The organism is Desulfosalsimonas sp., assembly GCF_055149105.1.
On sequence record NZ_JBSRLA010000010.1, the window covers coordinates 1 to 57,671 of the forward strand.

At 54.8% G+C, this 57,671-nt stretch carries 50 protein-coding genes and 1 tRNA gene (1 of these 51 running past the window's edge); 31 read left to right on the forward strand and 20 right to left on the reverse strand.

Going from position 1 to position 57,671, the window contains the following annotated elements; all coding sequences use genetic code 11:
• Positions 1-631: 631 nt before the first annotated feature.
• The 14 genes from ACTCIA_RS03700 to kdsA form a co-directional block, all read right to left on the reverse strand.
• Positions 632-718, reverse strand: a tRNA-Leu gene (locus tag ACTCIA_RS03700).
• A gap of 22 nt (positions 719-740) precedes the next feature.
• A complete protein-coding gene (secG, locus tag ACTCIA_RS03705) occupies positions 741-1,118 on the reverse strand; it encodes a preprotein translocase subunit SecG (protein WP_463000456.1) in 378 nt (125 codons plus the stop codon).
• A gap of 5 nt (positions 1,119-1,123) precedes the next feature.
• The gene (gene tpiA, locus ACTCIA_RS03710) at positions 1,124-1,885 is read right to left on the reverse strand and encodes a triose-phosphate isomerase (RefSeq protein WP_463000457.1); all 762 of its coding nucleotides are present in this window, start codon (positions 1,883-1,885) and stop codon (positions 1,124-1,126) included.
• Positions 1,886-1,899: 14 nt separating this feature from the next.
• Positions 1,900-2,901, reverse strand: coding sequence for a type I glyceraldehyde-3-phosphate dehydrogenase (gap, locus tag ACTCIA_RS03715; RefSeq protein WP_463000458.1), 1,002 nt, complete (start codon positions 2,899-2,901; stop codon positions 1,900-1,902).
• 49 nt (positions 2,902-2,950) lie between these two features.
• Positions 2,951-3,367 carry a PTS sugar transporter subunit IIA gene (locus ACTCIA_RS03720; protein ID WP_463000459.1) on the reverse strand — a complete coding sequence of 139 codons (417 nt, stop codon included), beginning with the start codon at positions 3,365-3,367 and terminating at the stop codon, positions 2,951-2,953.
• Positions 3,368-3,381: 14 nt separating this feature from the next.
• Positions 3,382-4,251 (reverse strand): RNase adapter RapZ, encoded by an 870-nt coding sequence (gene rapZ / locus ACTCIA_RS03725; protein WP_463000460.1) that lies wholly within the window; start codon positions 4,249-4,251, stop codon positions 3,382-3,384.
• Positions 4,251-4,709 (reverse strand): PTS sugar transporter subunit IIA, encoded by a 459-nt coding sequence (locus ACTCIA_RS03730; protein ID WP_463000461.1) that lies wholly within the window; start codon positions 4,707-4,709, stop codon positions 4,251-4,253. Before ACTCIA_RS03730 ends, rapZ begins: the two co-directional genes overlap by 1 nt.
• A 60-nt stretch (positions 4,710-4,769) precedes the next feature.
• On the reverse strand, positions 4,770-5,315 hold the full coding sequence (hpf, locus tag ACTCIA_RS03735) for a ribosome hibernation-promoting factor, HPF/YfiA family (protein WP_410268548.1): 546 nt from the start codon (positions 5,313-5,315) through the stop codon (positions 4,770-4,772).
• Between the two features lie 18 nt (positions 5,316-5,333).
• Entirely contained in the window at positions 5,334-6,758 is a 1,425-nt protein-coding gene (gene rpoN / locus ACTCIA_RS03740) for an RNA polymerase factor sigma-54 (RefSeq protein ID WP_463000462.1), read from the reverse strand.
• A 1-nt stretch (position 6,759) separates the two neighbouring features.
• Positions 6,760-7,485 (reverse strand): LPS export ABC transporter ATP-binding protein, encoded by a 726-nt coding sequence (lptB, locus tag ACTCIA_RS03745; RefSeq protein WP_463000463.1) that lies wholly within the window; start codon positions 7,483-7,485, stop codon positions 6,760-6,762.
• Positions 7,482-8,087: an LptA/OstA family protein gene (locus ACTCIA_RS03750; RefSeq protein WP_463000464.1), complete on the reverse strand. Its 606-nt coding sequence runs from the start codon at positions 8,085-8,087 to the stop codon at positions 7,482-7,484. Before ACTCIA_RS03750 ends, lptB begins: the two co-directional genes overlap by 4 nt.
• On the reverse strand, positions 8,080-8,643 hold the full coding sequence (gene lptC, locus ACTCIA_RS03755; protein WP_463000465.1) for an LPS export ABC transporter periplasmic protein LptC: 564 nt from the start codon (positions 8,641-8,643) through the stop codon (positions 8,080-8,082). Before lptC ends, ACTCIA_RS03750 begins: the two co-directional genes overlap by 8 nt.
• Positions 8,644-8,711: 68 nt before the next feature.
• Positions 8,712-9,236, reverse strand: a complete 525-nt coding sequence (locus ACTCIA_RS03760) for a KdsC family phosphatase (RefSeq protein WP_463000466.1) — start codon at positions 9,234-9,236, stop codon at positions 8,712-8,714.
• Positions 9,229-10,071, reverse strand: coding sequence for a 3-deoxy-8-phosphooctulonate synthase (kdsA, locus tag ACTCIA_RS03765; protein WP_463000467.1), 843 nt, complete (start codon positions 10,069-10,071; stop codon positions 9,229-9,231). Before kdsA ends, ACTCIA_RS03760 begins: the two co-directional genes overlap by 8 nt.
• Positions 10,072-10,294: 223 nt before the next feature.
• Here kdsA and ACTCIA_RS03770 point away from each other — a divergent pair, with 223 nt between their 5' ends.
• From ACTCIA_RS03770 to ACTCIA_RS03795, 6 genes are all read left to right on the forward strand, one after another.
• Positions 10,295-11,689: a M23 family metallopeptidase gene (locus ACTCIA_RS03770; protein WP_463000468.1), complete on the forward strand. Its 1,395-nt coding sequence runs from the start codon at positions 10,295-10,297 to the stop codon at positions 11,687-11,689.
• Between the two features lie 73 nt (positions 11,690-11,762).
• Positions 11,763-12,416, forward strand: coding sequence for a signal peptidase I (gene lepB, locus ACTCIA_RS03775; protein WP_463000469.1), 654 nt, complete (start codon positions 11,763-11,765; stop codon positions 12,414-12,416).
• Between the two features lie 15 nt (positions 12,417-12,431).
• Positions 12,432-13,370 carry an aspartate carbamoyltransferase catalytic subunit gene (locus tag ACTCIA_RS03780; RefSeq protein ID WP_463000470.1) on the forward strand — a complete coding sequence of 313 codons (939 nt, stop codon included), beginning with the start codon at positions 12,432-12,434 and terminating at the stop codon, positions 13,368-13,370.
• Positions 13,354-14,652, forward strand: a complete 1,299-nt coding sequence (locus ACTCIA_RS03785) for a dihydroorotase (RefSeq protein ID WP_463000471.1) — start codon at positions 13,354-13,356, stop codon at positions 14,650-14,652. Before ACTCIA_RS03780 ends, ACTCIA_RS03785 begins: the two co-directional genes overlap by 17 nt.
• Before the next feature lie 18 nt (positions 14,653-14,670).
• Positions 14,671-16,068, forward strand: a complete 1,398-nt coding sequence (locus ACTCIA_RS03790; RefSeq protein ID WP_463000472.1) for a sigma-54-dependent transcriptional regulator — start codon at positions 14,671-14,673, stop codon at positions 16,066-16,068.
• 20 nt (positions 16,069-16,088) lie between these two features.
• On the forward strand, positions 16,089-17,978 hold the full coding sequence (locus ACTCIA_RS03795; RefSeq protein ID WP_463000473.1) for an ABC-F family ATP-binding cassette domain-containing protein: 1,890 nt from the start codon (positions 16,089-16,091) through the stop codon (positions 17,976-17,978).
• Here ACTCIA_RS03795 and ACTCIA_RS03800 read toward each other — a convergent pair.
• Positions 17,975-19,531, reverse strand: a complete 1,557-nt coding sequence (locus ACTCIA_RS03800; protein ID WP_463000474.1) for a GNAT family N-acetyltransferase — start codon at positions 19,529-19,531, stop codon at positions 17,975-17,977. The genes ACTCIA_RS03795 and ACTCIA_RS03800 overlap by 4 nt on opposite strands.
• Positions 19,532-19,884: 353 nt before the next feature.
• On the opposite strand from ACTCIA_RS03800, the gene ACTCIA_RS03805 reads away from it, so the two are divergent.
• The 14 genes from ACTCIA_RS03805 to ACTCIA_RS03870 all read left to right on the forward strand — a co-directional run bounded on the left by ACTCIA_RS03805 (position 19,885) and on the right by ACTCIA_RS03870 (position 36,553).
• Entirely contained in the window at positions 19,885-20,136 is a 252-nt protein-coding gene (locus ACTCIA_RS03805; protein WP_463000475.1) for a hypothetical protein, read from the forward strand.
• A gap of 48 nt (positions 20,137-20,184) precedes the next feature.
• On the forward strand, positions 20,185-22,521 hold the full coding sequence (locus ACTCIA_RS03810; protein WP_463000476.1) for an ATPase, T2SS/T4P/T4SS family: 2,337 nt from the start codon (positions 20,185-20,187) through the stop codon (positions 22,519-22,521).
• A 188-nt stretch (positions 22,522-22,709) separates the two neighbouring features.
• Entirely contained in the window at positions 22,710-23,111 is a 402-nt protein-coding gene (gene mce / locus ACTCIA_RS03815) for a methylmalonyl-CoA epimerase (protein ID WP_463000477.1), read from the forward strand.
• A gap of 191 nt (positions 23,112-23,302) precedes the next feature.
• The gene (scpA, locus tag ACTCIA_RS03820; RefSeq protein ID WP_463000478.1) at positions 23,303-25,423 is read left to right on the forward strand and encodes a methylmalonyl-CoA mutase; all 2,121 of its coding nucleotides are present in this window, start codon (positions 23,303-23,305) and stop codon (positions 25,421-25,423) included.
• 1 nt (position 25,424) lies between these two features.
• Positions 25,425-26,423, forward strand: coding sequence for a methylmalonyl Co-A mutase-associated GTPase MeaB (gene meaB / locus ACTCIA_RS03825; protein WP_181550111.1), 999 nt, complete (start codon positions 25,425-25,427; stop codon positions 26,421-26,423).
• Entirely contained in the window at positions 26,420-27,973 is a 1,554-nt protein-coding gene (locus ACTCIA_RS03830; protein WP_463000479.1) for an acyl-CoA carboxylase subunit beta, read from the forward strand. Before meaB ends, ACTCIA_RS03830 begins: the two co-directional genes overlap by 4 nt.
• Before the next feature lie 14 nt (positions 27,974-27,987).
• Positions 27,988-28,197 carry a hypothetical protein gene (locus ACTCIA_RS03835; protein ID WP_463000480.1) on the forward strand — a complete coding sequence of 70 codons (210 nt, stop codon included), beginning with the start codon at positions 27,988-27,990 and terminating at the stop codon, positions 28,195-28,197.
• Positions 28,198-28,275: 78 nt separating this feature from the next.
• Positions 28,276-30,315: a pyruvate carboxylase subunit B gene (locus ACTCIA_RS03840; RefSeq protein WP_463000481.1), complete on the forward strand. Its 2,040-nt coding sequence runs from the start codon at positions 28,276-28,278 to the stop codon at positions 30,313-30,315.
• Positions 30,316-30,333: 18 nt separating this feature from the next.
• Positions 30,334-31,491, forward strand: a complete 1,158-nt coding sequence (gene sucC, locus ACTCIA_RS03845) for an ADP-forming succinate--CoA ligase subunit beta (RefSeq protein ID WP_463000482.1) — start codon at positions 30,334-30,336, stop codon at positions 31,489-31,491.
• A 251-nt stretch (positions 31,492-31,742) separates the two neighbouring features.
• Positions 31,743-32,612 (forward strand): succinate--CoA ligase subunit alpha, encoded by an 870-nt coding sequence (gene sucD, locus ACTCIA_RS03850; protein ID WP_463000483.1) that lies wholly within the window; start codon positions 31,743-31,745, stop codon positions 32,610-32,612.
• Between the two features lie 235 nt (positions 32,613-32,847).
• Entirely contained in the window at positions 32,848-33,489 is a 642-nt protein-coding gene (locus ACTCIA_RS03855; RefSeq protein WP_463000484.1) for a succinate dehydrogenase cytochrome b subunit, read from the forward strand.
• A 15-nt stretch (positions 33,490-33,504) separates the two neighbouring features.
• Complete coding sequence (locus tag ACTCIA_RS03860; protein ID WP_463000485.1) at positions 33,505-35,418, forward strand: fumarate reductase/succinate dehydrogenase flavoprotein subunit; 1,914 nt, start codon at positions 33,505-33,507, stop codon at positions 35,416-35,418.
• The gene (locus ACTCIA_RS03865) at positions 35,419-36,174 is read left to right on the forward strand and encodes a succinate dehydrogenase/fumarate reductase iron-sulfur subunit (RefSeq protein WP_463000486.1); all 756 of its coding nucleotides are present in this window, start codon (positions 35,419-35,421) and stop codon (positions 36,172-36,174) included.
• 100 nt (positions 36,175-36,274) lie between these two features.
• Positions 36,275-36,553, forward strand: a complete 279-nt coding sequence (locus tag ACTCIA_RS03870) for a hypothetical protein (RefSeq protein ID WP_463000487.1) — start codon at positions 36,275-36,277, stop codon at positions 36,551-36,553.
• A gap of 380 nt (positions 36,554-36,933) precedes the next feature.
• Here the strand turns inward: ACTCIA_RS03870 and ACTCIA_RS03875 are convergent, their stop codons facing one another.
• A complete protein-coding gene (locus ACTCIA_RS03875; RefSeq protein ID WP_463000488.1) occupies positions 36,934-38,397 on the reverse strand; it encodes a 30S ribosomal protein S1 in 1,464 nt (487 codons plus the stop codon).
• A 490-nt stretch (positions 38,398-38,887) separates the two neighbouring features.
• Here ACTCIA_RS03875 and ACTCIA_RS03880 point away from each other — a divergent pair, with 490 nt between their 5' ends.
• The 11 genes from ACTCIA_RS03880 to ACTCIA_RS03930 all read left to right on the forward strand — a co-directional run bounded on the left by ACTCIA_RS03880 (position 38,888) and on the right by ACTCIA_RS03930 (position 55,333).
• Entirely contained in the window at positions 38,888-41,161 is a 2,274-nt protein-coding gene (locus ACTCIA_RS03880) for a hypothetical protein (RefSeq protein ID WP_463000489.1), read from the forward strand.
• The gene (locus ACTCIA_RS03885; protein WP_463000490.1) at positions 41,158-42,447 is read left to right on the forward strand and encodes a glycosyltransferase; all 1,290 of its coding nucleotides are present in this window, start codon (positions 41,158-41,160) and stop codon (positions 42,445-42,447) included. Before ACTCIA_RS03880 ends, ACTCIA_RS03885 begins: the two co-directional genes overlap by 4 nt.
• 31 nt (positions 42,448-42,478) lie before the next feature.
• Positions 42,479-43,444 carry a radical SAM protein gene (locus ACTCIA_RS03890; RefSeq protein WP_463000491.1) on the forward strand — a complete coding sequence of 322 codons (966 nt, stop codon included), beginning with the start codon at positions 42,479-42,481 and terminating at the stop codon, positions 43,442-43,444.
• Between the two features lie 70 nt (positions 43,445-43,514).
• Complete coding sequence (gene trhA, locus ACTCIA_RS03895; RefSeq protein WP_463000492.1) at positions 43,515-44,228, forward strand: PAQR family membrane homeostasis protein TrhA; 714 nt, start codon at positions 43,515-43,517, stop codon at positions 44,226-44,228.
• A 388-nt stretch (positions 44,229-44,616) separates the two neighbouring features.
• Entirely contained in the window at positions 44,617-45,798 is a 1,182-nt protein-coding gene (locus tag ACTCIA_RS03900) for a hypothetical protein (protein WP_463000493.1), read from the forward strand.
• A 49-nt stretch (positions 45,799-45,847) separates the two neighbouring features.
• Positions 45,848-47,350 carry a hypothetical protein gene (locus ACTCIA_RS03905; RefSeq protein ID WP_463000494.1) on the forward strand — a complete coding sequence of 501 codons (1,503 nt, stop codon included), beginning with the start codon at positions 45,848-45,850 and terminating at the stop codon, positions 47,348-47,350.
• A 30-nt stretch (positions 47,351-47,380) separates the two neighbouring features.
• A complete protein-coding gene (locus ACTCIA_RS03910) occupies positions 47,381-48,391 on the forward strand; it encodes a hypothetical protein (RefSeq protein ID WP_463000495.1) in 1,011 nt (336 codons plus the stop codon).
• A gap of 36 nt (positions 48,392-48,427) precedes the next feature.
• Complete coding sequence (locus ACTCIA_RS03915) at positions 48,428-51,115, forward strand: hypothetical protein (RefSeq protein ID WP_463000496.1); 2,688 nt, start codon at positions 48,428-48,430, stop codon at positions 51,113-51,115.
• A gap of 42 nt (positions 51,116-51,157) precedes the next feature.
• Positions 51,158-52,882: a hypothetical protein gene (locus ACTCIA_RS03920; protein WP_463000497.1), complete on the forward strand. Its 1,725-nt coding sequence runs from the start codon at positions 51,158-51,160 to the stop codon at positions 52,880-52,882.
• Between the two features lie 18 nt (positions 52,883-52,900).
• Positions 52,901-54,886 (forward strand): hypothetical protein, encoded by a 1,986-nt coding sequence (locus ACTCIA_RS03925; protein ID WP_463000498.1) that lies wholly within the window; start codon positions 52,901-52,903, stop codon positions 54,884-54,886.
• 27 nt (positions 54,887-54,913) lie between these two features.
• Positions 54,914-55,333 carry a hypothetical protein gene (locus tag ACTCIA_RS03930; protein ID WP_463000499.1) on the forward strand — a complete coding sequence of 140 codons (420 nt, stop codon included), beginning with the start codon at positions 54,914-54,916 and terminating at the stop codon, positions 55,331-55,333.
• Positions 55,334-55,371: 38 nt separating this feature from the next.
• Here ACTCIA_RS03930 and ACTCIA_RS03935 read toward each other — a convergent pair whose 3' ends face one another.
• The 4 genes from ACTCIA_RS03935 to amrA form a co-directional block, all read right to left on the reverse strand.
• A complete protein-coding gene (locus tag ACTCIA_RS03935; protein WP_463000500.1) occupies positions 55,372-56,070 on the reverse strand; it encodes a hypothetical protein in 699 nt (232 codons plus the stop codon).
• Between the two features lie 34 nt (positions 56,071-56,104).
• Positions 56,105-56,530: a PaaI family thioesterase gene (locus tag ACTCIA_RS03940; protein WP_463000501.1), complete on the reverse strand. Its 426-nt coding sequence runs from the start codon at positions 56,528-56,530 to the stop codon at positions 56,105-56,107.
• A gap of 42 nt (positions 56,531-56,572) precedes the next feature.
• Positions 56,573-57,127, reverse strand: a complete 555-nt coding sequence (locus tag ACTCIA_RS03945) for a 3D domain-containing protein (protein WP_463000502.1) — start codon at positions 57,125-57,127, stop codon at positions 56,573-56,575.
• Positions 57,128-57,202: 75 nt separating this feature from the next.
• Positions 57,203-57,671, reverse strand: partial view of an AmmeMemoRadiSam system protein A gene (gene amrA, locus ACTCIA_RS03950; protein WP_463000503.1) — the 3' portion only. 128 nt of this gene lie beyond the right edge of the window; only the last 469 of its 597 coding nucleotides appear in the window; the start codon falls outside the window, past its right edge; it ends in the stop codon at positions 57,203-57,205.

Sequence of the window (57,671 nt, forward strand, 5' to 3'; positions counted from 1 at the left end):
ATTCGCCCCACGCTGGCGAATGTTTCTGGTTCGACTGCTTAATTTTATAAATGATTTCAGTTTGTTTTACCTGTTAAAGACTGAAGATAACCATTTGACGGGCTTCTATATTCGTTTGCGTGCGTGTTTGCAAATTGTTTGCACAAATCCATTGTTTAAATTTGGCGCAATACCAAATAGTTATTTTAGCTTTTCCCGGAATTACATATGATATGATTTTATTTAATAATTTCAAAAGGATATGTGGCGGAGAGGGTGGGATTCGAATCCATGCTCTTCCGTTTTTTAATTCATCCCGGCATTTCCCGGATGAATCTCTTTTTTGTGAGGCTGCACAGTTTTTCTTTTGGCATTGTTGTATCCCTTGGGGTTCATCTGGTGTTCCCTTGCTTTAATTTATCAATTATTTCAGTTGGAGTCCCCGGTTCGAATTCGGGTACCGACTCGATGTTTTAAGGCAACACGAGGCCGGATGAAAAATATTAGGTTAAACTTTATAAAATCAGGATGTTGCTTATGGAAGGGAAGGGGGGCGCGCCCACAATCTCGACTCTGGGCACGCGGCCAACATCCGGCCAACAAAAGAGGGGCTACCTGTTTAAGGTAAGCCCCTCTAATTATTGATAAATTATGGTGCCGAAGGCCGGATTTGAACCGGCACGGGCGTAGCCCACTACCCCCTCAAGATAGCGTGTCTACCAAATTCCACCACTTCGGCACAAACTGGATGTAAACCGAGCTTATTGCGGGTTGTCCTCTGCTGACGGCGCTGCGGGCGCCTGCTCATCCGGTGCTGCTTGCTCGCCGCCCGGTGCAGCGGGCACCTGGTCTGCGGGCAGACTTTGTTCCGCAGCCGGCGGCTGAAATTCCTCAACCACGGACTTGTCCCCGCTTTTGGAGATATAGGCCAGAGACAGGGACGTGACCATAAACACTACAGCCGCCACGGTGGTAATCTTGCCCAGAAACGTGGAAGCCCCGGTGTTGCCAAACAAAGTCTGGTTGCCGGCTCCCCCGAACATGGCGCCCATGCTGGCTCCCTTGCCGGTTTGCAGCAGAACAATGCCGATCAAGGAAAAGCAGACAAACAGATGAATAATAATAATCAATACATGCATTGGATTTAACGCTTATAATGTATAATTTCAGCAAATGTTTCCGGCTTCAGGCTTGCGCCGCCCACCAGTGCCCCGTCAATGTCGGGCAGGTCCATCAATTCGGCAGTGTTTGCCGGTTTGACGCTGCCGCCGTATAAAATCCGGGCGGCCCCTGCAATATGCGCCCCAAAGCGTTTTTCCAGAAATTGCCGCACATGCGCGTGGACTTCCTGTGCCTGCTCCGGGGTGGCGCTTCTTCCGGTGCCAATGGCCCAGACCGGTTCATAGGCCATGACAGCCTGGCTGAACTGATCTTCAGACAGTCCTTCTAACCCGTTTTCCATCTGTTTGTCAAGCACGGAAAACGTTTTTCCGCCATCCCGCTCGGTTTCGCTTTCGCCGATGCAGATAACCGGCACCAGTCCGGCGGCCACGGCAGCCTTGATTTTTTTGTTCACGCCCTCGTCGGTTTCCCCAAAGTACTGGCGGCGTTCAGAATGGCCGATGATCACATACCGGCAGCCGGCTGAAACCAGCATCGGGGCGGAGACTTCTCCTGTGTAGGCCCCTTGGTTTTCCCAGAACAGGTTCTGGGCGCCGAGCTGCACCGGCGTGTCTCCGATGATGCGGCTGATCGGCACCAGGGCGGTTGCCGGCGGGGCGATCATGATCTCTGCCTGCTCGTCTCCGGTGAGTTGTCCCAAAAGTGCCCGGGCCGTGTCTTCTGCTTCCGGGCAGGTTTTGTACATCTTCCAGTTGCCGGCGATCATGGGTCTGCGTGTTGTCATGGCCACCTCCGGAATTAAAGCTGTTTTCCCATCATTTCAGCCAGGTCCACCAGGCGGGTGGAATAGCCGGTTTCATTGTCATACCAGGAAAGGACCTTGACCATGTTGTCAATTACATAGGTGTTTTCCGCATCCACTACAGATGAAAGTCTGTTGCCGTTGAAATCCTCGGAAACCAGCGGCAGTTCGCTAAATCCCAGAATGCCGGCCAGCGGGCCTTCGGCGGCTTCTTTCAAGGCCGCGTTCACGGTTTCCGCAGTTGCCGGCTGCTTGAGGGTGGCCACAAAATCCACAAGTGAGACATTGGGCGTGGGCACCCGGATGGCCATGCCGTTTAGCTTGCCGTTTAGCTGGGGCAGCACCAGGCCCACGGCCTTGGCCGCGCCCGTGGTGGTGGGAATCATGGACATGGCAGCCGCACGCGCCCGGCGCAGATCCTTGTGCGGGGCGTCCAGCAGCCGCTGGTCGCCGGTGTAGGAATGGACGGTGGTCATCAGGCCGCTTTGGATGCCGAATTTTTCATCCAGCACCTTGGCCACGGGCGCCAGGCAGTTGGTGGTGCACGAGGCGTTGGAGACAATATGATGGTTTGCGCTGTCATAGTCGGTTTCATTGACGCCCATAACAAAAGTCATGTCCGGGTCCTTGCCGGGTGCGGAAATAATGACCTTTTTCGCCCCCGCGCTCAGGTGCTTGGCTGCGCTGTCCCTGTCCCGGAAAAGGCCGGTGCATTCGGCCACGATGTCCACGCCGGCTTCTTTCCAGCCGATATTGGCCGGATCTTTTTCCGCAAAAACCCGGATGGTTTTGCCGTTGACCGAAATGGCGTTGTCCCGGGCAATGATCTCCGCATCCAGGCGCGGGTGTACCGAGTCATAAATCAAGAGGTGGGCAAGGCTTTTGGTGTCCATGATATCGTTGACTGCTGTTACCTCGATGTCGGACCGGTTCAGGGCGGCCCTGAAAACCAGTCTGCCGATTCTGCCCATTCCGTTGATGCCGAGTTTGATCGCCATTTTCCTTCCTCCTTATAAATGTGGTATTCACAATAAATGAAGTTTGTTTTTATTCCCGCTTGTTGCCTTTTAAAATATCGCTGGCAAGGGAAATGCTTTTTTTGCCGTAAGCCTCGATGGTTTTGGCCAGTACATCGAGCTTTGATTCCCGGTTGCGGGCGTTGGCCGCCTTGATCAGAACCGGCAGGTTCACCCCGGAAATCACCTCAATGCGGCCTTCCTCCAGAAACGAGTAACTCAGATTTGAGGGAGTGCCCCCAAACATGTCCGTAAGGATAATCACTCCTTCGTTTTCGTCCACATACTGCACAGCCTTGTCAATCCTGCTTCTGAGTTTGTTGACATCCTGTGACAGGTCTATAGAAACCGCGGTTACAGCCCGGGGCCGTTCATCGAAAATCATGGATGCGGTTTCAATGAGCGCCTCGCCGAGCTGTCCGTGAGTGACAATAACAATTCCGATCATAAAACGTCCTTGGCTCAGGTTTTGAGATCCACATCCCGGTGTGTGAGCATCACGGGCCTGCCTGGTTTGTTGATGTGCGCATAAAGCGCCTCGGCAATAACCACGGATCGGTGCTGCCCTCCGGTACAGCCCACTGCAATGGTGAGATAGGCTTTGCCTTCCTTTTCGTAGAGCGGGAGCAAAAAGTCAACCAAATCATGAAATTTTTCAGTAAACGCCCGGGTAATGCTGTTTGTCTGTACAAATTCACGCACGGGCCGGTTGCGGCCGTCGAGATCCTTGAGTTCGGGAACAAAAAAGGGATTGGCCATAAACCGCACATCCATGACCATGTCCGCGTCCTGGGGAATGCCGTGTTTGAAGCCGAATGAAAGCACCTGTGTGCGCATGGGCTTTGAATCGATGATGGTTTCCACCAGGTTGAAGATGACGGATTTCAGATCGTGGAGTGTATAATCCGTGGTGTCGATGACACGGTCGGCCATCTGGCGAATGTGATCCATCTGTCCGATTTCCGCCCGGATGCTTTCCTGCAGGCCCCGGTCCTGGGACAGGGGATGATGCCGCCGGGTCTGGCTGTATCGCCGCAGGATAACGTTTTCTTCAGCTTCCAGGAAAAACACGTCAATGTTGTATCCGCGCTGGCGCAGATCATGGAAAATCTCCGGAAAGGAACGGAGAAACCCCTTTTCCCGTAAATCCATGACAAATCCGAGCCCCGCGATCTCGGATTCCGATTGCAGGGGAAGCTCCATGAACTTGGGCAGCAGCTTGACCGGCATGTTGTCAACGCAGTAAAAGCCCGCATCTTCAAGTGCGGCCAGGGCCACGCTTTTGCCCGATCCGGACAAGCCCGTGATAATGACAATTTTATGCCGATGCATCAGAAATCCTCATCCACTTCCGAAAGCACGTCCATGACTTGTTGGGCTTTGTGTACCCGCATCAGTTTTTCCTTGAAATCCTTATCCCTGAGCAGTTTTGAAATCCGGGCCAGCACCCGCAGATGCAGCCCCGTGGAATCGTCCGCGCTCAACAACAGAAAAAATATATAAGCGGGCTTGCCGTCCAGGGCATCAAAATTGACCCCGTTTCGGCTCAGCCCGAATCCGAGCACCAGGGATTCAATTCCGTTGATTTTGCCATGGGGAATGGCAATGCCGTCGCCGATGCCCGTGCTGCCCAGCCGTTCGCGTTCGATAAGCACCCGGACGATATTGCGCTGCTCCAGGCCGGTCAGGGCGGCCACCGGCTCTGTAAGCTCGTCGATAACCCCTTTTTTATCCGTTGCCTGCAGGTTGGTCAGGATCGTGTCCGCGGTAATATAATCAAGTATTTTCATAACATTGCACCCTGTTTGCGCGGTGCCGGCCAGTTGCCGGCCGGCACCGGTGCTTCGGTGTTATCCCAGGGGCTGAATCAGTCCGAGATCCCCGTCATTGCGTCGATAAAGCACATTGATCTGGTTGGTCCGGGCGTTTCTGAACACCAGAAAATTATCCGAAATCAGATCCATCTGCATGATGGCTTCTTCCACGTCCATGGGTTTGTATTCAAGGTTCTGGACAATGACGTTGGCACCCGGGGCTTCTTCGGGGGACTCGTCCCCGCTTGGCATTGCCGCCGGCTCCGGGCTTCGGTCCTCACCCCGGCCGCCCTGGCGATGGTTTTTGATTTTGGCTTTTTGTTTTTTGATCTGTTTTTCAAGCTTGTCCAGGGCCAGGTCAATGGAGGAATACATATCATTGGATTTTTCCCGGCACACGATATTGAGCCGGTCGCCGGTCACCCGGATTTCTGCGATATGACGGATTTTTTCCACGGAGAGCACCACCTGTGCTTCCGCCGGATTGTCCAGGAGCTTGTCCATGCGGTCGAGTTTGCTGGATACATAAGATTTCAGGTGATCGGAGGGATCAAGGTTTTTGAATGTCACGGATGTTTGCATGGGTACCTGCCTCCTTGATTAGGGTTGTTTACGCTTGCTTGATGGAAGAACCCCCATGATTTCCCTGTACTTGGCAACGGTCCGACGGGCGATGCGGATGCCGGATGCCGCCTCGAGCATGTCGGCGATTTTTTTGTCGCTATAGGGCTTTTTGGGGTTTTCTCCGGCAATAATCCTTCTCATTTCCTCCTGTACGCTGGCCGAGGCAATGGTGTTGCCGTCAGCCCGGTTAATGGAGCTGTTGAAAAAGAATTTGAGTTCGAAGATGCCGTGCGGGGTGTGGGCGTACTTGTTGGTGGTCACACGGCTGATAGTGGATTCATGCATGTTAATGTCTTCTGCCACGTCCCGCAGCACCATGGGTTTTAAATGGGCGATGCCCTGGTCGAAAAAATCGCGCTGGAATTTGACGATGCTGACCATGACGTTGTAAATGGTCCGCCGCCGCTGCTGAATGCTTTTGATGAGCCACTCGGCAGACCTGAGCCGGTCGCGCAGATAAGTGCGCGTGTCTTTGGCAATGGGTTCTCCTTTGCGCACGGCCTGGCGATAGTAGGAATTGATGTGCAGCTGCGGGATTTCGTCGTCGTTTAGCATAACGATATAGTCATCGCCTTCCCTGTAGACATAGACGTCCGGCGTGATGTAGATCTGCTCCTCGTCGCCGTAGCGGAATCCGGGCCTGGGATCGAGCTGGCGGATAACCTCGATGGCAGCAGACAGGGTTTCCATGCTGCATTTCAGCTCCCGGGCAATGACCTGATAGCGTTTGTTTTCCAGGTTCTTGAGGTGATCGCGCAGCAGTGTCTCGACAAACGGATCTTCAATGCCGAACTGCCGGGCCTGAATCAGCAGGCACTCGCTTAAGTCCCTGGCGCAGATGCCCGGCGGATCAAAGGTCTGCATCACGTAAAGCACGTCTTTGACCTGTGAAACATCGGTTTCGGCCATTTGGGCGACTTCTTCCAGGGGGACGTCAAGGTAGCCGTATTTGTTCAGGTTGCCGATGATCAGGCTTCCGATGGCTTCCTGCTCGGCCGTGGGCCGGGTCATGAGCAGCTGCCAGCGCAAATGATCGTAAAGGTTTGTCCGGCTGGCGGTAAAGGCCTCATAATTGGGCGCCTCCTTATCTTCGGACTCATAATGAACCCGCCCCGTGGAGCTGTATTCGTCCATGTACTGCTGCCAGTCAAGCCGCTCGTCAAAGGAATCCTCCATTGTGATTTCCCTGGCATCAGCGGCTTCAGCCGTTTCAGCCGGAGTTTCCTCGGGCGTTTCCACGGTCTCGGATTCTTCCAGGGTGGGATTGCTTTCCAGTTCCTGCTGAACCATTTCCACGAGTTCCAGGCGCGACAACTGCAGAAGCTTGATGGCCATCTGCAGCTGCGGGGTCATAACAAGATGCTGCTGGAGTTTTAAGTTCTGTTGGAGTTCGATTGCCATATCAGAGTCTGAACTTTTCTCCCAGGTAGATTTCTCGGGCAACAGGGCTTTGGGCGATCTTTTCCGGGCCGCCCGACTCGATTACCTCGCCGTTGTTTAAAATATAGGCCTTATCACACACGCCCAGGGTTTCCCGAACGTTGTGGTCTGAAATCAGGATTCCGATACCCCGCCGGCTCAGGTGTAAAATAATGTTTTGAATATCGATGACCGCCAACGGATCAATGCCGGCAAAGGGCTCGTCAAGCAGAATAAAGGCCGGATCCGTTGCCAGCGCCCGGCTGATTTCCAGCCGGCGGCGCTCTCCGCCGGAAAGCACTCCGGCTTTTTGTCCGGACAGCCGTTTGATGCCAAGCTCGTCGAGCAGTGCATCGGCTTTCTGGTCCTGCTCAGCTCTGGATATCGGCAGGGTTTCGAGAATCGCCAGCAGGTTGTCGCGCACGTTGAGCTTTTTGAATACCGACGGTTCCTGGGGCAGATACCCCACCCCCTTGCGGGCCCGAACGTGCATGGGATCCTCGCTGATGTCTGCATCATCGAGAAACACATGGCCGCCGTCAGGCCGGATCAGACCCACGGTCATGTAAAAAGTGGTGGTTTTGCCCGCCCCGTTGGGCCCCAGAAGGCCCACCACCTCGCCTCCGGTCAGGTTCAGGTCAACCTGATTGACCACTTTTCGGCCATGATAGGTCTTTACCAGGTTTTTCAAATTCAGGGTTCGGGTCATGGCTTCCGGGCTTTGCTGGTTTCTGTTTTGTCCTGATTGTCCGCGCCGGATTCGGATTCAAAAACAGCTTCCACGCGCTTGCCCGCATCTGAGCTGACCACGATTTCTCCGGTTTCCCGCTGCAGGGTGACCTTTCTGCCGACAATGGTGTTGCCGTTGTTTTTGATTTCCACGCGCTCGCCTGTCAGGGTCAGCAGGCCGTCATCTGCGGTATATACGGCTTTCCGGCTTGTGGCGGTTTGCTCCTCGGTATGGATAACCACGCTGCCTTCAGCTTCCATGCGCCGGATACTGCTTTCACTCATGCCGGACTGACCGGGCTGAGCGCCTTGTTCGGCCTTATAGAAAATTTTGAGCCGGTCGGATTTGATTTCGGTTTTTCCCTGGACTGCGTGGGCATTGCCGATAAATTCGGCGCTGTTTTCATTGCTCTTGATCACCATCTTGTCCGAGGTGATGTGAATGCGGCCTTCATCTGGCTGAAACAGCCCGGGGTTTTGCGCCAGGCAGGGCCAGGCTGTCAGCAGGGTTATCATAATCGCGGCAATGGCCAAGATTCCGGCCGGAACCGGACTGTTTTTGCGTGCCTTGTCTTTATTCAACGGGATCCATCCATGAGTTGACGTTACCTTTAAGGGTGACTTGGTCTTTTTGGAGTTCAACTCTTGCCGAGTCACCGGAAATCCGCATATTTTCTCCGTGAATAACCACTTTCTGGTCTGTATACAATATATGTAACTCATGGTCATAATGCAAGCTTTCGGTCCTGAGCTCATATCCGGGATAACGGACCACAACCGATTTTTCCACCGTCATGTCCCGGGTTTTGGTGTCAAGTTCGCCGGTATCTGCAAAAAGTTTGACCTCGGTACCGTCTGAGCCGAACGCGGTCATTTCAATATCTGTGAGCACGGCCCTGTTCTGATCCGAATAGATTTCAGCAGTGGCTGCGTTCAGCACCCATTCGGTTTTTCCGTCCTGTGTGGCAGTATGCTCAAACCCGTTTATGGTCAGGGACGCTTCCGAGGTGTTTTCCTTTTCGGTCTGCTCCTCGTGGCCGGTCTGCATGCGGAACCGCACAAACACCGTTGCCAGCAGCACGGCGATTACAACGATGGCCAGCAATCCAGCCTGTTTGTATCGGGTCCGGTGTTTCATTAAAATGTTCAAGGTTCAAGGTTCAAGGTTCAAAGTTCAAGGTTCAAGGTTCAAGGTTCCTTCGGGATTTAGGTCCGGTTGAGCCAGCGGGAAATGATGGATTCCCACAAACCCTTTGCCGAAAGAATGCGTTCGCAAACCTCCCGAACAGCGCCGTAACCGCCGGGCCTGGTCGTGACCATGTCTGCGTGCTGCCGGACGATTTCATGGGCATCTGCCACGGCCACGGCCAGACCCACCCGCTCCATGATGGCCAGGTCCACGAGGTCGTCTCCCACAAAAGCGGTCTGGGCCGGGCTGCATCCGGCCTGCGAAAGAATTGACGCCAGAAGCGCCAGCTTGTCCTTGACGCCTGTATGGCAATAGTCAATGCCGAGTTCCGCAGCCCTGCGGTCTACAGCCGCGGATTTTCGCCCGGAGATAAGACCCACCCGGATACCGCCCTCCCGGACCATGCGGATGCCCAGGCCGTCTTTAACATCAAAGGTTTTTGCCTCATCGCCGCCTGCAAAATAGAGAATCCGGCCGCTGGTGAGCACTCCGTCGACATCGAGCAGCAGCACCCGGATTTGCTTGAGTTTTTCTTCAATCATGTGAGGGGGTTCTCTCCGGTTTGATCAATGCATTGTTGATGGCTTTGAGCTGTTTGAGCAGAGGCTCGAGTTCATCCAGGCGAATGGAGTTGGGGCCGTCTGACAATGCTTTGTCCGGTTCCGGATGGACTTCCACAAACAGGCCGTCTGCCCCGGCGGCAATGGCCGCCTTTGCCAGTATGGGCGCAAACTGGCGCTGGCCGGCGGATGCGCCCCCGGCACCGCCGGGCAGTTGAACGCTGTGGGTGGCGTCAAAGATTACAGGGCATCCAAGTGCCTGCATGATGGGAATGCTTCGAAAATCGGCAACCAGGTTGTTGTATCCAAAAGATGCGCCCCTTTCGGTGAGAAGTATCCGCGAGTTTCCGGCGGATCTGGCTTTTTTTGCAACATGATCCATGTCCCAGGGCGCCAGAAACTGTCCCTTTTTGATATTTAAGGGTCTGTTTGTCCGGGCGGCAGCCACGATCAGGTCGGTCTGGCGGCACAAAAAAGCCGGAATCTGCAAAACGTCGAGCACTTCGGCAGCCAGTTCGGCCTCAGAGGGGCTGTGAATATCGGACATCACGGCCACATCCAGCTCCCGGCCAATTTCGGAGAGGATTTCCAGGCCCTGCTTGATGCCCGGGCCCCGGTATGAATCAATGGATGTCCGGTTGGCCTTGTCATAGGACGCCTTGAATATAAACGGTATGTCAAGTCCGTTGGTGATCTCTTTTAAAGTGCGGGCGACCTGCATGACGCCTGTGTAATCTTCAATTACGCAGGGTCCGGCCACCAGAACGAAAGGCCGGCCGCTGCCCGCGGAAAAGTTTTTGATCTGAACTTCTGTCATTGAAAAATCGATCCTTTTGGTTGATTTGCCGGGTCATGGCCTTTGCACGCCAGCCGCTTGCATCATTGGCCGGCTCCGGGCGCCGGCAAAATCCATGCCTCCTGTTACCCCGCGTGCCGGTAAAAGTCAAGATTCGAAAATAAGGCCTTGCCTCCTGGTCGGTGAGCTGTTAAAAATAGCTTTCGTTTACCGGCATCCAATCAAATTTCAGGGATCAATATACATGGGTTTTAAAAAACGCAAGGAACGTGGCAAAAGTCTGAAATACAGCCTGGCGGCTGTTTTGATAATAATGGTGGCCGTATCTGCGATCTGGCTGCTGATGGTTAAATTCGAGGGCAGGGCGCCGGAGATTGAACTCGACATGTCCGATTCGTTTGTTGGCGCCGATGCCGCGGTTTCCGGCACAATCACCGATGAAAAGTCGGGAATCCGCAAGCTCTGGATTGCCGTGATCCAAAACGACAGGGAAACCGTGCTCAAAGAGGAATCCGACTTTGCCGGCACCCAGCAGGGACCGCCCAGGCAGAGGCGTTTTGAGGTGGATTTAAATGCCGGAAAACTGGATCTCAAGGACGGAAAGGCCCTGCTGCGCATCGCTGCCTGGGATTATTCCTGGCGCGGCTGGTTTTCCGGCAACCAGGCTTACCTGGAAAAAGAAATCACCATTGACACCCAACCGCCGCGGGTGGAGGTCATCAGCCGGCAGCACAATATCCGGCCCGGCGGCTCTGGTCTGGCTGTCTACCGGATGTCCGAGGATTGTCCCGAGCACGGGGTTGTTGTCGGAGATCATTTCTTTCCGGGCCACAAGGGATATTTTGACGATCCGGACATGGCTGTTTGCTTTTTTGCCCTGGCCCATGATCAGGACAGCGACACGAAGCTGCATGTGCAGGCTGTTGATCCGGCGGGCAATTCAGGCCGGGGCGGGTTTTATTACCATATCCGCAACAAAGGCTTTGACGCTGAAACCCTGCCGGTTTCCGACCGTTTTCTGTCCCGGATTCTGCCGGAGTTTCAAAACGAAGACGGTTTTCCGGCCGATGCCGGCGCCCTGGAACAATTCTTGTTTGTCAACCGCGAACTGCGCAAAAAAAACAACCGCACCATCCTTGCCCCGGGCCGGTCTCCGGGCGGGCAGATGCACTGGCAGGGGGGCTTTTCCAGGCTTCCCAATGCCGCAAGAAAAGCCAGTTTTGCCGATCACCGCACCTATGTTTACAACGGGGAAAAAATCGATGAGCAGATCCACATGGGCATTGACCTGGCCTCTGTGAGCCAGGCGCCGGTGCCTGCGGCAAATGCGGGCAAGGTGGCGTTTGTGGGCAGGGCCGGCATCTATGGCAACGTTGTGATCATCGACCATGGGTTTGGCCTGTTTTCCGTGTATGCCCATTTGAGCCGCAGCAGCGTGTCAGAGGGCCGGATGGTGGAAAAAAACGATATTATCGGCGCCACCGGGGCCACCGGTCTGGCCGGGGGGGATCACCTGCATTACGGAATGTTTGTCCATGACGTGTTTGTGGATCCCATGGAATGGTGGGACGCGCAATGGATACAAAACAACATCACCGGCAAGCTGGAGCATGCCCGGGGGCTTGCAAAAAACAACTGACCCCCGAAAATGACGGCTTCTGCAAGGTTGATCCGGCTTTTTTCAGGAAACTCATCAACGATATTGTTAAAAATTGAAAAAAACATCAGAATCCCAGCAAATCCCGGATGAGGCCGGTGCCAACACCAAAAGCCGGCTGCGGGAAAATCTTGAAGCCATTGCCATCGCCGTTTTGCTGGCGCTTTTTATCCGGGCGTTTGTGGTCCAGGCATTCAAGATCCCTTCAGGATCCATGGAACCCACTTTGCAGGTGGGCGATCACATCCTGGTCAACAAGTTTATCTACGGCATCCGTCTGCCGGTCACCAATACCAAGATGATACCGGTGAGCCGTCCGGAACGCGGGGATATTATGGTGTTTGAATATCCGGTGGAGCCGGAAAAGGACTTTATCAAGCGGGTGGTGGCCCTGCCCGGAGATGTTGTTGAAATCCGGGATAAAAAGGTGTATGTCAATGGCCGGCTTGTTGACCAGTACACGGTCAAGCATACGAAAAAACGGGTGCTGCCGGGCACGGTCAATACCAGGGACAACTTCGGCCCGGTCATTGTGCCGGAAGACGCTTATTTTGTGTTGGGGGACAACCGGGACGACAGTTATGACAGCCGTTTTTGGGGCTTTGTAAAAGACTCGGCCATCAAGGGAGAGGCCTTTATCATTTACTGGTCCTGGGATAAGGACAACTTCGGGGTCCGGTGGGGCCGGATCGGCAAAGTGCTGCACTAATCAGGAAGCCTGCCCATGCAGTGGACAAAAAAGGACGTGCTCGACATTGAGTCGCTTTCAGTGGATGAAATTGAATTCATCTTTGAAACCGCCTTTGGTTTAAAGGAGATTTCAGAACGGCCCATCAAGAAAGTGCCCACCCTCCGCGGCCAGACCATTGTTTTGCTGTTTCTCGAACCCAGCACCCGGACCCGGGTTTCCTTTGATATCGCCGCCAAGCGGCTTTCGGCAGACAGCATTGCCATTGCCGCGGCTTCCAGCAGCATTGTAAAGGGAGAAACCCTGATTGACACGGCCAAAAATCTGCAGGCCATGAAGCCAGATATTCTGGTGGTGCGTCATTCATCGGCCGGCGCCCCGCATCTGCTGGCACGCAATCTCGATATTTCCGTAATCAATGCCGGAGACGGCATGCACGCCCATCCCACCCAGGCGCTGCTGGACATGATGACCGTAAAGGAAAACAAGGGCCGCATAGATGGGTTAAAGGTTTCCATTATCGGGGATATCGCTCACAGCCGGGTGGCCCGGTCCAATATCGCCGGGTTTACCAAGATGGGAGCCACGGTAAGTGTTGCCGGACCGCCCACCATGATGCCCGCGGGCATTGAGCAGCTCGGCGCACATGTGGCACCGGACATGGATGCCGCGGTTTCAGATGCGGATGTGATTATTCTGCTCCGGATTCAAAAAGAGCGCCAACGGCGCTTTTTGTTTCCCACGGAACGGGAATATGCCGCCAGCTACGGACTGAATGCCGCCCGCCTGCGCCGGATCAAGTCCGATGCGCTGATTTTGCATCCCGGACCCATTAACCGGGGCGTTGAAATCGCCCCGGAAGCGGCAGACGGGCCGCATTCCGTGATTCTGGATCAGGTGACCAATGGTGTGGCCCTGCGCATGGCTCTTTTTTATCTGCTGGCAGGAGGTGTGCGGGATGCAAATGTGGATTAAAGGCGGCCGGGTCCTTGATCCGGAAGAATTTGACGGCCCGGCCGATATTCTCGTGCAAGACGGCCGGATTGCCAGGGTGCAGCCGGCAGGACAGGGCAATGAAGCGGATTTTCCGGCCGACGCCGAAGTTATCGACGCCCGGGATCTGCTGTTGGTGCCGGGGCTTGTGGACATGCACGTGCATCTGCGCCAGCCGGGCCAGGAATACAAGGAAACCATTGAAACCGGCACCCGGGCGGCCGCAGCCGGGGGATTTACGGCTGTTTGCTGCATGCCCAACACCTCTCCGGTCAATGACTCGGAATCCGTCACACGCTTTATCATCCAGGAGGCCGGACGTCTGGGGTATGCAAGGGTCTATCCGGTGGGCGCTGTGAGCGTGGGTCTTGAAGGCCGGCAGCTGGCTGAATTCGGGGATCTGAAAGCTGCAGGGGCTGTGGGCGTGTCTGATGACGGTCAGCCGGTTTCCGATGCTCAGCTCATGCGCCGGGCCCTGGAATACGCCCGGGGAATCGGGATCTGTGTGATTTCCCACTGTGAGGAGATGGCCCTGGCCGGGGGGGCCATGAACGAAGGGGTCGTGAGCACCCGGCTGGGACTGGCCGGCATTCCCAATGCAGCGGAAAGCATTATGGTCATGCGCGACATTGCATTAAGCGAGCTCACCGGCACTCCTGTGCATATCGCCCATGTGAGCACCCGACAGTCGGTTGATGCCATCCGTGCGGCAAAGGCCGCAGGTGTCCCTGTGACAGCCGAAACCGCGCCCCATTATTTTACTTTGACCCACGAGGCGGTAAACGCCTATGACACCCATGCCAAGATGAATCCCCCCCTGCGCACGGAAGCCGACCGGCAGGCGGTGATCGCCGGCCTGGCCGACGGCACCATTGATGCGGTGGCAACCGATCATGCGCCCCACGGGGTGCTGGACAAAGAGCTGGAGTTCGATCAGGCGGCAAACGGGATCATAGGGCTGGAAACCGCCCTTAGCCTGGGACTGCGGCTGGTGGACGCCGGTCATCTGAGCCTGGGGCAGCTGATTTCGGCCATGTCCAAAAACCCTGCCCGGATTATCAAAAAAACCTGCGGTCTGGTCCCGGGCCTGCCGGCTGACATCACCCTCATTGATCTTTCCGCCCGGTACACCTACCATGCGGCAGACGGTTATTCCAAAGCCCGCAATACCCCGTTTGATGGTTGGCACTTCAAGGGCCGTGCCAGATATACGATCGTGGGCGGCCAAAAGGTCTTTGATTCGCAAAACCATGCAAACCTGTAAACACTGCTGATTGTTGTTATGACCGAAAAAGCCACATTGCTCATTGTTGACGATGAGCTGAGCATGCGCGAGTTTCTGGAAATCATGCTCGGTGCCGAGGGCTACGGGGTGGATACGGCTGAAAGCGGCCGCCGGGCCAAGGCCATGATCGATGAAAATGCCTATGACCTGATCCTGTGCGATATCCGCCTGGGCGATATCAGCGGCCTGGACGTGCTGCGCCGGGCCAAGGCAAATAATCCGGATACAGTGGTCATTATGATATCCGCTTATGCCACCGCGGAAAATGCGGTGGAAGCCATGAACGAGGGGGCCTATGATTACCTGCCCAAGCCTTTTGACAATGACGAGTTAAAGCAGACCGTTGCCAAGGCCCTGGAGCTCAAGACCCTTTCGGATGAAAAAAAACTGCTTGACGACGAGCTGCAGCAGAGCCTGCATTTCGGACTCCTGGTGGGCAACAGTCCCAGAATGATGCATATCTACGAGGTCATCGAGCAAATTGCGCCCACCCGCACCAACGTGATGATCACCGGGGAAAGCGGCACAGGCAAGGAACTCATTGCCCGGGCCATCCACAACCAAAGCAGCCGCAGTGACAAGCCCTTTGTGGTGATCAACTGCGGCAGCATTCCGGAAACCCTGATGGAAAGCGAGTTTTTCGGATATAAAAAGGGGGCGTTCACCGGTGCTTCCCAGGACAAAAAGGGCCTGTTTGAGGCCGCCCACACCGGCACCATTTTTCTCGATGAAGTGGGCGAATTAAGTCTTCCCATGCAAGTACGCCTGCTGCGGGTTGTCCAGGAGCGCTCCTTTAAGCCGGTTGGCGCCAATGATGACGTGTGCGTGGACATCCGTATTATTTCAGCCACCAACAAGCAGGTTGAAGAAGAAGTCATTGCCGGCCGGTTCCGGGAAGATCTTTACTACCGGCTCAACGTGGTGGAAATCAAGGTGCCGCCCCTGCGGGAGCGAAAAGGCGACCTGCGGGCTCTGGCCCAGCATTTTCTGGAAAAATACGCCCGGGAGGCGGGCAAGGAAATGACCAAGATTTCCTCCTATGCCGTGGATTTGCTCCAGAAATACGATTTTCCCGGAAACATCCGGGAACTGGAAAATCTGATTGAGCGAAGCGTTGCACTGTCGAGCACCAATATTTTGCTGCCCGACAACCTTTCCCTTTCCATTCACAAGCGCCGCTGGATCGAGGGGATTGAAAACCGGCGGTTTGACCTTGATGAGGTGCCCAAGGGCGTGTTTCTCGACAGCATCCTGGAGCAAATCGAGAGAGCCTATCTGGAAAAGGCGCTTTCCTGCACAAACGGCAATAAGCACAAGGCCGCTGAACTGCTTGGCATCACCTTCCGCTCTTTCCGCTACCGGTGCAGCAAGCTGGAAATCGAAAAACCGGAATAGCCTTAAAAGATATTATCCAAATGATCAATATTGAGGGATTAAGCAAAAGCTACGGTGGTCACGTGCTGTTTGATGACGTGAGCCTGCGGGTCCATGCCGGCGAGCGCCTGGGGCTGGTGGGCAGAAACGGGTACGGCAAAACCACCCTGTTTCGGCTGATCATCGGAGATGAGACACCGGATGCCGGAAGCATTTCCCGGCCGAGAAACTACCGGATCGGCCATGTGGCCCAGCAGCTTGAATTTTCCGCGTCCACGGTGCTTGAAGAAGGCATGCGAGGCCTGCCGGCGGATCGGTCAGAGGCCCACTGGGAGGTGGAAAAGATCCTTGCGGGGCTCGGGTTCTGCCAGGCGGATATGCAGCGGGCGCCTGCGGAATTTTCCGGCGGATACCAGGTGCGGCTCAACCTGGCCAAGGTGCTGGTCTCCCGGCCGGACATGCTTTTGCTCGACGAGCCCACCAACTATCTGGATATCACTTCTATCCGCTGGATCCGTCAATTTCTGGTCAACTGGCCGGGAGAGGTTTTTTTGATCACCCATGACAGAAGCTTCATGGACGGGGTGGCCACTCATATCGCCGGGATCCACCGCAGAAAAATCAAAAAGATCGCCGGCAATACGGAAAAATACTATACCCAGATTGCCCAGGAAGAAGAGGTGTATGAAAAAACCCGGCAGAATGACGAGCGCAAGCGCAAAGACATCGAGCGTTTTATCAGCCGGTTTCGGGCCAAGGCCCGCCTGGCCAACCTGGTGCAGTCACGGGTCAAGACCCTTTCGAAGCTCACCCGGAAGGAAAAACTGGAGCAGGCCAAAAATCTGGATTTTTCTTTTAACAGCCCCGGTTTTACAGGAAAATACATGCTCCAGGCGGAAAATCTCGCATTTTCCTATAACAGCGGACAAGCCAGTGAGCCGGCCGCCTGTCTGATTGACGATTTTTCCATGAGCATCGCCCCGGACGAGCGCATCTGCATCATGGGCAGAAACGGTGCCGGAAAAACCACCCTGCTGCGCCTGCTGGCAGGGGAACTGACCCCGCATGCCGGCCGGATTGACAATCATCCCAATGCGGTCAAGGGCCTGTTTGAGCAGACCAATATCCACACCTTATCCGATGAGCGCACTGTGGAAGAAGAAATCCTGGCCGCCAACCCGGACATGGGGCGCCAGACCGCCCGTAGCATCTGCGGGGCCATGCTTTTTGAGGGCGATCAGGCCTTGAAAAAAATCCGGGTGCTTTCCGGCGGAGAAAAATGCCGGGTCATGCTCGGCCGTCTGCTGGCCGCCCCGGCCAATTTCCTGCTGCTCGACGAGCCCACCAATCATTTTGACATGGAGTCGTGTGACGCATTGCTGTCTGCCATTGACGCATTTGACGGGGCCGTGGTCATGGTCACCCACAATGAAATGTTTCTCCATGCCCTGGCCCGGCGCCTGGTGGTTTTCCAGGGCGGCGGAATCCAGGTATTTGACGGCACATACCAGCGTTTTCTGGAAACCGTTGGGTGGGAAGAAGACGAGGCCGCAGCCGGCCGGCGGGAGGCCCCGGGGCAGAAAGCCGCTTGTGCCGGTCAGATCAGCAAGAAGGATTACCGCCGCCTTCGCTCAAAAATCGTGGCGGAAAAAAGCCGGGCGTTAAAGCCGGTGGAAGATGAGATCCAGGCGGTTGAAGACGACATTGTGCAATGGGAGCAGCAGCTCGAGGATTTAAACACCCGGATGCAGGAGGCTTCAGTAAACGGCGGGGGCCGGGAGATCGCCGAACTGTCCCGGGCTTTGCATGAGTGCCGGCAAAACATTGATGCCGGTTTTGAACGCCTTGAATCCCTGTCGGCCAAAGCTGATGCCAAACGGGCGGATTTTGACGCGCAAATGGAACAACTCGACAACCAGCGGCCTTTTTAAAAGATCAAATCCTCTTCCTCCGGCTTCCAGAGAATTTTGTAGAGATCCTCTCTTCTGCTCTGCAGGTTGCGCACGCTTCCCTGCTGCCGCAGTTCCTTTAGCAAATCCAGGTCCAGGTCCACCATCAGCGTCATTTCCGTGTTGGGGGTGGCTTCTGCGGCAATGGCGTCATGGGGAAATGCAAAGTCCGAGGGGGTGAACACCGCGGCCTGGGAATACTGGATGTCCATGTTTTCCACCCGGGGCAGGTTGCCCACGCTGCCGGATATGGCCACATAGCACTCGTTTTCAATGGCCCGGGCCTGGGCGCATCTGCGCACCCGCAGATAGGCGTTTTTGGTGTCGGTCCAGTAGGGCACCAGCAGGATATTCATTCCCTTGTCCACCAGATGGCGGGACAATTCGGGAAATTCAATGTCATAGCAGATCAGAATCCCGATTTTGCCCATGTCCGTGTTAAACACCCGCAGGTCGCTGCCGCCCCGCAACCCCCAGTAAAAGGACTCGTCCGGGGTGATGTGAAGCTTGTACTGGGCATCCCAGGTCCCATCGCGCCGGCAGAGATAGGAGACATTGTAGAGGTGTTCCCCGGAGTATTCCGGCACGCTGCCGGCGATGATGTTGATGTTGTAGGCAAGGGCCATCCGGAGAAACGATTCCCTGAGCGGTTCGGTATATTCAGCCAGCGACCGCATGGACTCGGCCGGGTTTTCCTGGTTGAAATTGCGCAGCAGCGGGGCGTTTAACATCTCGGGAAACAGAATCAAATCCGAATTATAGCCGGCCACGGCATCCACGAAAAATTCCGCCTGCTGGATAAAATCATCAAACGAGGCAAAGGGGCGCATCTGCCACTGCACCACACCGATTCTGGGATAGGCTTTTCTGCCGCCAAACAGTTTTCGCTTTTTTTCATAATAGATATTGTTCCATTCCAGCAGCACTCCGTAGGAGCGCGACTGGCTGTCTTCGGGAATGTAGTTTTTCAGGATTTTTTTGATGTGAAAGTCATTGGCCAGCTGAAAGGACAGGACCGGATCATAGATTTCGTTGTTTTTGACCTTCTGGATGTACTGCTGGGGGGTTAGCTCCTCGTGATACTCGTCATAGCCCGGAATCCGGCCGCCAAAGATGATGCCTTTGAGGTTTAACTCCTCGCAGAGTTCCTTTCTGGCGTCATAAAGGCGCCGGCCCAGACGCAGTCCCCGGTAGTCGGGATGGACAAAGATGTCGATGCCGTAGAGGGCGTCTCCGGCCGGATCATGGCCGCTGATCCGGCTGCCGCCGATAACATCGTCGTAAGAGTGCTTTTCCTCGTAAATATCGGCGTTGACAATAATGGCAAGGGCTGCGGCCACCACCTTGCCCTTGTCCTCGATGCAGATCTGACCTTCGGGGAACCGGTGTATCAGGGTGTGAAATTCACTTCTGTCCCAGGCCCCCATCTTGTCGGGATAGACCCGGTCCATGATTTCCTTGACATCCGGGTAGTCCCGGGTGATTAAATTGCGAAGCTTGAGTTTGTGTTCCGATGTTTGGCTGGTGGTATCCATTCTGTTCCTTTTGGGCTGTTGCTTTTGGCTTTTGTTTCAGTTCCGGGCCCTGCCTGCGGACCTTGCTGTAGCTGCAAAAAGTCGCTTTAACCTGCCTGATTTCATGCAAGTTGACACACCGGGCGAATCCGGCTATATAATAGGTATAGGTTCACATGTCCATAATAAAAAATGATGGCGACGTAAAAAGTTCAATATCTGCGTTACGCGCAATTTCTTAGAATTTCACGTACGGCTAAGTACGCTGCATTCTTCGAAATTGCGCAAGCCTTGATCTTGAACTTTTTACGGCACCATCTAAAATCAGACTTTTTACGGTGCCATCAAAAATATTTAAGGAAAAAATTAAGCATATGTCAAATCGCCGCCAGATGTCGGGCCAGGAAATGATTCAGCTTGTTTGGGGTGCGGCCCTGCTGTTGATGGGGGTGGCCTTTTTCTTCCGGATTCCCCTGATCATGGAGCAGGTTGCCGAAATTGAACATTTTGACTCCGTCCGGATCTTTTTGCACATTGCCTTTTATTTCATGGCCATTATTCTGGCCGGCGGTGGGATTCAGAGATTGTACCGTTTCCGGAAGACCCGGGAAGACACCGACGTTTAGGTTTTCGCAGTTTTGCCAAATCGGTTTTCAGAAGCATTGGAAAAAACCATGAACAATGTTAAGCCCTTTAATATGAAGTCCGGGAAAAAAAATGACAAAGCCGATGCCTGTTATTTAAAGTCGGAAGTGGCCTACCGCAGCAAGCTTCAGGAAATCAGCAATGCGGTGTATGCGGCCTCGGATATTGACGGCATCCTCATTGACGCGGCCGGCGACATTGTTGAAATCATGGGAGCCCGGCGCATTACCATTTACTATATCGACGGCATCCAACGGGAACTGGTCTCCAGGTTCAAGTCCGGCGATGAGATCAATGAAATCCGGGTTCCTGTCAACAAGCACAGCATTGCCGGTTACTGCGCGGTGACCCGGCAGATGGTCAATATCAGAAACGTCTATGATGCACGGGAACTTGCCGGCATTGATCCGGAGTTGGGCTTTGACCGGTCCTGGGATGAGAAAACCGGTTTTGAAACCCGCCAGGTGCTGGCCGCGCCGATTGTGTTTCAATCCGTTGTACTGGGTGCGATTCAGCTCATTAACCGCAAAAAGGGCGGGCCCTTTTCAGCCGGGGATGAAAAAAAGCTTTCCGAACTGGCAACGATCCTGGGCATTGCTCTTTACAAGCAGCAGCAGATGACCGCCCGGCTCAAAGGCCGGTTTAACCTGCTGCTGGAAAATTATATCATCACCCGGGAAGAACTCGATGATGCCGTAATTGCCGCCAGGGAGCGCAACAAACCGGTGGAGCGCTTCCTTGTCGAAGACATGGAGATCGACAAGTCCGATGTCCTAAAGTCTTTGAGCCGGTATTACAACCTGCCTGCCGTGGAATACAGCGATGATATGGATCTGCCGGCCGATATCATCGCAGGGCTGGATCCCGGCATGATGGAAAAACAGGAATGCGTTCCGGCGGGTTTTGAAAACGGGGATCTGCTTGTGGCCATGGCTGACCCGGGGGATCTGGAATGCCTTGCGCGGATCCGGGAACAGTTTTCCGGTTACACGGTTCGTGCGGCCGTGGCCATGAAAAAAGATGTTTTAAACATGCTCCGTTTGGCGGCGGACATGCAATCCCGGCCGGCCAGGTCTCTGCAAACCCATGTTCTGACCGCCTCCGGGCCGGTGGACCAGCGGGATGAAAGCAGCGCTTTGTTGACTGAAAAAAGTCCTGAAGTGGCTGAATTTCTGCGCAATCTCCTGGCAGAAGCCTGCAGGCGGGGTGCTTCTGCCATCCATTTCGAGCCGGAGCCGGATCAAATGGAAATCAGGGTGCGCTTTCGGACTGACGGGGTTTGCGCACCCGGTTCGACAATTTCCGGCAGCCTTTACAAGTCCGTACTGGAGCGGGTCAGGGCCATGGCAGGCCTGGATATTGCCCGGACGGGTCCCCATCAGCATGGCCGGTTGCGGTTTCAATCTGAAGAGGGCCGGGATGCGGTTTTTCAGGTGACCATTATTGCCACTGCAGGCGGCCGGGAGGATCTGGTGATGCGGATGCAGCCTGCGGCAGCGCCCATGTCCATCGACGCCCTGGGCCTTGGCACAAATACCCGGCAGGCGTTTGCACATGCGCTTGAACACGCTCACGGGCTGATCCTTGTTTCCGGCCCCCCGAAATCCGGGCGAACCACCACACTGCACGCGGCTTTGGCGCAAATCAACGCAGAAGAAAAAAAGATCTGGACCGCGGAAAAAAACCTGGAAATCCTCCAGCCAGGGCTTCGGCAGGTCCGGGTGGAGCCGGCGGCCGGCTATGATTATGCCGTCGCCCTGGAGTCATTTGTTTATGCAGATGCCGACAGCATTTTAATTGACGATATGCCGGACGGCAAAACCGCCAATGCGGCTGTTTCCGCATGCCTGTCCGGCAAACTGGTTTTATCGGGATTTACTGGTCCGGGTGCTCCCGAGACCCTGGCCCGGCTTGTTGTCATGGATGCAGATGCCTTTCATCTCGCAGAGGCTTTGATTTGCATTTTGTCCCAGCGCCTGGTGCGGACCCTTTGCACCCGGTGCAGGCAGGCCAGGCATCCGGGACGCAAAGAATATGATCAATTGGTATCCCTCTACGGCAAAGCCGCTTTTGCCCGGGATATAGACATTGCGTTTTCCAAAAATCTGACGTTTTATGCCCCGGCCGGATGTCCGGAATGCAGCCATACCGGATACAAGGGGCAGACCGGGATTTTTGAACTGCTTTCTGTCACCGACGAGATCCGGGACATTATCCAGACCCGGCCCCCGGGCCGGCACCTGGGTCCCATGATCCGGGAGCATGCTGTTTCCAGGGGCATGAGCACACTGTTTCAGGACGGAATCGCCAAGGTTTTTGCCGGACACTGCGACCTGGCGCAAGTGCGCAGGGCCTGTTTGTCCTGACCTTAGAAAAAATTTACCCCTGAATTTGTTTTGGCTTCGGATTATACTTGACAGGCCCGATTGGCTGGTATTATAACGCTGATAAGGTAAGTAACACTTACATACACTGCAGAACACAGGAAAACCGGCATGCAGCAAAGCCGTCTGAATTCCCACCGGAACCAAACACATATTGCGGGGTACGCATCATGAAAGTACTGCACATTGATCACATCGGCGTGGCTGTCAACAGCAATCAGGAAAGCAAAACCTTCTGGTCCGACATTCTGGGCCTGCCCTTTGAGGGCGAGGAAACCGTGACCGAGCAAAAGGTCAAAACCGCATTTTTTCCTGTGGACAAAAGCGAGGTGGAACTGCTGGAATCCACGGCAGAAGACGGCCCCATTGCCAAGTTCATTGAGAAAAAGGGGCAGGGCGTTCATCACATCGCCTTCCGGGTCGAAGACATTGAGGGCGCACTGGCCGAACTCAAGGAAAAAGGCATAAAACTCATTGATGAAAAACCGCGTATAGGCGCCGGCGGGGCCAAAATCGCCTTTATTCACCCCAAGGCCACAGGCGGGGTGCTGGTGGAACTCTCAGAGAGATAAAAAGGCGCCGTAAAAGTCCAATATCTGCGTTACGCGCAATTTCTCAGAATTTCACGTACGACTAAGTACGCTGCATTCTTTGAAATTGCGCAAGCCTTGATCTTGAACTTTTTACGGCATCATCTGAAATCAGACTTTTTACGGTGCCATCAAAAGATAACATCCACGAACCAAACATAACGGAGAGCGACATGGCCGAACATCCCGAAAAACCCAGATGGATTGATCTTGCCAAAAAGGAATTGAAAAACAAGCCGGTTGAATCCCTTGAAAAGAAAACCCCGGAAGGCATTGCCTTAAATCCTTTGTACACGGCTGAAGACATTGAGGGCCTTGATTTTGTCAACACCCTGCCGGGATTTTCTCCGTTTGTCCGCGGCCCCCGGGCGACCATGTACGCGGGACGGCCATGGACCATCCGCCAGTATGCCGGTTTTTCCACTGCCCGGGAATCCAACGAATTTTACAAGCGCAACCTGGCAGCCGGGCAAAAGGGGCTGTCAGTAGCCTTTGACCTGGCCACTCACCGGGGATATGACTCGGATCACCCCCGGGTGACCGGTGATGTGGGAAAAGCCGGGGTTCCCGTGGATACGGTGGAGGACATGAAGATCTTGTTTGATGAGATCCCCCTGGACAAAATGACCGTGTCCATGACCATGAACGGGGCGGTATTGCCGGTTCTGGCCGGCTATATCGTGGCGGCCGAAGAGCAGGGCGTCTCCCAGGAAAAACTGGCCGGCACCATTCAGAATGACATTTTAAAGGAATACCTGACCCGCAACACCTACATTTATCCGCCGGATCCGTCCATGCGGATCGTCTCGGATATTATCGGGTATTGCTCGGCCAACATGCCCAAGTTCAACACCGTGAGCATCAGCGGCTATCACATGATGGAAGCCGGGGCCGACTCGGTGCTTCAGACCGCCTTTACCCTGGCAGACGGGCTGGAATATGTGCGCGCCGCCCTGGATGCCGGCCTGGAAATCGATTCGTTTGCCCCGCGCCTGTCGTTTTTCTTTGGCGTGGGGATGAATTTTTTCATGGAAATTGCCATGCTCCGGGCCGCCCGCTATTTGTGGGCCGATTTGATGAAGCAGTTCAATCCAAAGGATCCGCGCTCCACCATGCTGCGCACCCATGTGCAGACATCAGGCTGGAGCCTGACCCAGCAGGATCCGTACAACAATATCATCCGCACCACCCTGGAAGCCCTGGCAGCGGTTCTGGGCGGGACCCAGTCGCTTCACACCAACGCGTTTGACGAGGCGGTCAGCCTTCCCACGGACGTTTCCGCCCGGGTGGCCAGAAACACCCAGTTGATCATCCAGGAGGAATCTCAGATCACCAGCGTGGTCGATCCCCTGGGCGGCTCATATTATGTTGAATCGCTCACCAACAAGATGATCGAACAGGCCCGCGCCATTATCGATGAAGTCGAGGAATTGGGCGGCATGGCCAAGGCCATTGTGGAGGGCATGCCCAAGATGCGCATCGAAGAGGCTGCCGCCCGCCGCCAGGCCCGAATTGATCAGGGAAGGGACGTCATCATCGGGGTCAACAAATATCCGGTGGAGGAAGAAACCGAAATCGCGGTGCGCGAGATTTCCGAATCCGTTCGCGACGAGCAGGTCAAATGGATAAACGAAATCCGCGAAAAACGCGATGAAAACGAGGTCCGTCGCACTCTGGAGGCCCTGACCAACTGCGCTGAATCCGGGGGCAATCTGCTCGAAGCCTGTATTCCCGCCATCCGCGCCCGGGCCACTGTCGGGGAGGTCACAGAGGCCATGGAAAAGGTTTTTGGTCGATATGTGGCCACCACTCAGTGCATTTCCGGGGTGTATGCCGGGGAATACCAGGATGATGAGATCATTGCCGCCATCCGCAAACGCGTGGATGAATTTTCCGAAAATCAAGGCCGCCGTCCCCGGATTCTGCTGACCAAGATGGGGCAGGACGGCCATGACCGGGGCGTGAAAGTGGTGGCCACGGCATATGCGGACCTGGGCTTTGATGTGGATTTAAGCCCCATGTTCCAGACCCCGGAGGAAGCCGCCAAGATCGCGGTGGAAAACGATGTGCATGTGGTGGGCGTCTCCAGTCTGGCCGGCGCCCACAAGATCCTGGTTCCGCAACTGATCGAGGAACTCAGGAAGCAGGGTGCAGAAGACGTGCTGGTGGTCGTCGGCGGCATCATCCCGCCGGTTGACTATGATTTTCTCTATAAAACCGGCGTGGCCAAGGTTTTCGGCCCCGGTACCATGGTGACCGATTCGGCCAACCAGGTATTAAACGCCCTGAAATAATATGCCTGAACATGCCGCATACTATATCGATGGGGTCCGGGCGCAAAACCGCAAGGCGATTTCCAAGACCATCACCTTGATTGAATCCGCACTGCCCGGCCACCGGGAATTAACCTACCAGGTGTTAGACGGCCTGCTGCCATATACCGGCCAGGCCGTGCGCCTGGGCATTACGGGTGTTCCGGGCGTTGGCAAAAGCACCTTTATTGAAACCCTCGGCCTCCGGCTCATTGAAAAAGGCCGGAAGGTTGCCATTTTGGCGGTGGATCCCAGCAGCGCCAAAAGCGGCGGCAGCATCATGGGGGATAAAACCCGCATGGAAAAACTGGCCGCCAATTCTGAGGCCTTTATCCGGCCCTCGCCCTCTGGCGGGACCTTGGGCGGTGTTGCCCGAAAGACCCGGGAAACCATCCTGGTGCTGGAGGCGGCCGGATACGATGCGGTCATGGTGGAAACCGTGGGCGTGGGCCAGTCCGAGTTTTCCGTGGCTTCCATGGTGGATTTTTTCCTGGTGCTGCTGCTGGCCGGTGCCGGAGATGAACTCCAGGGCATCAAGCGCGGCATCATCGAGCTGGCCGATGCCATTGCGGTCAACAAGGCCGACGGTGAAAACTTTTTCCGGGCGGAAAAGGCCAGAAAAGACTATGAAAATGCTTTGCACATGATGGCCCCCAGGAGCGATTCCTGGCAGCCGCCGGTGCTGACCTGCAGCGCCCTTGAAATGACCGGTATTGATGAGATCTGGGACACGGTGCTTTCTCACCGCAAGCAGATGCAGGCTTCAGGGGCCCTTGAGCGAAGACGCCGGGAACAGGCCCGGCAATGGTTTGAATTTCTTGTGGAGCAGGGACTCAAAGACTGGTTTTACGGGCTCGGACAAGTCCGGGCGCTTCTGCCGGAACTCACCCGGCGCCTTGAAGACGGGGAGACAACGGCCATGGCCGCAGCCAGACAGCTGCTGGACCTGGTCACGCACGAACATGAAAGGACACAGATATGAGCGGAGTTTCGGACAAGATCAAGGAGCTTCTTGAAAAAAAAGCCCGCATGCGGGAAATGGGAGGCGAAAAGGCCGTTGCCAAGCAGCAGGAAAAGGGCAAGTTAACCGCCCGGCAGCGACTGGAACATCTTTTTGACGCCAACACGTTCCGGGAAATTGATATTTTTGTCAAGCACCGGTGCGTGAATTTCGGCATGAATGAAGTCGACGTTCCCTCCGACGGGGTGGTCACCGGCCATGGCCGTGTCAACGGCCGGCCGGTGTTCGCCTTTGCACAGGATTTTACGGCAAGGGCCGGCACCCTCGGCGAGATGCATGCCAGCAAGATCTGCAAGATCATGGATCTGGCCATGAAATCCGGGGTTCCTGTGGTGGGATTCAATGATTCGGGCGGCGCGCGGATCCAGGAAGGTGTGGATGCCCTTCGCGGCTACGGCGAGATTTTTTACAGAAATTCCATTGCTTCCGGCGTGATTCCCCAGATTTCCGCCATCATGGGACCCACCGCCGGCGGTGCGGTCTACTCGCCGGCCATGACGGACTGGGTGTTTATGGTCAAAAAGACCAGCCACATGTTTATCACCGGTCCCCAGGTGATCAAAAGCGTCACCGGAGAGGAAATTTCCTTTGAGGACCTGGGCGGTGCCACCACCCACAATGAAAAAAGCGGGGTGGCTCATTTTGCCTGTGACTCTGACGAACACGCCATTGAGCGTATCCGGGACATGCTGTCCTATCTGCCGGCCAACAACATGGAGGACCCGCCTGCGGCCGATACCGGCGATGATCCGGAAAGGCGCGATGAACGCCTGGACACGATTATCCCGGCCGATTCCAACCAGTCCTACGACGTCAAGGATGTGATTGGCGCAATCGTGGACAACGGCGATTTTTTCGAGCCCCATGAGCACTACGCCAAAAACATCGTGGTGGGCTTTGCCCGGCTAAACGGCCGGACAATCGGCATTATCGCCAACCAGCCCAAGTTTTTGGCCGGGTGTCTCGACATTGACGCCTCTGATAAGGCCACCCGGTTTATCCGGTTTTGTGACGCATTTAATATTCCCTTGCTGACCTTTGCGGACGTGCCCGGTTACATGCCCGGCAGCGACCAGGAACACGGGGGCATCATCCGGCACGGCGCCAAGCTGCTGTGGTGCTATTCCGAGGCAACGGTGCCCAAGCTGGTTGTGATTTTGCGCAAGGACTACGGCGGGGCCTATATTGCCATGAGCTCCAAGCATCTGGGCGCAGACATGGCCTTTGCCTGGCCGTCTGCGGAAATTGCGGTCATGGGCGCAGAAGGGGCGGCCAATATTATCTATCGCAAAACCATCGATAATTCGGAAGATCCGGTGGCCACGCGCAAGGAAAAGGTGGAGGAATACCGGGATCTGTTTTCCAATCCTTACGTGGCCGCAAACCGCGGATATATCGATGACGTGATTGTGCCCAGTGAAACCCGGCCGCGGCTTATCGAGGCCCTGGATATCCTGTGCACCAAGCGTCAGAGCCTGCCGCCGAAAAAGCACGGCAATATTCCGGCATAACAAGGGGGTTGAAGATGGAAAAGAAAAAACAGGCCGCACTTGCCGCAGTGCTGCATTATCTGGACTGCGAAAAGGCTGCGCAGGCAGAAGCTGAAACCGGCTGGCAGCAGGCCACTGACCAGGGCCGGGCCAGGATGCCGGACGGTTATGTGAGCCCATGGGCTTTGAGCGGCCGGCAGGCACAGATGCAGATGCGGACCATGGTACAGATGAAGGTGTTTTAGCAGGGCTTGTGTCAATACATGCAAAAATATGAAACTATTTATAGCAAAAATTAATCCATAAGGTGAGGAGATCTGGGTATGACCGAACACCATGAACTCAAGCAGACTGAAGTCAAATACGGCGTGGATCGCCCCAGGGCGGCCAATCCGGTCAAAATCGAGGATCTGACCCTGCGCGACGGGCACCAGTCCCTGTTTGCCACCCGCGGCCGTACCGAGGACATGATACCTGTGGCGGAAATGATCGATGATATCGGTTTCTGGGCCGTTGAGGTCTGGGGCGGGGCCACGTTTGATACCATGCACCGGTTTTTAAACGAAGATCCGTGGGAGCGGCTGCGCACCCTGAAGCGTTATATCAAGAAAACCCCTTTTTCCATGTTGCTTCGCGGCCAGAACCTGGTGGGCTACCGCAATTATCCCGATGATGTGGCAAGGGCCTTTGTGGAGCGGACCGCGGAAAATGGCATGGACATTTTCCGCACCTTTGACGCACTCAATGATTTTCGCAATTTTGAAACCGTGGTCGAGGTGATCAAGAAATGCGGCAAGCATTTCCAGGGATGTGTCTGCTATTCCATGACAGAGCCGCGTATGGGCGGTGAGGTCTACAATATCGACTATTATCTTAAAAAGGCCCGAGAACTCGAAGACATGGGGGCGGATACCATCTGTGTCAAGGACATGGCCGGCCTGCTGTCGCCTTATGACGCATTTGAACTCATAAAGGCCCTGAAGGAAAACGTCAAGGCACCCATTCATCTTCACAGCCATTTCACCTCGGGCATGGCGCCTTTGACGCATATGAAAGCCATTGAAGCGGGCGTGGACATCATTGACACCTGCATGACCCCTTATGCCTACCGCACATCGCATCCGGCCATCGAGCCCATGGTGATGTCGCTTCTGGGCACCAACCGGGACACGGGCTTTGATATCCGTGCCCTGGCCGCCATCAACGAGAAGCTGGAAAAAGACATCCTGCCCAAGTACAAGTACCTGCTGGATGACTCCAAGGTGTCGGTGATCGACATCAACGTCCTGCTGCACCAGACTCCCGGTGGCATGCTTTCCAACCTGGTCAACCAGCTGCGGGAAATGGATGCTTTGGACCGCATTGACGAGGTCTACAAGATGCTGCCCAAGGTCAGAAAGGACCTGGGCCAGGTGCCCCTGGTCACGCCGACAAGCCAGATCGTGGGCATCCAGACGGTCAATAACGTGCTGTTTGACGATGAAAACGAAAGCTATAAGATGATCACTTCCCAGGTCAAGGACCTGTGCTACGGCCTGTACGGCACGACCCCGGCCGGGGTCGACCCGGAGGTTCAGAAAAAGGCCCTCAAGGGCTACCCCCGGGGCGAGCAACCCATTGAATGCCGGCCAGCCGAAATTCTGGAGCCGGAACTGGAAGCCGCCAAAGAGGCGGTCAAGGATATCACAACAGATATTGATGACGTGCTTATCTATGCCCTGTATCCGGTCACCGGAAAGAAATTTCTGAAATACAAGTACGGACTGGAGTCCCCGCCTGATTCCCTGAAGCCCAGGACCCTGGAAGAGGCCAGAAAGGAAGAGGACCTGATCCGGAAGGTGCGCACCGGCGAACTCAAGGACGTGCTGGAAAAAGCCGAGAAAAAGGGCCAGGCCCCGGAAGGCGACAATGTCCGCAAATTCAATGTTTTTGTGGACGGCGAGGAATTTGAGGTGGCGGTTGAAGATACGGGCATGCCCTTTGTGACCGCAGCACCCCAGCAGGCTGCTCCAGCCCCGGCCGGCCCCCGCAGGGCGGGCGGCCAGGCAGCCCCTGCGGCCCGTCCGGCGCCTTCTTCGCAGAAATCCGAAGCTGCCGGGCAAAAGGCCGAAGCGCCTGCGGCGGCTAAAAAACCGGCTGCTTCCGTTGAGGGCCATCCCATCAAGGCGCCCATGCCGGGCACTGTGGTGCGCTATGAGAAAAAAGAAGGTGACACCGTGGCCGAAGGGGATACGGTTGTGATCCTGGAGGCCATGAAAATGGAAAACTCCCTGACAACGCCCGTAGCCGGTACGGTCAAGGCCATTGGTTTTTCCGAAGGCGATTCAGTGGCCAAAAACGACGTGCTTTGCGTGATTGCATAGAAACGGAGCAAATGACTTATGAAGATACACGAATACCAGGCCAAACAGCTGTTTTCCCAATACGAGATACCCATTCCCCGGGGCGCGGTGGCCAACAGCCCTGATGCGGCCAAATCCGAAGCCGAAACCCTGGGCGCATTTCCCGTGGCGGTCAAGGCCCAGATTCATGCGGGCGGCCGGGGCAAGGGCGGAGGGGTCAAGATCGCAAAGGATCCGGCTGAAGTGGAAAAATATGCCGGTGATATCATCGGCATGAATCTGGTCACCCCACAGACCGGAGCCGAAGGTCAGCCCGTCAAACGGGTGCTCATAGAAAGCGGACTGGAGATTGAAAAGGAGCTTTACCTGAGCCTGATGACCGACCGGGAATCGGCCGAGGTGCTGATCATGGCCAGCGAGGCCGGGGGCATGGACATTGAAACCGTGGCCGCTGAAACGCCTGAGAAAATCATCAAGGTGTATGTCAATCCCCTGTCTGGCATCTATCCCTATCACTGCCGGCAGGCGGCATTCGGGTTAAACCTGGGAAAGGATCTGCTAAAGCCGTTTTCCCGGATGCTGACCCGGCTCTATAAGCTGCTGATGGAAAAAGACGCCTCCCTGGTGGAAATCAACCCCCTGGTGATCACCAAAGACCAGGAGTTAATCGCCCTGGATGCCAAAATTAATTTTGATGACAACGCGCTTTACCGGCAGAAGGATGTGGCGGAAATGCGCGATTTGGACGAGGAAGACCCACTGGATGTGGAAGCCTCCAAATATAACCTCAACTACATTAACCTTGACGGCACCGTGGGCAACATGGTCAACGGCGCGGGCCTGGCCATGGCGGTGATGGACACCATCAAGCTGGCCGGTGCCGAGCCCGCCAACTTCCTTGATGTGGGCGGCGGAGCCACCGCGGAAATGATTGAAAACGGTTTCCGGATCATTTTGTCAGACAGAAAGGTCAAAGCCATTTTGATCAATATATTCGGCGGAATTCTGCGCTGCGATGTGCTGGCCGAAGGCGTTGTCAAGGCGGCCAAAAACACCCAGATCGACGTGCCCCTGGTGGTGCGCATGGAAGGCACCAACGTGGAAGAGGGCCGCCAAATACTTGCCGAATCCGGACTGGAGATACAAACGGCCCGGGATCTGGCTGATGCCGGGGAGAAAGTGGCTGCACTGGTATAAATTTCGAATCAAACATGATGGTGCCGTAAAAAGTCCTAAAACGGATATCACCGTCAATCACTAAAGAGACAAATTATTGATTTTATTTAACACTTAATCACTTAAAACTTAACACTGCCTGTAAAAAAGACTTTTTACAGGCTTATCAAACATGAAGAACATGAAGGTCATGAAGAAAAAACCGGAAAAATGACCGGTTTGGTGTTCTTCATGATGATCAATAGTGAATGCAATCAGCTGAGGAAACCCATATGAGTATATTCGTGGATGCAGATACCCGGGTGGTGGTTCAGGGGATTACCGGAAAAGAAGGGCAGTTTCATGCCCGGCAGTGCGTTGAATACGGCACCAATGTGGTTGCCGGAGTCACCCCGGGCAAGGGCGGACAAAAAATGGATGAAGTGCCGGTGTTTAACTCCGTGGCCGCTGCCGTGGCCGAGACCGGCGCCAACTGCAGCCTGATTTTCGTGCCCCCGCCGTTTGCCGCAGATGCTGTCATGGAGGCCGCAGACGCCGGCGCGGACGTGATTGTCACCATCACCGAGGGCATTCCCGTACTGGACATGATGCGGGTGAAACACTATCTCAAATCAAAGCCGTGCCGACTGATCGGCCCCAACTGCCCGGGCATCATCACACCGGGTGCGGCCAAGGTGGGCATCATGCCCACCCCGATTCACAAGGCCGGCGGTCCCATTGGCGTGGTTTCGCGCTCCGGGACCCTGACCTATGAAGTGGTTTACCAGTTAACCCAGCAGGGAATCGGCCAGACCACGTGCATCGGCATTGGGGGTGATCCGGTCAACGGCACCAATTTCATCGATTGTCTGGAAGCTTTTGAGGCAGACCCTGCGACCAAAGGCGTGGTCATGGTGGGCGAAATCGGCGGCAGCGCCGAGGAGCAGGCCGCGCAATTTATCAAGGAGCGGATGTCCAAACCGGTGGTCAGCTTTATCGCCGGGATGACCGCCCCTCCGGGCCGGCGCATGGGCCATGCAGGCGCCATTATTTCCGGGGGCTCAGGCACGGCCCAGGGCAAGGTCGAGGCGTTGAAGGCCGCGGGCGTGCACGTTTGTGAAAACCTCGGCCGCATCGGCGAGCTTTGCGCCAAAGTGTTTTGATATAGATTGCCTGAAGCCTTAAAGGGCTGATCCATTAACCTAAACAGTGACAAACTCGTAAAAAGTCTGATTTTAGATGGGGCCGTAAAAAGTTCAAGATCAAGGCTTGCGCGATTTTGAAGAATGCAGCGTACTCAGCCGTACGTGAAATTCTGAAAAATTGCGCGTAACGCAGATATTGGACTTTTTACGGTTCCATCAAACATTGATTATTTTTTATCCGGGAGCGGATGACATGAACTGGTTTACACAAAACATTTCCACCGCCATCGGCAAAAAGCTGCTCATGGCGGTCACCGGCTTCGGCTTTGTGGGGTTTATCCTCATGCACCTGGCCGGGAACCTGAGTTTTTATTTCGGCAAGGACGCGTTTTTGAAATACGTGGAAACCCTGCACACACTGGATCCCATCATTGTGGTGGTGGAATTGGTGCTGCTGGCCCTCGCGGTTATTCATGTGAGCACCGGCACGATTTTGTTTTTCCAGAACCGCCGGGCGCGTACCACGCGCTATGCAGTCAATAAAACCGCCGGGGGCCGAACCATTGGTTCGCGCACCATGCCCTATACCGGGTTTCTGATCCTGCTGTTTGTGATCCTGCATTTGTCGCAGTTTCATTTTATTGACCATGCAGTGCAGACGCCCTGGGACGCGGCGGTGGATACTTTCAATAACGGATTGTTTGCCCTCATCTACATGGCAGCCGTGATCCTTGTGGGCATCCACATCCGGCACGGTTTCTGGAGCCTGTTTCAGACCCTGGGGTTGAATAACGAAAAATACATGCCCCTGATCCAGACAATCGGCATTGTGATTGCCGTTGCCGCGGCAGTGGGGTTTTTCTTTGTTCCTGTCTATATCCGTGCGGTTATATAAGAAAAGGGGTGGTACATGACACTTGAATCCAAAATACCGGCCGGGCCCTTGCAGGACAAGTGGGACCGGCATCGTTTCGAGCTCAAGCTGGTCAACCCGGCCAACAAAAAGAAATTCAACATCATTGTTGTGGGCACGGGGCTGGCCGGGGCGTCGGCTGCGGCAACGCTTGCCGAGCTGGGCTATAACGTCAAAAATTTCTGCATCCAGGATTCTCCCAGAAGGGCCCACAGCATTGCGGCCCAGGGCGGAATCAATGCAGCCAAAAATTACGCCAATGACGGTGACAGCATTTGGCGGCTGTTTTATGACACGGTCAAGGGCGGCGATTTCCGGGCCAGGGAGGCCAATGTCTACCGTCTGGCCCAGCTCAGCGTCAACATCATCGACCAGTGCGTGGCCCAGGGTGTCCCTTTTGCCCGGGAATACGGCGGGCTGCTCGACAACCGCTCCTTTGGCGGCGCCCAGGTGTCACGCACATTCTACGCCAAGGGCCAGACCGGCCAGCAATTGCTGCTCGGGGCCTACAGTTCGCTCATGCGCCAGGTCAATGCCGGAAAGGTGGAGATTCTTCCCAGGCGCGAGATGCTGGATGTGGTGCTTGTAGACGGAAAGGCCCGGGGCATTGTGGTGCGCAACCTGGTTACCGGAGAACTGGAATCCCACAGCGCCCACGCGGTGGTGCTGGCGACCGGCGGCTATGGAAACGCCTATTTCCTCTCCACAAATGCCATGTCGTCAAATGTCACGGCTGCATACCGGTGCTATAAAAAAGGGGCGCATTTTGCCAACCCCTGCTTTACCCAGATTCATCCCACCTGCATTCCCGTGCACGGCACCTACCAGTCCAAGCTCACGCTCATGAGCGAAAGCCTGAGAAATGACGGCCGGGTCTGGGTGCCCAAAGAACCCGGGGACAACCGGCCGCCTGGCCAGATCCCCGAATCTGAGCGGGATTATTACCTGGAGCGCAAGTACCCGAGCTTCGGCAACCTGGTGCCAAGGGATGTGGCCTCACGAAATGCCAAGGAGCAGTGTGACATGGGCAAGGGCGTGGGCGAAACCGGCCTTGCCGTGTACCTTGATTTTGCCGATGCCATCGCCAGAGACGGCCGGGATGTGATTGCCGGCAAATACGGTAATCTGTTTGAAATGTATGAAAAAATTACCGGAGAAGATCCCTATCAGACGCCCATGAAGATCTATCCGGCCGTGCACTATACCATGGGCGGCCTGTGGGTGGATTATAACCTGATGACCACCATTGACGGGCTGTTTGCCCTGGGCGAGGCCAATTTTTCCGATCACGGGGCCAACCGCCTGGGCGCCAGCGCCCTGATGCAGGGGCTGGCAGACGGCTATTTTATCATTCCCTATACCATCGGCGGCTATCTGGCCGGCACGAAACTGCCGGAGGTGGATGCCTCGGCCCCGGAATTTGCGGAATCCAGGTCGCAGATCCAGTCCCAGGTGGACAAGCTGCTTTCCGTGTCCGGAAAACGCACAGTGGCGGATTTTCACAGGACCCTGGGAAATATTCTGTGGGATTATTGCGGCATTGCCAAGGAGGAAGAAAGCCTGAAAAAAGCCAAGCAGATGATCGCCGAGCTGCGGGCGGAGTTCTGGGAAAACGTTACCGTGCCCGGAGATGCGGCTGATTTCAACCAGGCCCTGGAAAATGCGGGCCGGGTGGCGGATTTCATGGAATTCGGCGAGCTGATGGTCACAGACGCCCTGGAGCGCAAGGAGTCCTGCGGGTGCCATTTTAACACGGCCTACCAGACAGAGGACCATGAGGCACTGCGCGATGATGACAACTACTGCCACGTATCGGTATGGCAATACACGGGCGCGGATTCAGATCCCGTACTGCACACCGAGCCTCTTGAATTTGAAAACGTGGAACTGACCCAGAGGAGCTACAAGTAAATGAGTACCCAAACCATTGACCTGACCCTCAAGGTCTGGCGTCAGCATAAAAACAATCCCCGGGGATCTTTGGAAACCTATCCGGCCAAAGGCATTTCAACAGACATGTCGTTTCTGGAAATGCTCGATGTTGTCAACGAGCAACTCACCGCAGAGGGCATCGAACCCATTGCCTTTGATCATGACTGTCGGGAGGGCATCTGCGGGATGTGCGGGGCTGTTGTCAACGGCCGGGCCCACGGGCACATGCCCGAGACCACCCTGTGTCAGTTGCACATGCGGCATTTCAAAAACGGGGATACCATCGTGATCGAACCCTGGCGGGCCCGGGCCTTTCCTGTGATCAAGGATCTTGTGGTGGACCGAAACGCCCTGGACAAGATCATCCAGGCCGGCGGCTATATTTCCATTAACGCCGGCGGCCCCCAGGACGGCAATGCCATCCCCGTCCCAAGAGACAATGCGGAAAAAGCCTTTAATGCTGCAGCCTGCATCGGCTGCGGGGCGTGCGTGGCCGCATGCCCCAATGCCTCGGCCATGCTGTTTGCCGGGGCCAAGATCTCCCATCTGGCGCTTTTGCCCCAGGGCCGCCCAGAGGCCAAAAAGCGGGCCCTGTCCATGGTGCGGGCCATGGATACGCTGGGATTCGGCAATTGCTCAAACGAGGCCGAATGCGAGGCCGAGTGTCCCAAGGGCATTTCCATCCGGGAAATCGCCCGGATGAACCGGGAGTTTATCAAGGCGGCATTGTCCTAGATTTGTATTTTCCCCAAAGCCGTGTTATAGACCTGAAAATGTGGATAAAAGAGTTCTTTTTTGATCAATGTGAATCAATACGCGGCTTTGGGGAGGAATCATGAAAACAATCAAGTGGCTGGGGGTGCTTTCATTTCTCGGTGGTCTGGTGCTTGTGGGATTTCAGGGAATCGCCTCGATCATGGACGAGGGGCAGACGTTTTACAACCACACTCTGGCAAGTGTGTTCGGGCATGACGCCTTTGCCTGGATCGAAAACTTTCCGGTCGCTTTTTTGAGAAGTTATCTGGATTCTTTGGTTACAGCGCCGCTCTACATTGTTCTGCTTGGTGCAGGAGTACTGTTGCTGGTGATCAACGGTTTGTTTGCCAAGAGCTGATGGCACCGTAAACAGCTTTTTACCGCGTCCGCTGTTGTTGCAGGAAGGAAGCCCTGTGGTCGGGCTCAGTTTTTTCGCTCCTGATCGTTTTTGCGGATTTATCAAATGCCTTTGCTTAAAATTTACAAACTCGCTCTGCAGGCCTCAAACAGTTTGAAATTTTTATGCAAAAACGCTCAATGTCGCTTCAAAAACCGATCCCGCCCCTGGGCTTCCTTGGGAGTGTTTCCCCAAGGCCGCAGCCCAGGACCGCGCTATACTTAGAAGAAGTTCTGAAAGGAATATAACAGGCAATCAGTAAAGAAATAACTTCTTGATTTTACTTAACACTTAATCACTTAAAACTTAACACTGCCTGTAAAAAGCTTTTTACAGGCTCATCATTTTTTGGATTTCAAGGCAGCCTTGAGTTTTTCTCCCAGATCGCCCATGCCGGAATCGGTCTGGGCGGTTTTTTTAAAGGACTGCCAATCGCCTTTATCCGCAGCGTCTGCCGGGGCAAGCGAGATTTTGCGGTCTGCGGCGTGAATGGCTTCAATGGTTACAGCGATGGGATCATCGACTTTTAAGCCCTCGATCTGTCTGGCATTGGGGGCGTTATTGATTTTGGATACAGGCAGCAGTCCCACCACACCAGGCTCTATGGACACGAAATAACCGAAGGATTCCTTTTTCTCAATGGTGCCGGTGACCTGCTGGCCGGGTTTGTACCGGTTTTCTATATTGATCCAGGGATCGCCTTCCGCATCTTTCATGCTCAGAGAAATCCGGCGTTTTTCCGGGTCAATGCCCTTGATCATCACAGCCACGTGCTGGCCCGGCGATACCTCGTCTTCTGCCTTTAGCACGCGCTTTTTATAGCTCATTTCACTGATGTGCACCAAGCCCTCCACGCCCGGGGCGATTTCCACAAATGCCCCGAAATCCGCACACCGGGTGACCATACCGTCAACCTTGTCGCCAAGGCTGAATTTTTGGGAAATATCCTGCCAGGGATCACCGGCGGCCTGCTTCATGGATAGCGAAATTCGGCCCGTCTGGCCCGGTTTTTCCGGCTCCCGGATATCAAGGATCTTGACGCGCACCGGATCTCCGGCAGACACGGCATCTTCAGGCTTTTCGAGTCTGGACCAGGAAATCTCGGATATGTGGACCATGCCCTCCACCCCGGCGGTAAGTTCCACAAATGCCCCATAGGGCATCAGCCGGGTGACCCGTCCGTCAACGATATCGCCAACGGACACGGTCTTGAGAAACTGTTCTCTTTGTTCGGCCATGTGGCGCTCAAGCAGTTCCCGGCGGGAGACCACGATGTTTCGGCCCCTTTCCTCGATACGGGTGATGAGAAAATCGTATTCCCCGCCCACATAATCCTCCGGGGTTTCCACATAGGTCACATCCATCTGGCTGACCGGGCAGAAAGCGGTTTTTCCGGAAACATTGACCCGGAACCCGCCCTTGCAGGTTTCAGTGACCTTGCCCTGGACCGGTACCTTGGCGCGCTGGGCTTCATAGAGCTGGTGGATGCCGCTTTCCGCGGTCATGCTTTTCGAAAGCCGGATTTCGCTGTCATCTTTTGATACCACGTAAAGGGTGAGCGGATCGCCCAGGCTGTAAGGGAAATTGCCTTCCTTGTCCGTGAGTTCGGATTTGGCCGCCACCCCGTCGATCTTGGTGCCGGTGCTGACAAACACACTGTCTTGTCCAATGGCGATGATCTCGCCGGTGATCTGTTCGCCGATGTGCAGATCGTCTTTCATTTCGCTCATGTAGGATTCAAACAGATCCGCAAAGCTTTCTTCTTCATCAGATCCGTTTTCTTCCGGGATGTCATTTTCGGACATGGTTTTTGCTCCAGCAAATCAGTCTATAAATCAGTAGCTGCGATTCTCAAAGTTTGCCGCATCTAATGTCTCAGCCGATATCGCGCATAGCCGACCATGGCTCAACATCGGCTTCCTTGTATCTGCGGCAAACTTGAAAATCTCTCAGTTCAGTTTAAAGCAACGTTAAAAAGCCGCCTTTAATACCTTGGTCCCGGGGTTTGGCCCTGGGAAGGGCTTCCTTCCTGACAAGCATCAAGCCATGTAAAAGGCTTTTTGCGATACTGTCACGGTTTACGCCCCGGTGCTTTTCTGTCACAATAGCACAATTGTTATCCCGGATAAAGTCTATTGCATAGTTTCCGGGGGTGTCGTTTCCATTTCATACTTTATGGCGTGTTTGCAAGAGGCCGATGATTTCAACAAACACTCCGACCCATTGAAAACCGGCCGGCTGTGCATTATTTTATTTGTTTAAGTCCATTGCAATTTTTATAAACAAGGAGTTTTCATGTTCACGCGATGGGTACCCTGGAAATTTATCATTAAGCGGGCAGCCAAACGATTTGGCGTTATCGATCCGATCAAGCTGGCCGCGCAGGTGCGGCGGTTTTCCCAGCCCTCGGAGGTCCAGGAGCCGATTGAATTGCTGCGGGCCGGCATTATCTTCCACGCCCGGGGCCTGGTCAACACCAAGGCCATTCAGTACAACCTGGACTGGATCTGGCCTTACTGGGTCCAGCGGCAGTTCAATCCATCGGATTATTCCTTTATCCCTCGGGGGTTTGCCTTCAGCCACGTCAATCTTACCCATCGCAACTGGACCGCTGTGGGCCATCCCGACCTGCAGGTCTATCCCATCATGGATCCCAGGGGCCTGGTCACACCGTTGTATGACGGCTGGTCCGTGGACTGCTGGATCATTGACGCAAACGGCAGAACACTGCTTCCCTCGGCGCTGGAGAATTCAAACCAGCATCTGGATATGGATGAAAACACCTTAAAGCTCGTGCATCAGTGCAGTGAAAAAGGAATGGACCTGGAAACCGGCCTGCGGATGGAAACCCAAAACAGTTCCGGGTATGCGCAGATTGATTACACCGGGCAGTCTGCACCCGGAGGATGGCTGGTTGTGACCCTGCGGCCCTATAATCCTGAAGGCATTCAGTTTGTTGAATCCATTGAATTTCAGAATCATGCCCGGCCATTCTGGCTGGTGAACCGTCATACCAGGGTTTATATGGATCAGGTGCCGGACAAGGTTTTGTTTTCTGATTATGGCGAGGGAGATGTGTTTGGCAAATGGGCGGATGTGGCCTCCAATGTCAAACGGGTCAAATGCAGCGTAGGCATGGCCACTTCTGCTGCGTTTTTCCGCTTAGAGGAAAATCAGGCGCGCCGCATCCGGGTGTCAGTGGACCTGGAAAAGGATATGCCGCCGGCTTCCGAGCGCCGGAAAATCACCATGCGCTCATGGCAGGAGCATCTTTCGGATACGGCCCGGCTGCGGGTCCCGGATGAAAAAATTCAGTTTTTGTATGACACCGCCGTTCGCTCTTTGCTGCTTTTGTCCGCGGGTGATCCGGTTCCGGGTCCGTATACCTATAACCGGTTCTGGTTCCGGGATGCCTGCTTGATGTTAAACGCCATGATGAGCGCCAACATGTGCGAACGAAGCCGCATCCGGATCGACCGGTTTCCCCAGCGGCAGCGCAGGAGTGGATATTTCCGGTCCCAGGAGGGTGAATGGGACTCTAACGGCCAGGTGCTGTGGATCATGAACCGGTACCTGGAACTCAGCGGTACACGGCCGCCAAAGACCTGGCTGGATTCGGTTCTCAAGGCCGCGGAATGGATCCAGGAAAAACGGGCGCCCAAAAGTCCGGGCATACGACACGGCGGGCTGCTGCCGGCGGGGTTCAGCGCCGAGCACCTGGGACCCAATGATTATTATTACTGGGATGATTTCTGGGGTCTGGCCGGGCTTAAGGCGGCATCAAAGATGGCCGGACAGTTTCACAGCCCTTCCATGGCAGACCGGTTTAACCGGTTTTACCAGGATTTTTACAAGTGCATATTCGGAAGCATTGCCGCCATTCCCGAGGCCAAAAGCAAAAACGCCATCCCGGCCTCGCCGTACCGGCGAATGGATGCCGGGGCCATTGGATCGCTTGTGGCTGATTATCCCCTTCAGATCACCCCTGCGGCTGAGCCCCGGATTATGGAAACCGTGGAGTACCTCATGAATGACTGTTTTCATAAGGGGGCGTTTTTTCAGGACATGATTCATTCCGGAATCAATGCGTATCTCACCCTGGATATTGCCCAGAGCCTGCTTCGGGCCGGAGATCCGCGCTATAAGGACCTGATCGAAAAAGTGGCTGAACTGGCCACATCCACCGGCCAGTGGCCCGAGGCCATCCACCCCCACACCCTGGGCGGTTGCATGGGCGACGGTCAGCACGGCTGGGCTGCGGCCGAATGGGTGGTTATGATTCGCAACCTGTTTGTGCGCGAAGAAGAAAATCATCTGATCATTGGTTCGGGAATTTTCAGGCAATGGCTTTCTGGAAACGAGCCATTGTTTTTTGGCCCCACACCCACCCCTCACGGACCTGTGAGCGTGACCCTGACCCCGGGGCAGGGCTGCCTTGAAGTGCAGATCAACGGGCAGTGGCGAAGCGGGTGTCCGGATATATCCGTTCAGGTGCCCGGCTATGAGAACGCAGCCGTGGAAGCCGGATCCCAGGACAATGAAATGCATATCAAGGTGTGGGAAAAATGAACATCTGCATGTTCACCAATACCTATCTGCCCCATGTGGGGGGCGTGGCCCGGTCGGTTTCCCTGTTTGAAACCGACCTGAGAAAACTCGGCCGTGAGGTGCTTATCGTGGCCCCCACGTTTCCGGACAAAAAACCCGGCCGGGAAAAGACTTCCCGGGTACTTCGGGTCCCGGCCATCCAGAATTTCAACGGCAGTGATTTCTCCGTGAGCATCCCGATTCCCTTTATCATTGATGAGGAAATCGATGCATTTGCTCCGAACATCATCCACAGCCACCATCCGTTTCTGCTCGGGGATGCGGCCATGAGAACGGCATACCGCCGGGGCCTGCCCCTGGTGTTTACCCATCATACCCTCTATGAGCAGTACACCCATTATGTTTCCTCCCAGTCGCCGACCATGAAGAAATTTGTGATCCAAATGACAACAGCCTATGCCAATATGTGCACCCATGTGGTGGCCCCGAGCCAGAGCATTGCAGACCTGCTAAAGCAGCGAGGGGTCAAAACACCGGTTACATCCATTCCCACGGGAGTGGATTTCGAGGCATTTCAGGATGGCAGCGGCAAACAATTCCGAAAAGAATTCAGCATTCCGCAAAATGCCCGTGTGATCGGTCATTTGGGGCGGCTGGCCAGGGAGAAAAACCTGTCTTTTCTGACCCGGGCGGTGGCCGCCTACATGAAGCAGGATACCCGGGCATGGTTCGTGGTGGTGGGCGACGGCCCGGAAAAAAAGCAAATGGAGAAGGCTTTGGCCGGACAGGGCTTGGGCGACCGCCTGGTGATGGCCGGCAAGCAGACCGGGGATGCACTGGTCAATGCCTACCATGCCATGGATCTGTTTGTATTTTCCTCCAAGTCCGAAACCCAGGGCATGGTTGTCACAGAGGCCATGGCCGCGGGCAATCCCGTGGTGGCCCTGGATGCCTCGGGTGTGCGCGAAGTGGTCAGAGACGAACACAACGGCCGTCTGCTGGATGAAAATGCTGACCCTGAGACCTTTGCCCAGGCCATTGGCCGGTGTTTTGCAGAAAATGGCCGGCTGCAGGTATATTCCGAAAATGCTCTGGAGACGGCAAGAGAGTTTGACCGGATGCATTGCGCGCAAAAGCTCTCAGAGCTCTACACCCACATCAGCCGGCTGCCGGCTGCGAAAAAGCAGAAGATCAATGACGATCTGTTTGGCAACTGGGAGGAAATGCTCAAGGCGGTGCGCATAGAATGGGATATGCTTTACAGCAAGCTCAATGCCGTGGCCAAGACACTGGATTTTCTGAAATAAACCCACATTTTCCAAAAAGGATGCGTCCGCTTTGCCAAGAGATCAAAAACTACCGGATTCACTTGTTTACGGGCCCGTGCCTTCCCGCCGCCTGGGGCTGTCTCTGGGGGTGGATATCGTGCCGTACAAAACCTGCACATATGACTGCATTTACTGCCAGATCGGCCGCACACGCCAGACCACTGTTACCCGGCGGCCATATATTGAAAAAGACCGTATCCTGGCAGAACTTCAAACCCGTCTGGATGCCGGGGCGAGACCGGATTACATCACTGTGGGCGGCTCCGGGGAACCGACTCTGAACAGCGAAATTGGCGCCATTATCCGGGAAATCCGTCGGATCTCGACTTTTCCGGTGGCCGTGCTCACAAACGGTTCTTTTTTGGGGGATACAGCCGTCCAAAAGGACCTGCAGGCCGCAGACGTGGTGCTGCCTTCGTTTGACGGTCATGATGCAGAAAGTTTTCAGCGTATCAACCGCCCCCATGCAGATATTTCATTTGAAAAAATGGTCTCCGGCCTGGCCGGGTTCCGGAAACAATATGCCGGCCGGATCTGGCTTGAGATTTTCATTGTTTCGGGTATCAATGATAAAAAAGAGGCCATGGAGGCCTTAAATCCCCATTTGGCTGATATTGATCCGGACCGCATTCATTTAAATACCGCTGTCCGGCCGCCTGCGGAAAAATATGCCGCCCAGGTTCCCGCAGACAGGCTTCAGGCCCTGGCCGAAGTTTTGGGACCAAAGGCCGAAGTCATTGCTGAATTTGCCCACACACATACATCCGCCCCGGAAAAAGATATGGAAGCCGAGATTCTGGACATGCTGTTGCGCCGGCCGTGCACGGCTGCTGATATTGCAGGCGGCATGGCCATGGACCCGCAAACAGTTGCCGATAAAATGGCGCAATTGACCGCCGCAGGTTTTGTGGAGATCCGCAAATCCGGCGATCAGATTTATTATTTCCGGCCCGGCCGTCAGGCAGACCAGCCCTGAGCGCCCCCGGCCGGCCGGAAAAACAATTGCCGGTTCGCTTTTGCAATGGGTTTGTGATATGGGTATTGCCATGAATTTGATCAAGCCAGTTCAAAGAAATCCCGTTGAAAGTTCCGGCAAAGGGGATGCTCCAGACCGGACCGGCGGCCGGCGCTACTCTTTTGCCGAGGAACTGGCCAATTCGGTCACCCATGGCATCGGCGCGGTGCTAAGCATTGCCGCCCTGGCGGTGCTGCTGTTTCTCGCCTGCAAAAGCGGCGATTTGTGGCATATGGTCGGGTTTGGCGTTTACGGGTTCTGCCTGCTGATGCTTTATCTGTCTTCCGCGCTTTACCATGCGGTTTCCGGCACCCGGATAAAAACCCTGTTTCGCAGGCTGGATCATGCCTCGATTTTTCTGTTGATCGCCGGCACCTATACCCCGGTGCTGTTGATTGCCATGCGCGGTCCCTGGGGCTGGAGTCTGCTTGCGCTGATCTGGACCATGGCAGCGGCCGGACTCATTTACGAGCTGATATATCTGGGCCGGCACAAGTTTGTCAGCCTCACCATTTACCTGGCCATGGGCTGGCTGGCCATTGTCGCCATTAAACCCATGATTGCCATACTCCCTCATGGATTGCTCTATTGGGTGGTCTTTGGCGGGCTTGTCTATACCGCAGGCGTGGTCTTTTACGTATCCAAATGCCTGCCGTTTAATCATGCCATCTGGCATTTGTTTGTCCTGGGCGGTTCCACCCTGCATTTTATCGGCATTCTGATCCATCTCACACCGCTTTCCTGAGCCCGGCCGCCGGGCTTCCTTCCTGACAAACATCGGACGCAGCAAAAAGCTTTTTACGGAAGAACAAAATCCGTTGTTTTCCCGTTTCTCCGTTATTTTGCATGGATTTTGCGCTGTAGGCGATTTTACGACTAAAATGAGCGAGTAAATCGCATTTAAGCCTTTACATCGGGGTTGAAGCTTAGTATACAATTTTCTATCATAAAAAATAATCCTCGCACCTATCCCGTTTTTGCCCACCCGAGTGACAGGGAGATGGAAAATGAAAAACCAAGTCTTTTTTCGGCCTTTTTTCCTTTTTTTTCTTTTATTGATCATTGCAGCCCCATTACCTGCCCAGGTATCAGAAACCTCTTCAGAATCAGAAGCACAGCAGCAGGAGAGCGGAGTGCTCGATGGCCTTCTCAAAACTTTGGGGGATGCGGCCCAGGATTCCCTGGAGCAGGAGGTTGAAGAATTCATCGGAACCTATGAAGGCCGCATCGGTGAAGTCAAATTGCTGGAAAGGCGCGGCAATGCAATTGTTCTGCAAGTCGATTATGAAGATGTCAAACGCAGGGACGGGGTTTATGTCCAGGGCGATGTGCTGCGCTGGGGACAACCCCTGGAAGGATTTTCCAGCACCCTGTCGCCCATAGAAGACAAAAAGGGGGCGGTGATTCTCAAAATCGGCCGGGATTCGCAGGCGGATGCGACCGGGTGGGATACCGGTTCTGAGGAAATTATGTCTGATCAGATTCTTTTATACCTGGTCCGCAAAACAGATCCGGATCGCCCTTTTGGCAGCCTGGTCTATGATTTTCAAAAAAAATGGACAGACAGCAGTGAGATTGAATCTGCTGAAGCACAAGCCGCCGGGCCGCCTGATTCCGAAGAGGCCATTGAACTGGCCGAAGATGAAACCGCAGAAAACACCCAGGCCGGCGCCGCCGGGCCCAGACCCCTGGAAACCGGGGCCGTGTTAAGGCCCGTTCAAACCGCGCAAATCGATCCATCACCAACCGAAAAAGTTGCACAGCATGCCGGAACAGCCGGCAAGACAAACCTGCCGGCCCGGAAAATATCAATTCCCCTGGTTACCGAATATAATTTTTTTGCTCATGCCAACAAAGCCGCATGGAAAAGCGCGGCAGGGCAACTGCCGTTTCCGGGCTCAGACAGCGACAAACGGGGGTTTGCAAGAACCCTGAAAAACGGCACCATTTATCCGGACAACAAGGCGGCCAATCTTTTGCAAACCCACCCGCAATGGGTTGACCGCGGATGGATACAGGGGCGTTTTCCGATGATGAAACTCGGCGGCAACGTGATGTTTAAAAGCACCGGTGCGCTGCTCAAGGGCGCGGAAAGCTCAGACGGGGTTGTGATGACGGTTTTGGTTGTATCCGCGGACAACAAGTCCCGCAGGGTGCTTCGCAAACGCATTACAAAAAGACAATATACCCCCCTGGAAGCAGACCTGTCGGCCTGGGCGGGCAAGCCTGTCCACATTGTTTTGCGTGCTCAGTCCGGCCAAAGCAGCAACCAGGACTGGGCGGTTTGGGTCAATCCCCGGCTGGTGAGCCAATAAGCCGGCCTATGTCTTAACAGCGCTATTTTTCAGGCAGGGAGATGCGTCCATGCGAAAATTGCTGATCATCGTGTTTTGTATAAGCCTCGGTGCAGCTGCCGCCCGGGCCGGGGAGCAATCCCCGGTTGTCAACAAGCGCCTTTTTCAAATAAATCCAAAACCCGCTGAAACAGACCGGTCCGCGCCGTCCCTTCAATATCAGCCGGTCACCGCGGTGCGGATCCAAAAACCGGTTTTTAAAAACCTGAAAAATCTCAGGCCGATCATACCCGAGGAAGCCGTTGAGCAACCCCAGGGGCCCGACCCTTCGGCTGCTTTGGATTTAAGCGATATCATCGATGATCCCGCCCTGCTGGCCGACCTGGGGGTTGTCTGCGGCTGGGACAGCCATTTGCTATTTCAGGACAAGGCAGCCGCCCATGTCTTTTATTACATTCCCCGGGCTTTTCTGCTCAAACGCGATGCAGACGGCTACCGGTTCAATGTTCAGTACAATTCCCAGGCAGAGGCCGGGCAGCCTTCGGTGATGATCACAGCCGAACTCCAGGCGCCGCATCAGACAGGTGATATTCATCTGCTCAAGTCCATTCTGCGCCAGGCCTTTGATCTCAAGCCCACGGACCCACTGAGCGTCAAGGCGCTGCCCGGTCTCGGGGCCACGGCGGATCTGCAGGCCCTTTCCACCGGCCTGACCCTGCCGCCGGAACGGATCCATTTGGAGCCGCCCGGACATTTAAAGCAAGTGTTCCGGCTCACCCTTTCCCTGACCCAGGATGAAACCGAGGAGGTTCTGGCCCAGATTGCCCATGGCGGCTTGGTGGGCCGCCTCAATGTTGTGGTTGAACAAGTGCGGATTCCGGTTCCCATCCGCATTCAGTATACCCGGTTTGCCGGCCCCCGTTTAAAGGGGTTTGACCAATGGGCCCGGGGCAATCCCATTGCATCGCTGGAAAATGTAACCCATTTTCCCATGGCCCTGGCGGCTGTCAATGCCTATCGCCTGGAAAACGGCAGGCTGGAGCGGCTTTCCAAAAAACTCAAGCCCGTTCAAATTGATCCGGGAGCTGAAAAATCCCTGAAGCTTCCGGCCGCTGAAGCGCTTTTGGGCGACAACCTCATGGTGGCCTGGATGGATTTGGATTTTGACAGCAATTGTGCGCCATGCCTTGAGACAATTGATCAGAACATCAGAAAAGGCGTGGCCCTGGCTCCCGGAAGCCTGATTCATCTGGAGGCCATTCCCGGGGTCTTTGATCAGTTCAGTGTGTATAAGCTCATTGTCCATGTCCAGTCTCCTTATTTCACAGCCCGGGCTTCTGCGGTTCAGAAAAAGGAAATCACCCTGACCGCTGATGACAATATCAATGAAAATCTCATGCTCTATATTCCTGCAGATAAAGGCGGGGATCCGCTGTTGTACAAATACCGTCTCGAAGCTGTCACACAGGCCGGGCAAACCCGGATGGCGCCGCAATGGGAGGACGGTAGAAAACTCACCCAGTTTTTCGGTTCCAGCCAGGTGGAAGCGTTGTTTAACGGCCCGATCCAGTAATCCGGGGGTGGGAATCTGAAAGCAAAAGCTTTGAAATACCTGCTGACAGCAGCGGCTCTATGCTTGTGGCCGGTGGCTGTATGCATGGGCGCGCCGGATCTGGATTATTTTACAGACATCCGGGATGTGCGGATTTACCGGGATCACCAAAATCATTCCAGATGGTATATCACGCCGGCCATGCCTGTTTTGGGCAGGCAAAAAGACGGCACCCCGGATTACAGCCTGGCCCTTTACCGCTATCTTGGGCGCAAGGGCACAAGTGATTCCGGGGATTTTTGGGTGCGGGGCGTGCTGACATTGGGCATTGAGCACAGCCGAAAACCCCAAATCCTGCCGGAAATGCGCAAAGAACTCCGCTCCAGGGGGTTTTCCAGTCCGGAAATCAGAAGCATGCCGATTTCCAAAACCCGGATTACCCTGATGTTTGCCGGTGGACAAAACTTTGGAACCTACAATACCAGGTGGACAGGCGGTGCGCTGGTGCTCCCCCTGGATGCCCGGGATGCCGAGATTCTATGGGATGCCGTGGCAGCCGGCCAGACCCAGGTGAGCGTGTCCATTGACGAGACCCTGACCGGGGTGCGCAAAAAACAGGACCAATGGGAGCCCGACGCAGTCGCGCAAAACCGGGTTGTGGCGGTTGAAATGGATATTGCCGCTCATCCGGACCATTTTCAGCGTACCGATCTCGGGGCGAGAATGAAAAAGGGCTATACCGGCCTGGATGTGTTCTGTTTTGATTTTGTGGAAAACCTGGAGGAAAACCTTTATGCCAAGATCGTGGAGGTGGCCATCCCCACAGCCGGGCGGGATCTGGTGGAGTCCGTGACATTCAGGACCGGCAGTGATTACCGCGGGCGCATCGCGTTTAAGCTGGCAAAAGACCTGGACCAGCCCTATCGCTACAGAATTTCGAGAATTTATAAAGACGGCAGCAAAAAAACCGGACAATGGCGGCAAAAAACCGGGGAAGCGCTACTGGATATCACCGCCTATCAAAACAGGACAGAGGAGAACCAAGAAACAGAAGAACAATGACGGCATCCGCGATTTGCCGGAAAAGAGGGGGGCAAGGTGTCAATTTTTCGAAAACTGTTTTTGTTTGCAGCCTTTGCGTTATGCATGTGCATCTTTTGTGCTCATGCGGCGGCCCAGGAAATTTTGCTGGATAAAATGGAAACCTGCGGAGATTTGATCTGTTATCCAAGCCTGGATTCCCCGGAGCGGTTTTACTATCTTCCGGATCAGCCCGGACTGGCCTATAAAAACGGCCGGCCCCAGTTTTCCTTCCTCAAATACGCCCGGACCCGGAAGACAGGCGAAGCCGGCACAGGACAAGCTTCGGGCGGCGGCATTCTTCATTTTCTCGTGACCTACGGTGCCTCTGATGAGCGCGTCCGCCAGGCAGAAAATGATCTGCGTCAGCGGCACCCGGATGCTGTTTTGGCGGGTCCGATTGCGTATCGCAACGGAAGCTTTGCCCTGGTTACTTCTTTTCAGCAGGAAAATCAACAAACCACCCGCACGGTGGCAGTGGGCAAAGCCCCTTTGATGGAAGGACAGAAGACCGCTGTATCCATGGCCCTGACCCGGCAAGGGGCGGAACTGCTGTGGGAAAGCTTCCAAAGCGACACACCCGATATCTCCCTGGTTTTTGACATGGAATTTGCCGGAATCCGGCAGCCCTATGAGGCAACCCTGGAGGCGGACTGGAAAAGGGTCAGCAAGCATGACCGCATCAATGCCGGATTCAAGTACAAATGGTTCGGCGCGGACGTGGATATTCTGCTCCAGGAGCTGCGACAGACAGGCGCGGTTAAAATCACCACCAGGGGTGAAAATAAAAACATGGACCAGATCATCCAGAGTGCCAATGAGAAGCTGCTGAAAGTGATGTTTGATCCTGCGCCCGCAGATGATTTAAAGAAAGCCGCAGCTCAAAAAAACAGCTATGACAGCCTGAATCAGGCGGTAGAGCTGCTCAAAAGCGCGGCCGGCACGAAACAATCCGGAAAGAGCGCGAGTCTGGTAAATCCGCAACTCATCCACAGGCCGGCCGGTGATGGAGCTGCCCACCCACCCGCGTCTTTCTGGCAGACGGTTTATCAGGCACTTTTCCCTTCAGCCTGTGCCGATACATTTAAAGATCAGGCCAAGGCTGCCTATCAAAAGGGATGCGCCCATTACAGCAAAGAAGCGTATCCGCAGGCGCTTGAAGCTTTCCGGAAAGGCGCGGACATCTATGCCAAAAGCGCGGTTGCAGAATCTAAGAGAAAAGCCGATTTTTTGTTCAGCATAGGCCTGTGTCTGCTCCAAATGGAACGCTATGAATCCGCCATTGATCCCTTCGGACAGGCCGCAGATATTTATGGCCATGACAGCAAGGACGGAAAAAATGCACTGGAAGAAATGCGGAATGCAAAGATGCTGGCAGGAACTGACGCTGACGGCGGCACGGCAGCACCGGGCCAGAGTGAAACTTCTGAAGCAAGCGCCGTAGCACAGGCAGCCACTGAACAAGATGCCGGCCATGCCTATACGCGTGCCCGCCGGCTTTATGAAAACGCCCGAAAGAACGGCTTTCCGAACGAAGACACCCGGGCCGCCCTCACGGCTTACGAGACCTATCAAAAAAATCATGAGCCCACCGGCAGCCGGGCCGATGAAATCAAGGGCCGCATCCGCATGCTGCGCCAGCGTCTGGGGAAAAAGGCGGACGGCCCCGCCGCATCGGATGCCGAAACCACTGCCAGGGCCGCCTCTGCCCAGCTGCCGGAGAATCCGGGAGATGCATCCGGAGAAAAGGCCACAAAAAAAAGCACTTCAGCAGAATCCGACAAAAAATCGGAGGCCGGGGACAAGGGTAAAGACAAGCCCATAGCCAAAAAAGAGGCGGCTGCAAAAAATGCAGATAAAAAAACGGCCGCACAAAAAAACCGTGCCAGTGGCGCACCGGGTTTTTCCCTGGTGGCCTCCTATGAAATGAAGCGCATAAAGCGATCCGGCAAGATGGTCTATGAGATGAATCATTTTCGAACCGAGAACCAGGCCTTTGCCATGGCTGAAAATATCGGGGCCATCTATGCCCGATACGGCAACGATCCCCGGGTGTTTCGGGCCGTTACAATCGATGATCCGGTTTTTAAACAGCGGGAAGTCCTGGTGACGCTCGATGGCCAGGATGCCGCCACTTTTACCAAGTATATGAATTTCGTTACGGTAAAAATGAAAAAGCGCCACCAGGCAGGCGATGTAACCACAGATGAGGTGGTTATCACACCCGAAAGATTCAATGATTCGGGCAACCATTTTTCCATGACCTATGGATGGAAAAACGATTCTGATCGCGAAGCCTGGCTGAATTACAAATACCAGGCCATCTGGTCCTTTCACGGCGGGGTGGAACTCCGGACCCCGTGGAAGGAAACCGACAGCCCCATGCTGGCTCTGGCCCCGCCCCACCGCTACAGGACAATTACCATCGAGGGCGACGGCAGCCGCCTGACAAAGGCGGATGTACGTCATGGGGTAATCACCCTGAAATGCAGAATCGGGGATCATTATGTGACCCGGCAGGCCACGATCCGAAATAAAGGGCCGGCGCCATCCATGATCCTCGATATTCCCGAAGACCCGGACAATCCCGAAACCCGCATGGCCGTCACCTGGTATCTCACAGGAAGCAGAAAGATTCCAACTGCAGAAAGAAAACTGGAAGGCGATATCATCTATTGGGATGAACTTCCCGGGGGAGGCATTTAAACAATGATGATTTTCAAAAAACTCTCAATTTCGGTATGTTGTTTGGTTCTTGTTTTGATCGGCGGGTCTGCGTGGGCGCTGGTCAATTATGAAGCCGGCCGGATGGAAATCAACGGGATTTTGCTGCTCCAGGATGCCGGTAATCCGGATGTTTATTATTATCTGCCCACTGTTCCCAGGGTATCGGAAAAAAAAAACGGTGCCCTGGAGATTTCCCTGGTGAAGTTCGTGGATCCCAAAGGCGAGACCAGCGGCGGGCTTTTGCACATGCTCATGACATTCTCCCTGCCTGCAGATGAACGCGCAGCCCTTGAAAACGCCCTTAAACAAAAAAGACCAAAAGCCCGCCTGGCCGGGCCGGTGCCCCTGAATCAGCAGGAAGAGGGAAGTTTTTCCATTGTTTCCGGGACCCTTTCAGACGAAGGGTTTACCCGGAGCTTGATCAGCAGCGGCCGGGCCCCGGTTACCCCGGGTTCCAGGGCCGCGGTGGCCGCCACCCTGTCGCCCCACGGGGCGACCTTGTTGTGGGAATCGTTAAACAAACCCACCTCGGATGTATCCGTTGCCCTGCGGACCTATTACGAGGCCTCGCTGCCGTCTTTTGAGGCCCGAATCAGTGCGGATGTGAGCACGGTTTATGAACATTTCTCAAAGGTTTTCAACCGGCAGGACAATTATGCCAGACGTCAGATCCGGGATATCATGGATGAGCTGGTCCGCACCGGTACCGTTAATGTGGAGATCTTTGACAGGCTTCCGGAGGATACCGCCAACAAGGCCATGCAAAGCCTGGTGGACCTGGCCACCACCAAATTGACTGAAATTATTTTTGACCAGGAAACCGGGTTTACCGCAATTCCGGAAAAGGAAGAAGCCGTTGAATCCGGCCAGATAAAGGGCCGTCAGAAAAAGGGATGGCTGGCCAGGGTGTTCACCGGTACGGGCAACCAGAAATATTACACGGATAATCAGTATGTGCTCAAAAAACGAACCGATATCAACCGGGCCACTTTCAATATCAATTTAAACCGGCGGGCCGTGATTCGGGTGCCTGTGGACACGGCAGGAAATATATCGGGCCTGTACAGGGAATTCGGGGAAAACCCGGAAATGTTTCGGGTGGTCAACCTGGCGGATCCGGCCTTTGAAAAACGGGAGGTCTTTTTCCGTATTGACGGCAACTTTTCCGGCGTTTTTGAGGATATCATGAATTTTGCCGGGGTTTCTGTGATCAAGCAGTATCCGGATCACGCCGTTGCTGCCGGGGAACTGATATTTACCCGGGAGGATATCCGGCAGGGACGACTCAGCAAATCCTGGCGCTACGCCCGGCTGGGGCAAAAAGAGGAGGCATGGCTGGATTACGGGTATCGCACCACCTGGAGCATCAGGGGCCAGCACCAGATCAAGAATCCGGGGAACCCGGATGAATGGCACAGCAGCAGTGATCCCATCATCACCATTGCCCCGCCCCTTGACCGGATGGATCTGGAAGTGGATGCGGACCGTTTTCTTTTCGAAGACGCAGGGATCCGAAGCGCTACCCTGGAAGTCCGCTACCCGGTCTTTGGCGAGAAGGTTAAAAAACGCCTGGCCGTAATGCGGGTCACGGATGCCGAGTCCGTGTCCGGCCACGTGCTTTTCCATGATCCGCAAGCAGCCGTTGATTACCGGATCAACTGGTACCCGTCCGGCGGCCGGCCCATTAAGGGCGACTGGCAGCCCCTGGATGAAACCTATCTGGTTTTGATACCGCCTGAACTATAATTTAAGGAGGATATAATAATGATCCGATTCAAGCAGGTGGCAATGGTCGCAGTGCTCATCCTGTGTATGGCGGCCGGAGCCGCTATGGCCGGTGCCGGCAGCACAACCGGTGCAGATCCGGAACCTGTATACAAATTCAAACCCAAAGCCATCCGCCCGGCGCTCACCATTCCCTCATCAGAAACCGTCCGGAAGGTGGGCGGGATCCAGTACGGCCGCCACCGGGATATCAAGCTCAAGGACGGCACCACTGTCCGGTGTTTCCCCGAAGCCACCCGGGATCCGGCAAAAACCAGCAAAACTTATTATTACCTGCCCACCAACCCGCAAATATCCAGGCATGCCGACGGCACGCCGAAATTTTCCCTGATCCGTTTCGTGACCGATAAAACCAAGGCCGAAGGCGGGGCCGAGGGTGCTGTGCTCCATTTTCTCGTTGAATACGGCCTGGATAAAACCCAGCAGCAGGCAGTGGAAAAAGCACTGCAAAAGCAGGTCAAGGGTGCCCGGCTAAAAGGTGCTGTGCCTTTGGAAATTGGCGCGGAAGGCAACAGCTTCAACGTGGTCTCTGCCGTATTGGGCGATGAGGCGTTTACCTCCACGCTGATCACCTCCGGAAAGGCGCCGGTGATGGAGGGTCAGCAGGTGGCCGTGGCCGCCCGGCTGGATGCCCACGGCGCCACCCTCCTGGCGGAAAGCTTCAAGCAGCCCACTTCCCAGGTATCGGTTGTCTTTGACCTCAAGTACGTGGTCAAACTGCCGGCCTATGACGTCAAGGTCAAGATCAACTATGACAAATACCACGCAATCGAGTCCCAATACAGCCACGAACGGGAAAAATCCACTGATGAAAGCCGTTACTGGGATCCCAAGTGGTACAACGCCCTCAACATAAGCACGAGAAAAACCACGATGCTCACTGAAAAGGAAAAACACCAGATGCTGGATTTCCTGGAAGAGACCGGGGTGGTGAGTTTTGATTACGTCCAGCACGTGCCTGACAGCGACAAGGAGATCGTTGAAAGCGGCCTGCACAAGATCGTCCTGGAATCCTTTTTTGACATGCAGAAAAGACTGGGTCAGCCCTCGGAGGAAGAATTGTTAAGCGATGATGAGCAGATGGCAACAGACAAGGACGCTGTTGCCCAAAGACGCAAGGAGGCCGCAAAGCACAATAAGTACCAGTACACGGTGTTTCAGCGAAAAGAGATCCGCCGGAAATCCACGCAGACCCTGAACCTCAAAAAGGTCATGGCCCGGTATGAGCACTATTCCATGACCGGCAACGTGGGTGCATGGTATGAAAAATATAAGGATGATTCAAAACTCGTCACCGAAGTCAATCTGGATGATCCTTTTTTTCAGCGGCGGGAGATGCGCTTTATCATTGACAACGAGGCCTATGACATATTCAATGAAATGGTCAATTACGCCACGGTCCAGGTACGTGTGCCCCGCAAAGATCAGCGGCCATTTATTGATGAGCTCACCATTGACCGGAAATATCTGGAAAAAAACGGGCAGACCGCGACCCTGACTTATGCCCGGATGGGCGATGATGCCCAGACCTATGATTATGCCGTGCAATGGAGTCTGCGGGGCGGGCATCTCTATCCCCCGAAGCCCGACTGGACAGAGGGAGAACTCATGGCCGTGACCCTGGCCGCCCCTGTGCGTCCCCGCACCCTGGAAGCTGAAGCCGACCTGGGGGAACTGGAACAAATGGGTATTGCACGGGCGGTTGTCGAGCTTCAGTACACCCGGTTTGGAAGGCAGCATACTGACAGCAGGGCACTGGCCCTTTCCCCGGCTGAAGGAGAGCCCCTGGTCAACAAGGTGATATATCAGGATGCAAACAGTGACAAACTTTCTTATCGCGTGACTTACTATCACAAAAAACTGGGCCGGCTTTCGGGCAGCACCTGGCGGCCGGTGGTGGGAAATTACATTTTCTGCGCCCCTTCGGAAACGATTTTACAAAAAATTCAATCTGCGATGAACTGATAACAATTGGATAAAAAGGGAGAAATCATGATGAAACGGCTGATGCTGGTGTTGTGTTCCATGCTGCTGGTCTTTGGTTCCGCATGCGGCGGCGAGTACAGTGATGTGGTGGATGTGCAGAAGGATTTTATTGATTTGTCAGCGGATTATAATTCCGACATGGAAAAGGCCGATTCGGCTGAAAGTGTTGCCGCGGCCATGAATGCGTATGCAAAAGGGCTGGAATCCCTGGCCCCGCGCATCAAAGAGATCAATGAAAAATACCCTGAACTCCGGGACCCGGAGCAGATGCCCGAAGAAGTCAAGCAGACTGCAGAAGAGCAGGCCGAGGTCATGCAGAAGGTCAGCAGCAGCTTTATGAAAGCCATGCCCTATATGAACGAGGCCGCTGTGCAGGAGGCCCAGCAGCGGATCATGGCTGCCATGCAGGGCATGGGCTCGCAATAGCTTCCAACATGGTCTGAAACTGAGCGAATTTAAGGGCCTCAGGGCTTAAGACGGATCCGGAGGTGGCCGTCCTGCACCCGGAAATCTTCAACACCTGCGGCAAAGGTGGACCAGAAGCCTTTTTCATTGCCGAACTCACGCACAAGGTCCACGTTTTTTAAATTTCCCATCCAGGCATTGGGCAGGGGTACTCCCCAGATACTCATGCCCCGGATTTTGACAACAGGTTTGGCGTCGGTATAACCCAGCTCCACACCTGCGGTAATTTTTACGGTTTTGCCGCCCAGAAGCGGGAAATCCGGGTCCAGGGGGATCAGCAGTTTTATGCTGGCCATGTCCCGGCTAAAATCAAATGCCAGCTTGTCTGCCAGGTTGGTGTTTTTGGCGATCAAAGCGTTGAATTCCCTTTGGGTAAAAACGATCTGCCGGCTGCCGGGATCTTCGGTATATGGCTCCGGGGTTACGGGCGCAGCTTGCTCCCGGGCGGGTTTTTTTGATGTTTGTCCGGGGGATGCGGCATTGAGCCGGTTGATTTTTTCGTTGAGCACCTTTTCCTCCTTGGGGCTCAATGTTACAGGCGTGAATTCTGAGGGAAAAAACACGTACCGGATGACAAGGGCAGTGCCAACAGCGGAAAGCACCGCCACTGCCACGACAATTGCGATCAATTTGAGCCGGCTGCGGGATTTGGGCCTTTGATCCGCAAGCCGGCCCGGAGCTTGCCTCTGTTCATCCATTTGCCTGGAACCTCAATTCAAAATGTTGTTGTCCCTAAGCTGAGTCCGGGACCGCCATCAGGGTGACAATCGCCTTGGACACCAGTTTTTCCCGGTTTTGGAGAATTGAAAACAGCTCTGATTCCGCCGCAATAATCCGCCGTCCCTGGTGAATGATTTTAGATCGGCACACCACTGTATCGCCTGTGACCGGTTTGAAGTAATTGATTTTCAGTTCAATGGTCAGTATGGAAACATCTTCGGCCACCACGGTGTAGGCGGCGTATCCTGCGGTGTGATCGGCCATGGTGGCCAGCACCCCGGCGTGGACAAAGCCTTCACGCTGGCCGTGCTCCGGGCCGACGGTCAGTTTTACCTCAAAACGGCCGGTATCAACATTGACCACCTCTATGCCGCAGTGGGCCGGAAAACCCTGTCTGTAATCCTGCTTTAAAAATTCAAAGCGTTTTTTATTCTCCATTGCCGTGGCTGCACTTTTTATTAAGGTTTCGGGTTTTTTTTGTTATTTGGGATAAATGGTGACATTGATTTTTTTCCTGCCCCATTGCAGGGCCTCTGCATGGGAGCGGTAAAAAATGTCCAAACGCCGGGGGCCTTTGATGGCGCTGCCCCGGTCTTCCACCACTCCGTATCCGTATCCGGGCACAAACATGCGCGTGCCAAAGGGATAATACCGCGTATCTGCGGCAATGGTGCCGTCTTCGGGCAGAAGCAGCCACGGGAAAAACACGATGCGCACCGGTATCATCCAGGGATGGGTAAGGCTGTCTCCGGAAAAAAGTCCGGGCTGGGGCTCACGGGGTTTGGTGCCGCTTGCGGTCAGTCCCGTGTAAGGCCGGCCGGCCCTGGGGCCATATGAGATGTATTTGTTCCAGACATCGAGCTTCAGGCATTTCCAGGAACCCCGCTCCCATCCGCAGCACTGGCCGCAGCCGCAGTAGGCGGTCACCTCCATGGTTTTGACCCGGTGTTTGCTGCCGCATCCGGCAGTCATCACCACAACCGCCGCTATAAGCAAAACCAGAAGGTAAACAGGCTGAAATTTTTTCTCGGACATGGACGAATTTTTCCTCCTTTTTTCCCCGCAGACCTGCAATCCGGGCAAAACACCAGCCCGGGAAGCCGCTTTTGTTTACCTGGGCTCTTCAAAATACCGGACCTGGTAGGTCAGCACCTCGATATCGCCTTTTTGCCAGGCATCTGCGGGCAGCCCGGCTTTCATGCACAATTGCTCCAGAAAGGTTTTTTTGTCCGGGAGCTGTTCCCAGACCTGGGGGAGAAACGTGGAGCTGTAAGGTCCTTTTCGGAGAATCACGCCGTCCACATGGGGACGGAGCTTGTCAAGCAGGTCCCGGCCGTCCTTGTAATTCAGGGGTTTGGGTTCTGTGAGCAGGCTGACCTCGATTTGGATTTTTTCAAACTCCTGCTTTGACAAGGGAGCAAAGCGCGGATCCTGAAATGCGGCGTTGACAGCGTTGTCCTGCACAGCGCTGATCAGGGGCTTGTCCGGCAGAAGATTTCCGATACACCCCCGGAGCTGATCATTGATTTTTAGGGTCACGAAAGTGCCCCGGCGGCTTTCAAACGCGGTATCCCGGGAT

Bases quoted from the DNA above. Each gene is read 5' to 3' on its own strand.
- sucD (WP_463000483.1), top strand. From the start codon at position 31,743: ATGAGTATATTCGTGGATGCAGATACCCGGGTGGTGGTTCAGGGGATT.
- meaB (WP_181550111.1), top strand. From the start codon at position 25,425: ATGCCTGAACATGCCGCATACTATATCGATGGGGTCCGGGCGCAAAAC.
- ACTCIA_RS03730 (WP_463000461.1), bottom strand. From the start codon at position 4,709: ATGAAAATACTTGATTATATTACCGCGGACACGATCCTGACCAACCTG.
- scpA (WP_463000478.1), top strand. From the start codon at position 23,303: ATGGCCGAACATCCCGAAAAACCCAGATGGATTGATCTTGCCAAAAAG.
- ACTCIA_RS03945 (WP_463000502.1), bottom strand. From the start codon at position 57,127: ATGTCCGAGAAAAAATTTCAGCCTGTTTACCTTCTGGTTTTGCTTATA.
- rapZ (WP_463000460.1), bottom strand. From the start codon at position 4,251: ATGCATCGGCATAAAATTGTCATTATCACGGGCTTGTCCGGATCGGGC.
- ACTCIA_RS03830 (WP_463000479.1), top strand. From the start codon at position 26,420: ATGAGCGGAGTTTCGGACAAGATCAAGGAGCTTCTTGAAAAAAAAGCC.
- ACTCIA_RS03880 (WP_463000489.1), top strand. From the start codon at position 38,888: ATGTTCACGCGATGGGTACCCTGGAAATTTATCATTAAGCGGGCAGCC.
- trhA (WP_463000492.1), top strand. From the start codon at position 43,515: ATGAATTTGATCAAGCCAGTTCAAAGAAATCCCGTTGAAAGTTCCGGC.
- ACTCIA_RS03795 (WP_463000473.1), top strand. From the start codon at position 16,089: ATGATCAATATTGAGGGATTAAGCAAAAGCTACGGTGGTCACGTGCTG.
- ACTCIA_RS03800 (WP_463000474.1), bottom strand. From the start codon at position 19,531: ATGGATACCACCAGCCAAACATCGGAACACAAACTCAAGCTTCGCAAT.
- lptB (WP_463000463.1), bottom strand. From the start codon at position 7,485: ATGACCCGAACCCTGAATTTGAAAAACCTGGTAAAGACCTATCATGGC.
- ACTCIA_RS03840 (WP_463000481.1), top strand. From the start codon at position 28,276: ATGACCGAACACCATGAACTCAAGCAGACTGAAGTCAAATACGGCGTG.
- gap (WP_463000458.1), bottom strand. From the start codon at position 2,901: ATGGCGATCAAACTCGGCATCAACGGAATGGGCAGAATCGGCAGACTG.
- ACTCIA_RS03870 (WP_463000487.1), top strand. From the start codon at position 36,275: ATGAAAACAATCAAGTGGCTGGGGGTGCTTTCATTTCTCGGTGGTCTG.
- ACTCIA_RS03770 (WP_463000468.1), top strand. From the start codon at position 10,295: ATGGGTTTTAAAAAACGCAAGGAACGTGGCAAAAGTCTGAAATACAGC.
- ACTCIA_RS03865 (WP_463000486.1), top strand. From the start codon at position 35,419: ATGAGTACCCAAACCATTGACCTGACCCTCAAGGTCTGGCGTCAGCAT.
- ACTCIA_RS03780 (WP_463000470.1), top strand. From the start codon at position 12,432: ATGCAGTGGACAAAAAAGGACGTGCTCGACATTGAGTCGCTTTCAGTG.
- ACTCIA_RS03925 (WP_463000498.1), top strand. From the start codon at position 52,901: ATGATCCGATTCAAGCAGGTGGCAATGGTCGCAGTGCTCATCCTGTGT.
- ACTCIA_RS03930 (WP_463000499.1), top strand. From the start codon at position 54,914: ATGATGAAACGGCTGATGCTGGTGTTGTGTTCCATGCTGCTGGTCTTT.
- mce (WP_463000477.1), top strand. From the start codon at position 22,710: ATGAAAGTACTGCACATTGATCACATCGGCGTGGCTGTCAACAGCAAT.
- ACTCIA_RS03940 (WP_463000501.1), bottom strand. From the start codon at position 56,530: ATGGAGAATAAAAAACGCTTTGAATTTTTAAAGCAGGATTACAGACAG.
- ACTCIA_RS03885 (WP_463000490.1), top strand. From the start codon at position 41,158: ATGAACATCTGCATGTTCACCAATACCTATCTGCCCCATGTGGGGGGC.
- ACTCIA_RS03835 (WP_463000480.1), top strand. From the start codon at position 27,988: ATGGAAAAGAAAAAACAGGCCGCACTTGCCGCAGTGCTGCATTATCTG.
- sucC (WP_463000482.1), top strand. From the start codon at position 30,334: ATGAAGATACACGAATACCAGGCCAAACAGCTGTTTTCCCAATACGAG.
- kdsA (WP_463000467.1), bottom strand. From the start codon at position 10,071: ATGACAGAAGTTCAGATCAAAAACTTTTCCGCGGGCAGCGGCCGGCCT.
- ACTCIA_RS03760 (WP_463000466.1), bottom strand. From the start codon at position 9,236: ATGATTGAAGAAAAACTCAAGCAAATCCGGGTGCTGCTGCTCGATGTC.
- hpf (WP_410268548.1), bottom strand. From the start codon at position 5,315: ATGCAAACATCCGTGACATTCAAAAACCTTGATCCCTCCGATCACCTG.
- ACTCIA_RS03790 (WP_463000472.1), top strand. From the start codon at position 14,671: ATGACCGAAAAAGCCACATTGCTCATTGTTGACGATGAGCTGAGCATG.
- tpiA (WP_463000457.1), bottom strand. From the start codon at position 1,885: ATGACAACACGCAGACCCATGATCGCCGGCAACTGGAAGATGTACAAA.
- ACTCIA_RS03720 (WP_463000459.1), bottom strand. From the start codon at position 3,367: ATGATCGGAATTGTTATTGTCACTCACGGACAGCTCGGCGAGGCGCTC.
- ACTCIA_RS03905 (WP_463000494.1), top strand. From the start codon at position 45,848: ATGCGAAAATTGCTGATCATCGTGTTTTGTATAAGCCTCGGTGCAGCT.
- ACTCIA_RS03855 (WP_463000484.1), top strand. From the start codon at position 32,848: ATGAACTGGTTTACACAAAACATTTCCACCGCCATCGGCAAAAAGCTG.
- secG (WP_463000456.1), bottom strand. From the start codon at position 1,118: ATGCATGTATTGATTATTATTATTCATCTGTTTGTCTGCTTTTCCTTG.
- lptC (WP_463000465.1), bottom strand. From the start codon at position 8,643: ATGAAACACCGGACCCGATACAAACAGGCTGGATTGCTGGCCATCGTT.
- ACTCIA_RS03875 (WP_463000488.1), bottom strand. From the start codon at position 38,397: ATGTCCGAAAATGACATCCCGGAAGAAAACGGATCTGATGAAGAAGAA.
- ACTCIA_RS03810 (WP_463000476.1), top strand. From the start codon at position 20,185: ATGAACAATGTTAAGCCCTTTAATATGAAGTCCGGGAAAAAAAATGAC.
- ACTCIA_RS03805 (WP_463000475.1), top strand. From the start codon at position 19,885: ATGTCAAATCGCCGCCAGATGTCGGGCCAGGAAATGATTCAGCTTGTT.
- ACTCIA_RS03860 (WP_463000485.1), top strand. From the start codon at position 33,505: ATGACACTTGAATCCAAAATACCGGCCGGGCCCTTGCAGGACAAGTGG.
- rpoN (WP_463000462.1), bottom strand. From the start codon at position 6,758: ATGGCAATCGAACTCCAACAGAACTTAAAACTCCAGCAGCATCTTGTT.
- ACTCIA_RS03935 (WP_463000500.1), bottom strand. From the start codon at position 56,070: ATGGATGAACAGAGGCAAGCTCCGGGCCGGCTTGCGGATCAAAGGCCC.
- ACTCIA_RS03785 (WP_463000471.1), top strand. From the start codon at position 13,354: ATGCAAATGTGGATTAAAGGCGGCCGGGTCCTTGATCCGGAAGAATTT.